Here is a 57,671-nt window from a genome sequence, read left to right on the forward strand (position 1 = left end):
GTTTTTTCCTGGGCAAACCCGTTCAGTCTCAGCGCAGATAAAAACCCATCCATCGCTAAAAGCCAGCATGTACAGATTACTTTAGTGCCCACCCCAAAGAACAATCCAGCCCCCGCCAAAACCACAAAAGCCACTAGCCCGCCGCCAGCGGATAGCAACAAACGCCCTGCGCCGGCAAAAAAACTGCAGGAAAAAATCCCTGTACCCCACGCGAAAATAAGTGAGCAAAAAAAAATGCTCGACCATTATTCAACGAGTTACACTCACCCAACACAAATCGCGATACGGTAATATTCGATCCCACGTTAAAACAAGCGCTAGACCACTCCCAAATTCGCGCAAAAAATAGAAATCGAAAAACAAAAGCACCGAAAACCTTCTACGAAATATCGGGAAAGCGGATTGTTCAGAAAGGCGATTATTGTTTTACATTTACAGAAGGTCACGACGAAACAGACTATGGCCAGTGGTCGCTGCCGAAAAAGTGTGGCAATAACACTCGCGAATCTGAGACCATACAAGCGGCAATTTCCGAAACACTCAGGCGATACCGGCAAGCTAACGACGTACAAAAGTAAACACTTAAAACACCAATACGCCTGCCTGCCGACACAAACTGACATAGGCTCTAGATCTGGCAAAACACCCTAGAAGCGCAGCGTATTAGCAGCGCGAAAACGCCGATCAGAGAGTCGGTCGACTATGGCCGGGCAATATAGTGGCCTCTGTTCCGATGGCTGCGCACCCCTCTCCGCTTTGTGGCGAAACATTGCACTCATACACACGAATCCAATCTACGAGAAACGTTTGGGGAAAAGCACTTTCATCAATTCCTCCCCGGTTTACGTTCTCTGGCCAATCACCGCCGACGGCAAAATTTATCAGTAAGTGAAACTGTTGATCGCTATCGAAGGGAGCGCCGTCGCTTGCATTTACTAGCCCGGCCGCGGTGTCATATTGAGAGTACCAGCCAGATGATCGTTGTGTCGCATAATGGAATCCATCGACATACCATCGAATTTCCCCCTCCTGCCACTCGAGCGCATAAATATGAAAATCGTCTGCGGGATTTAGCTCGCCTGGAAGTTGATAAGCTTCGCCGCTGTAAACATTTTCTGGCCAGCTACGACCATAATGCAAGGTGCCATGCACACGGCTTTCGCCGTCCACTTTAAGGTTAACGGCCTCCATAATATCGATCTCTCCACTGGCCGCCCAACCACCGTAGGGAGAATCTGTTGGCAGCATCCATACGGCAGGCCAGGAACCCTGCCCGAAAGGCAACTTTGCCCGAAATTCGAAGCGACCAAATGTCCACTGCTGATGATGCTTTGTCGTCAGTCGCGCAGAGGTATAGGGCAGCGTTACCAGATCACCAGACAAACCATCGTAGCCGTTATAGTCTGTATGATCTTCACGGCGCGCAACAATATTGAGTAAACCGTCGGAAACAAAAGCGTTACTTTCACTCTCGGTATAACATTGTTTTTCATTATTACCGCCACCCCAGCAGCTTAGCTCCAGGTTCCAGTCTTCCCGGTTTATTTCTGCTCCATCGAACTCATCACTCCAAATTAGCGACCAATTTTCTGACACTACGGGAAAGGGCAGCGGCTCTGGAGCAGCGGTCGGTGTCGGTGTCGGTGTCGGTGTCGGTGTCGGTGTCGGTGTCGGTGTCGGTGTCGGTGTCGGTGTCGGCATTATCGACGGAGATGCGTTTTGACTTCCGCCCCCACAGGAGGACAAAAAAATAGTCGTGCTGACCAGCAAGGCAAAAAGAATTCCACAATTTTTAACTGTTTTCATTGGATAACAAACCACCTTTTTATTCAGGGCGATAACGTTTTAGTAAAGCCAGATCATCGGCCAATAAACGTCTTAGATATTCCTGGATTTTTGTATTTCCACTGTGCTCGTAGGATGCCAGTTTTTTCTTGTAGTCTGGCAAACCATAGAGAAATGCAGCGATATCCGCGTAAGAGGGAGCAGCGCAGCCTGCACCATACGATTCTTTGGCAAGCATAAACGCATTTAGCTGCTGCTCGAATTGCCCTTGCATAGGGAAAGCCAAATAAGGTTTTCCCAAATAAAGCGCTTCACAGATTAAGGTGAAGCCCGCCGTTGCGATAACGGCTTTACAAGCCGCTAAATCCTGTAAAAAGCCATCAGCACTAAAAGGACGAAAATGAATATTATTATCGACTTCGTCCTTGTTATAACCATAGACCAGGAACTTCTCGCGTCCAAAATCTTTTAATGTTTCCAATAAAGAATCAAAACCGGAGGTAGTATAAACCAGTATATAGCCCTCATCTCTCGGCTGTAATTCAAGCACCTGACTACGTAGTATTGGCGGAAATAAAAAACTGTGATCATTTTTTGGCGTACCCTGGTGGAAGGTTGTAATCAGGGATACCCACGGTTTTGGTACCATGGTTCTAATAATCGATTCGGTAATAAACGCGTCTTTTTTTAACTCAGATAAAATCTGGTAATCCATGTAACGCATGCGATGCTGGTTATCAATCGACACCAGTGGAATACTGTAATGCGTTGCCAGATAGGCGGTGCAGGGCTCAAAATCACAAAGAATACAATCTGGCTGAAATGATTTAATCAGCGCTCGTAGCTCATCCAGCGCTCTTTTACCACTGGGTATTTTCGATAGGTTTGCGGCAATGGTTTTTAAACGGGAAACTTCGTTATCTTCACTAACAATGGTCAAACCAACAATTTCCAACACATCGAAATCATCCTTAAGATTCCGATATCCGCGATCATAAGAGGCAATTTTAACCTGATGTCCTTCAGAAATTAAAAATTCCGAAATTAATCTCGCACGGGAAGAATGGCCCGAACCTTCCCCCGAAACGCCGTATAAAATTTTTGCCATTATGTATTACCTATTAGCAATCGGCTCGCTTATTATTGTCAATTTCAGCATAAGTTTATACGGTTGTTTTAGTTACTCCCAAAGCCAAACACTATTCATGCCCCGCTATGCAACGTAAATAAACTTTTGGGCAGCCGCCCAATAGATACGTTTTAATCCACTCGAGCCAAATCGCCTTTGGATTCCAACCAAGTTTTACGATCGCCTGAACGTTTCTTTGCCAATAACATATCTAAAATCTGGTGCGTATCGTCACCCGGTTCAATCACTAGCTGCACTAAACGGCGTGTATCGGTGGCCATGGTGGTTTCACGTAATTGCAGTGGATTCATTTCACCCAAGCCCTTAAAGCGCTGCACATTGACTTTACCTTTCTTCTTTTCTGCGGCTATGCGTTCGAGTATACCTTGCTTTTCACTCTCATCCAGGGCGTAGTAAACATCTTGACCGACATCGATACGAAATAGCGGTGGCATCGCGACAAAGACATGCCCCGCGCGAACCAACGCGGGAAAGTGGCGAACAAAAAGCGCACACAACAGGGTCGCAATATGAAGACCATCGGAATCGGCATCCGCAAGAATACAAAGTTTATGGTACCGCAAGTGCTCAAGATTATCGGAACCAGGATCGATTCCCAGAGCGACGGAAATATCGTGCACTTCCTGAGACGCTAAGACTTCGGAACTGTCCACTTCCCAGGTGTTCAGAATTTTTCCTCGCAGCGGCATAATCGCCTGAAATACACGATCGCGCGCCTGCTTGGCCGATCCACCGGCGGAATCACCTTCCACTAAAAACAATTCTCCCACAGCAGGATCGTCGGAAGAGCAATCTGCCAGTTTTCCAGGCAGTGCGGGGCCAGCGGTCACTTTTTTCCGGGCTATTTTTTTACTCGAACGCACACGCTTTTGTGCATTACCGATACAAAACTCTGCCAGCTTATCACCTTCTTCGGTGTGCTGATTTAGCCACAGGCTAAACGCATCTTTCGCAACGCCTGAAACGAAAGCCGCTGCTTCGCGCGACGACAGTCGCTCTTTGGTTTGACCTGAAAATTGTGGGTCAGACAGTTTGGAAGAAAGCACAAAACAGCAGTTGGTCCAAATATCATCAGGAGCCAGTTTTATACCTCGGGGAATTAAATTACGAATTTCACAGTATTCACGCATGGCATCCATTAATCCGGTGCGCAATCCATTTACATGGGTACCGCCCTGCGCCGTGGGAATCAGGTTGACATAACTTTCCTGGACAATTTCGCCACCTTCCGGCAACCACTGTACCGCCCAATCGGCGGCTTCGGTGGTACCGGAAAATACGCCAACAAAGGGCTTTTCCGGCAGGGTTTCCCAGCCTTGTGTTGCAGCTTCGAGATAATCTTTTAGCCCGTCTTCATAAAGCCAGGTATCAGTATCGCCGGATTGCTCATCAACAAACACAACCTCCAGTCCGGGGCACAGGACTGCTTTAGCCCGCAAAACATGGCGCAAACGTGATACAGAAAATTTGTGAGAGTCGAAATACTGAGGGTTCGGTAAAAACCGAACCGTCGTGCCGGTGTTACGTTTCCCGCAGGTGTCTACCTCGTGAAGGTCTACCGTTTTATCACCATTTTGAAAGCCAATGCGGTACACCTTGCCATCACGCTTAATTGTAACTTCGACGATCTGTGATAGCGCGTTAACAACTGAAACGCCCACACCATGCAGACCACCAGAAAACTGGTAATTTTTGTTGGAGAATTTCCCTCCGGCATGCAGGGTAGAAAGGATCACTTCCACTCCGGGCTTTTTCTGTTCCGGGTGCATATCTACTGGCATGCCGCGACCATCATCGCTAACGCTTACGGATTGGTCCTTATGCAAAAGCACCTCGATTTTCCTCGCATGGCCAGCGAGAGCCTCGTCGACACTATTGTCGATTACTTCCTGCGCAAGGTGATTGGGGCGCGTGGTATCGGTATACATACCTGGGCGCTTTTTGACGGGATCTAGCCCCGTAAGAACTTCGATATCTTCTGCAGTGTAATTTGCCATTTATTTTTTATTTCTCTAACTATTTTTACTTTCGAAAAAGTCGATTATTTGCGGCAGCCATTTTTCATAATTTTGAAAACTGTGGTCACCACCGTCCTCTACCAGCTGCTTACAATTGGAATATTTTTTTATAGCGTGTCTATAGTCCAGTGTTTGATCACCAGTTTGCACCATCAACCAATAATTTTTCGGCCGACTCAGCGCCTCGCATTCGCAATTCTTCAGATCTTGTATATGTGTGGGCTGCAAACAAAACGTTTGCTCACTGTAATAGCTTTTTAGTTCTTCGCCTATCAGTGGCGCAACAAACTTATGTGGCGCAACGGCGGGGTTAATCAACACGGCTCTGGCCGCCTTATATTCTTCCATCAACCAGGTTGCCCAAAATCCGCCGAGGGAACTGCCGATAAGATAAACGGTATCGCCATGACGGGCTGACATTATATCGCTTAAAGTCGATACGGCTTCATTTGGATAGGAGGACAGCGCGGGACACAGGAACTCGATATCCGGACGATGTTGATACAACCATCGCTGGGTAGCGCGTGCCTTAAAGGATAGCGGGGAACTGAGAAAACCGTGAATATAAAGCAGTGTCGCCATGTAGACCTCATTTACTAAGGGACATTATAGCGAGAACTACTGCTTTTAAGGAGACTTAATAACCGCTGGAAGCAAAGTCGATTTTGTAGACTTTATCTTTGATACGACACACATCGGAGTCGAAATGGCCATTGGCATGCAGTTCATAACGACGATACCCAGGCATGGCGGTATCCACACCGAAATCATCGGAATTGGGCAGAAATTGAACACAGGTTGACGGCGTCGCTATCAGTTTTACGCCTTTGCGCTCAGATTCGAAGTACTGATGCACATGCCCCCAACCGATGGATTTAACCTGGGGATGACGATCAATAACCTCGAAAAAGCTCTGATGATTGCGTACAACGTACTGATCCAGCCAGGCACTGCCAACCGGCACCGGTTGGTGATGTAGGAAAACCATGGCGGGCAAACGCGGGTATGCAGCCAGCTGCTTGTCCAGGCGCTCAAGCTCGTTCGGGTGCAGCTCACCCCCCTCTTCCATGGGGATACGCGAATCGAGGAAGATCATATTCCAGCCACCGCGAACACAGTGAGCTTCAATAGGAAGGGTGGCGACCTGATCCATATTCATAGGGTCGTCATGATTACCGGGCAACCACGCCAGAGGCGTATTGGGGAAATAGCGCTCGATAATATGAATAAAACGCTCGTAGGAGGCTACTCCACCATCATTGGAGATATCTCCCGTGGCAAGAATCATATCCGGGGCTTCGTTGGCTTGCAGTAACTGAAGAACGTCGTAGAGACTCTGGTCGGTATCAAGACCAAGCAGTTTTTCTCCAGGCTGACTACCTAAGTGACAATCCGTTATCTGTAAAAGGCGAAAGGGCCTCATAATTCACTCTGCTCTGCTTAATATCCAGTATTTCGGGGTGCCATCCTTAACCCATTTGCCAATATCCAACATGCTATAGAATGTTGGCCAAACCCCACATATGTCAATTTTGGTCCGCTTCTATGTGAAAGCGAAACACTATTTCTTGCTAACGAGAACCGTTTCACAGTTATCCAAGCTTGCGTAGCCCTGGCTGTGACACACCTCCAACCAGTCTCCCAGAAAGCGGTTCAACTCCAGCTTTTCATCCGGCATGTACATTTGCGGGTTGGGGTAATTGTACTTCGGCAACCAGTGTCTATGCCTATCCCAGGAAATAATTTCCGCCATATTCGCATCGTGATAGAGGCGCACGCACAGCCTGGGGGGCTCCAGACCCTGTTGGTGCTGTAAAACTTCAACCGTTGTCGTGTAGCGGGCGGATTCCGTTATACGCAACCGCACTTGAAACCTGTCGTTTGCGCCAACACGGAACAACCACTGGTTCTCGCCATCCTTCCAGCGAGGCATCAAATTGAGCATACGATGAAAGTTCAGCTCGCACTGCGCATGATGGGCTTTAAGATTGACCGATATTTTTTTGGACTGCATATACACAACAACAATGACTAACGCTTTTTCTGCAGCCGTGTTCGATTCAGCTGCACCCATTGCAAGCCTAGCAGGGTCGCAGCATTATTTGTACGGCTGTCATACATATACTCGAAAATATGCTCCGCAGGGTAGACGGCAAAACGAATGTCTTCGTGCTCGTCGGCCAAGCCAAATAGACCGCCTTTCCCCTGCAGATCACAGAGGGCACAAAACAGGTGGATTTTTTCGCTGCAGCCACCAGGAGACGAGTAATAGCTGCTAATAGGGATAAGCTCTGCAGTGGAAATTCCCGCCTCCTCTTCCAATTCACGCAAGATTAACGTTTCCGGAGTTTCGCCCGCTTCCATCATTCCAGCTACGGTTTCCAGGCACCATGGACCAAACTCGGACTCGAGGGCACCAACACGGAACTGCTCGATCAGCCCGATCAGATCGTGCTCAGGGTCGTAAAGGATAGCTGCAGCGGCCTCTCCACGATGAAAAAGTTCGCGGCTGATAGTGGGCACCCACTCACCGGCAAAGGTCTTATGAGTGAGCTTAAGCTCGTACATTTTGAAAAAGCCATCGAACACTTTTTCGTCGTTCTCGACCTTTACATCGCTCATGCCCAGCTCAGCTTGGGCCGTTATATCAGTACTGGTTTTAGACATAAAAACTACTCGACTAGCAAATATTGAAAGTGTATTGGGATCGTAAAGTAGTGTAAAGAAATGAAAATATTGACATAGACTTATCAGCCCCCATGTTGTAATTCGCACTGTTGTTCTTACGCAACAAGAACGTACTGCAGACAAGCTGACTGTAATTCAAGTGTTGTGTTGTTACACTTCGCTCCCTGCGATAATGTCCTTATGCATAAGAACCCTCTTTTTTGGCATCTTAATACGGTTTCCATTTAAATTAGCCGTTGCTAAAATTAACATTTTGAGCAGGTATCACACAATTTGACCACCGGGAAACGTCAATGAAAATGAATTACACCAAACTTATCGCCCTGGTTACTACAGTGGGTTTTATCCCACTTGCGCAGTCCTCAACTCTGGAAGAGATCTACCAGCAGGCACTGCTTAACGATCATGCTTACAAGGCCGCTCAGGCTAATCTGGAAGCAGGTAAAGAATCTGTAAATCTTGGCCGAGCGGGTTTGCTGCCAAAGCTTAACGGCCAAGCAAGCTGGGAGGACTCCTCCAGCGAACAAACAGGCACCAGTGAAAGCTCTCTGGCGCCGCTCTTCTCTGAAACTGACGGCACTCGCAGCGGCTACTCGCTGCAACTTACTCAGCCACTTTTTGATATGTCCGCCTGGTATGGGTACAAGAAGGCAAAAGCCAGTACCAGTATTGCACAGGCACAGTTTGCTATCGCGAAGCAGGATTTAATTCTGCGCGCATCACAGGCGTATTTTACCGCCCTGCAGGCCGTGGACAATTTGGAAACGGCCAAAGCCGAAGAAAATGCGCTCTCTCACCAAATGGAGCAAACCCGCCAGCGTTTTGAAGTCGGCCTGACCGCCATAACCGAAGTTCACGAGGCGCAAGCGGTACTTGATTCCGCTACAGCAGATCGATTAATGGCCGAAGGCCAGCTGGGTATCGCCTTTGAAGCGTTGGAAGTTATTACGGGTCGCCCCCACTACCAGCTATCGCCGCTGAAAAAAGACGTTCCTGTTGTGCCCCCAGTACCCGCACAACGACAAGCCTGGGTAGACCTGGCTATTGAGAACAATTACACACTGAAAACGGCGATACTCTCCGCAGACGTTGCCAAGCAAAATGCCAAGATCGAAAAGGCCGGTCACTACCCCACCCTCTCGGCCAGCCTTTCGTATTCCAATTACAACAACGACGGTGAAACTGACACCATTGCATCAGATATCGACACGGAAAACCAAGCCATTGGGATCACACTGAGCGTACCGATTTTTAACGGCGGCGCGGTGTCAGCTTCACGCCGCAAAGCGGCGCAAGAGCACATTGCCGCACGTGAACAAATGAGTAAGGCCCAGCGTGACATCGTTCAGTCTACGCGCTCTATACATTTGTCCGTAACCACCAATGTTTCGACAGTCAAAGCGCGCTCGCAGGCGATTATATCCAACCAAAGCGCACTCGAAGCCACGCAGGCCGGTTATGATGTTGGCACACGAGACTTAGTGGACGTATTAAACTCACAACGGAATTTGTATCGCGCTCAACGCAATTATTACGATTCTCTCTATACCTATGTGTTGACAACCTTGGAATTAAAACAGGTTATTGGCGCGCTATCGGCCGAAGATATTACCGAGTTAAACAATTGGCTGGATAAAAGCCGAACCGTTTCTCGCAACACGCCCTAAAGCGTTTCCCGATAAAAAAAGGCTGGTCAATGACCAGCCTTTTTTTCGACCAGAAAAATTTACTTTTTCTTATTTGCTGCCGCTTCAAAAAGCGCTGCCATGGTTCCCTTTGTTGGCGGTGGCGCAGCCTGCTTGCGCTGCTGAGCTTGCCCTCCACCATTACGCTGCCTGCCACCACTTGGCTGCGATGTTTTTTCTCCTGGCGTGTCATCCATACGCATAGACATACCAATACGCTTGCGCGGCACATCGACCTCCATCACCTTCACCTTCACAATATCACCGGCTTTAACAACCTCGCGCGGATCTTTTACGAAAGTGTTGGATAACGCAGAAATATGCACCAAGCCATCCTGGTGAACTCCCACATCCACAAAGGCACCAAAGTTTGTCACGTTGGTGACCGTACCTTCCAGAATCATTCCAGGCTCGAGATCGGAAATTTTTTCAATGCCGTCTTGAAATACTGCAGTCTTAAATTCAGGGCGTGGATCACGACCAGGCTTGTCCAGCTCCTGCAAAATATCTGTAACCGTCGGCACACCAAATTTTTCATCGGTATAGTCGTTCGCCGTGAGGCCGCGTAAAAAGCCGGTATCACCGATCAGACCTTTTATTTCACGGGTATTTTTATCCGCGATACGTTCAACGACAGCGTAAGCTTCTGGATGGACGCCGGAGGCATCCAGCGGGTTGTCGCCATTGGCAATACGCAGAAAGCCAGCAGCCTGCTCAAACGCCTTGTCACCTAAACGAGCGACTTTTAAAAATTGTTTGCGATGCTTAAAGGGTCCATTTTGGTTGCGAAACTCCACAATATTATTCGCGACGGTAGTATTCAGACCGGAAACGCGAGCCAACAACGGCGCCGAAGCCGTATTGACTTCCACCCCCACGCCATTTACACAGTCTTCAACAACCGCATCCAACGATTTTGCTAAACGGCTCTGGGAAACATCATGCTGGTACTGACCCACACCAATGGATTTCGGATCGATTTTGACTAACTCAGCCAGCGGGTCTTGCAGTCGGCGGGCAATGGAGACCGCGCCACGAATAGTTACATCCAGATCGGGGAACTCTTTGGCGGCAAACTCCGAGGCGGAATACACCGACGCACCCGACTCGTTCACTATCACTTTTTGAGCACTGAGATCCGGGTGTGTGCTTAAGACATCCCCCACAAATTTATCGGTTTCACGGCTGGCAGTCCCATTACCAATAGCAATCAGACCCACATCGTGCTTTTTGCACAAGGCAACCAATACGGCTTCGGCTTCCTGTAGACGCTTTTGTGGTGGTGTTGGAAAAATTGCGCAGTGATCAACAACCTGACCCGTAGCATCCACTACCGCAACTTTCACCCCGGTGCGCAAACCAGGATCCAGACCGATAGTCGCTTTCTGTCCAGCGGGCGCCGCCAGCAACAGATCCTTAAGGTTGCTAGCAAAAACATCAATAGCATCAGCTTCCGCACTTTCCCGTAAACCACCTAACAAGTCGGTTTCCAGGTGGGTGTGCAGCTTAACTCGCCAAGTCCAACGGACAACTTCGGCCAGCCATTTATCTGCAGAGCGGCTCTGGTCGGTAATATTCCAATGCTCGGCCACCATAATCTCGCAGGGGTGAATTGCAGCTAGAGGCTTGTCTTCCGGTTCGTTTAAATTCAACGCCAGACTTAGAATACCTTCGTTACGACCACGAAACATCGCCAATGCCCGATGAGAGGGCACTTTACCCAAAGGTTCGCTGTGCTCAAAATAGTCGCGAAACTTGGCGCCCTCCTGCTCTTTTCCGTCCACCAGTCGCGCCTGCAGAAAGCCCTCTGTACGCAAAAAACTGCGGAGTTTTTCCAACAAACCAGCGTCTTCACTAAAACGCTCCATCAAAATCTGCTTGGCACCATCCAATGCTGCTTTGCAGTCATCAATTTTATGCTCACTGTTAAGGAAAGCTGCCGCTTCAACGCTCGGATCCTTGCTCGGATCCTCCAGTAGCATATCTGCCAGTGGCTCCAAACCCGCTTCACGGGCGATCTGCGCTTTGGTACGACGCTTGGGCTTGTAGGGCAGGTAGAGATCTTCCAGCTGGGTTTTCGTATCCGCTGCCTTTATCTGCTTTTCCAGTTCGGGGCTAAGCTTTTCCTGCTCAGCAATAGAGTTAAGTATGGTTTCACGTCGATCTTCCATCTCACGCAGGTAGGTAAGCCTCTGCTCCAGTTCCCGAAGCTGACTATCGTCCAGACCTCCGGTTACCTCTTTTCGGTAGCGGGAAATAAACGGTACTGTCGACCCTTCATCCAATAACGCTACGGCTGCCACCACTTGGCGTTCTTGAACCTTCAATTCCTGGGCTATTCGGGGGTAGATACTACTGATCATAAGTCGGCTTGAGTCTCGGGTTAATTGGGCGGCAAATTATGAGGAAAATTTAACAGGAATGCCACAGTAATGCCTTACAAGTGCTTCATTCTACCCAGCAGATAGACACAAGCCTATCACTCTTATTCAGAGACTTGCAGACGCCAAAAAATAGGACTTTAGTCATACAATATTTAAAACTACATCACACTTTGTAACTATGGCGCAATGATCATTATTTGATCAAAGCCAGTGTTAACAAGCTCACACCTAATACCTCAGACCGTATTTATAATCCCTCAAAACAATACAAAAGTATTATTTTAGGCTGTTTTAAATTTTGAGGTAACACGATGAATACTGCTCGACTGACTGCTTTTGCCTTTATTTGCTCTTCTTTGATTGCTTGTGGTGGAGGCGCCGCCGGAAGCTCAACAGGAACTGGAAGCCTGCTGCCAGACAACAACCAACCGGTCCCAACGGTTGAATCAACACCTGCACCCTCTACTGAACCAAGCCCCGTAATCGTTCAAGCGCCGGCCCCCACGATTGAGCCTACGCCAGCTCCTACCGTTGTACCGACCCCCACCATAGAGCCGATACTGGTGCCGGTGCCAACGCCGACTATTGAGCCCACTCCAGTACCTACTGTAGAGCCAACACCTGCACCGACTCCGGTACCTACTATCGAGCCAACGCCTGCACCAACTGCGGAGCCTACTCCAGTACCTACTATCGAGCCAACGCCTGCACCAACTGCGGAGCCTACTCCAGTACCTACTATCGAGCCAACGCCCGCACCAACTGCAGAGCCCACTCCGGTACCTACTATCGAGCCAACGCCTGCACCGACTCCTGAGCCAACTCCGGTACCTACCGCTGAGCCAACGCCCACACCGACTCCTGAGCCAACTCCGGTACCTACCGCTGAGCCAACTCCGGTACCTACCGCTGAGCCCACTCCGGTACCTACCGCTGAGCCCACTCCGGTACCCGTTGAAAAAGTTTCCGCATTAATTGAATGGGATATTCCGGTTGCCCGTGAAAATGGTGATGAATTATTGCTCAGCGAAATCGGTGGCTACGAAATCATGTATCGCAGTAGTGATGATATTGCCTACATCACGGTGATCGTTACAGAGCAAACAACCGACGAGTATCTACTCGAAAACCTGGAGCCCGGTGAATATGAAGTGCTTATCGCCGCCTTCGATAACGACGGTCTCTACTCAGATTATTCCGATCCCGCTTTTGCGACTATAGGGTTGTAAATACCGTTTTCATCGGGGCATGGAAGCCCACCTTTTCCGTCTCGCCTTACCAGACTTGATCTATCACAAACAGCATTATCTTAAAAGCGACCCACGCTCCAAAAATTCGATTAACACGTTAGTTTTTACACTTCCCCAACACTAATACATTCGAAAGTGTTAAATGCCCCACACTTCTGTTACTGAGAAGTAGCTAGAATTAGCTCCCGTGCCTAAGTAAATGCTTGTATATTTATGAAATTCAACGCAAATAATTTTAATAAACTAGCACAGCTTCTTTTATTAACACTTTTAGTTTCCTGTGGTGGTGGTGGTTCTGGAGGTGATAGTTTGCTTCCAAATAGCGATGGGAATACGCCCTCGACAGACACGCCTTCCACGGATACCCCGATTACACACTCTGCCATTGTCGAGTGGGACATACCCAGCACTCGCGAAAACGGCGATGACTTATTACTCAGCGAAATCGGTGGTTACGAAATAATCTACCAAAAAACCACGGATGATCTCAGCGTAACGGAAGTTGTAACTGACCAAACTCAGAACCAGCTTGTGTTGAATGACCTCACTACCGGCACCTATCAAGTTCGCATTGCCGCCTTTGATACAAATGGCCTCTACAGCGATTATTCTGATCCCGCCTATGCGGATATTGGAAACTAGAACGCACCCAGAACGGGTGCGCAGAAAACAAACGATTGTAAGAAAGCTAGCTAACTAGCTCGCCCCTCTCCTTTCACTGAAAACTCTTCCAGCAAGCCAACTAAGTTGATAATCGTCTCTTTGCCAACAGCTTGTGAAAGCTGTTTATATTGCTTGTCGACCTTGGGTGCAATACGGTCATGCAGTCGATTACCCTTGGCACTCAAACGAATATTCAGTGCTCTTTGGTCTTTGCTGTCGACCTTCTTCAGGATAACCTTTTCGCCCTCCAGGCGATTGAGGATACGCGACAAGCTTGGGCTGAGAATACAGCTTTCACTTGCCAGATCTTGCGCATTCATTTCACCTTCGCGCTTAAGGGTGCGAATAACTCGCCACTGCTGCTCAGTTAGACCGTACTCAGCCAGAATCGGTCGAACATAGGCAATGGAATTTTCGCGCGCCTTCAACAATAGTAGCGAAAGGTTTTCGTTGGATACTGTCATTAAATTTACCTGCTTCCCGTCGTTAACATGGGAACCACTATCATCCATCTTTCAACACTCGTCTTAATACGAATGATTCAAAGAAGAGCCAATAGCAGTTACTAACCTACCTAAAGCATAGCTAACGAATACACTAACAGATTACAAACAGGTAAGTTTCTAAAAACAAAAATCCATAAAAATCATAAATGATGTGCGTCAAAGCCATAAGAACGGGTAGTAGGGACTGGGGTAAATCGAGTTGAAAGCTTGAATTTAGATAACCCGGCGAGAACCGCCGGGTTGATTAGCGGGTTAAATATTCGTGCCGCCGACAATGGGATTAAAGGCCGTGATGCGATCCATCATACCGGCACTCCCCAATCCATGTGACAGGCCACGAGAGGTAAACGCAGATTCAAACTGCCCCTGCTCACCGTGCAAAGCCATATAGTTCAGCATCACAGTCTGCACGAGCAGGTTAATATTGTTCGCAGCGGGATTCGGGCGGTCACCACTGGAGTTGGTTTCCACGTCACCACTCGCACGCATATAGCCAATTTGCTGGTGAATTGCCTGCTCTTCAGGTGTTGTCCCCATCAGTACAGGACGCCCACCAGGGTTATACACAAGGAAGAATGCACCCGCTGTCTGCTGGTTATCACCGGTCCACACGCCCTTGCCTCGCCCTTCCATAGAGTCATCTGTCATACCATTACTGAAAACAGAGCCGTCACTGAACACATACATCATCAGCGGCACACCACGGCGCGCGGCATATTCCAGACAGGCGCCCATGCAACGGCCGGCACGCAAATCACGCATCTCCCCGGTTGAACGATCGCCGGTATGGTAATCGTAACCGCCCATGGTAATGGTGCCAGCACCCGCGTAACCGTTCACCACCAGCTTCATCACCGATGCCGCCTTCTGGAATTCGCGGTCACTGTTAAATTCATCCACACTAAAAATGCCACTGGCGCCGACGATATCCGGGTCCGTAGCCGGATCCAGGAATCCGGGGTCGGGGAAGTTTTCTGCCAGATAAGCGCTCTTAACATAGGCACAGCTCACCATATCTTTGATCGCTTTATCGTTACTCATACCCGTCGACATTCTCGCCAGCTTTTCGTCGCTGATGCGGGAAACGGATTCCATCACCGCAACAATTTCCTCTGACGAAAGGGAACCGAAGTCGCCGACATCTACCAGACCCGTCACGTCCGAAGGGCGATCTATTTTGGTGGGCCTAACCTCGTTATTAATAAGGTCTGCCGGTGCAGCCGAGTTACCACCCGAATCACTGGTTCGCGACCCGGCCAGAGCCAGCAGCTCGCCGTTGGCACCGGCCATATTAATGGCGTACATGGGGTTATGCGGGTTATTGCCCGTATCGTTTTCAGAACGCGCGGGTATTACTGCGCCATTAATAGCCTGCTGCGTACCGGCAGCAGTGCGCTCCAATATGCCGCGCAAATATCCACTATCGGCATGAAAAGCCAGCCCCAGCTGAGTATTGGTATGATCCCCATTACTGCCAGCAATAGGATTGGCCTCCTCGAGCCCCGGAATCATATCCCCCGGTAATCCCTGTTTGCTGTAGCCTGCGGTACTGAGGAAATCCATCTGTCCTCCCTGCCCGCCAATCAACACATTCGAACCGGCGATATTGGCTCCGCCAGCCAGATCAAAGCAGATAAACGGAATCTTGCCGGCCCCTGCGGTAATACCACAGAGCTCTTTACGAATATCGATATCCGACGATAGGGCCATCGCCTCACGCGGGTTCGCGAACAGGCTGAATACGGAACTGCCGACAACAGTGCCCAAGCCCGCCTGAAAGCCCTGGGCAATAAAATCGCGGCGAGTTTTAGGGCGATGATGATCCGCATGCGCTAAGGGCTCGTCGGGGCGGAAAAATTTGTTTCGTCTAGCCATGGAGTCTGTCCACCTTATTGCCTATCGGTTATTGCAGTAACATCACGGCACTACCAGCAGTAGCGGCACAGAGCGCGATAACGGTTGTATGAGTATCAGCAGCCGACATATCGGTTGCCAGGCTGTACAGGTGCGCTTTCACATCATCGGGCACCGGTTGGGTCTGCAAGCTTGTTGGCGTGCCGTCCACATCCACTTCACTGGCAGCAAGACCCGCCAGCAGCGGATTAATAATCAGATCGACATTACTCATATCAACCTCATCACTAAAGTTAAAACCAGCGAAGACACTGGCGCGACGAGCGCTATCGTTAACCAGCGCCGTACAATAGGCCACCGAGAGCTGCATCACACCGGCCTGATGGGCGGCGAGGAAACTGTCGACATCCTCAAGCGTTGGCAACTGCTGGCGCACAGTCTGGTATACCGTATCAACACTGCCTGGCAATGGGTCCATCGGCGTTTTCGTCATCTGTGCGATTGTGGCATTGATCTCACCAAAGAGTCGTAATCCGATCTGTGATTGCTCGCCCAGGTCGGCCGCCTCTGGCGCTGGTGGCGGTGCCAGTTCGACTCGAGCATAGGTCGCCGTGCCGATACGGTCAAAGCTGAGGAAAAACTGATCGAGATCCGCGCCCTTATCCAGCTCAAGAATGGCGCCCAGAGAAGATAGCGGCACACCGGTTTCAGCATTGTAATTACCGGCGTTAATCGTGGTATCGATATTGGCGAAACTCTGACCAACAACCAATTCACGACCATTCAAACCTATGCGAATGCCTTCAATCTCAATATTCTCGGTGGGTGCCTGCTCGCTCAAACTGATAAAGAAGGGCGAAGAGAACAAGTAACTGTAGTTGTCGAACTGCTCCACTTGGAACACCAGGTAGGACTCGGGCAGACTCACATATTGGGAAACATTAAACAGCAGGAAGAATTTTTCACCCACCCCCGCGTCGAAGTTCATCAACACATCTTCAGCCGAAAGTGTACGGTTGTGAATCGCCAGAAAGCGCACCACCCCCAACCAGGGGTGCTCTCCATCCAGCTCGTTCCCCAGTGCCAGAGCGAAAGTATTGTCCCAGTCGTTAAGGTTGGCGCCGATCATGGCTTCATCCGTCGCAATCAGCTCACCATTTACGTATATCGCCATACCGGTAATAGGATCAAAACTGGCGACCACATGCTGTAACGTCGCCTGTAAAACCTCGGTCGCATCGGGCGTAGACAGCATGGGCATACCATTGCCATCGGCCAGCGAACTGCGATTAAGGAAATTATAGTTATAGAGGGTTTGAGCCAGGGTGAAATTGCGAATCTCAGAACCGCCCGAGAAAGTCACAATACGTGCGGGGCCATCCTGGCTCACATTGTCGGGCACCACCCAGGCTTCGATAGAGTACTCACCCGTTGCTCGAACAAGGTCGTAGAGCTTCGCGCTGGAATTGGTCGACCCCTGCGCTCGACCACCGTTCAGCCGGATACCCCAGCCACCAACTCGACTCACATCACCGGAAAGATTGAGGTCCAGAGCAGGCTCTACGCCACTGGTGTCGTAGGCAATCTGCGTGGAATCGTTTTTAAATTCGTAGAGCGCTATAACGTTGGTTTCAACACGTCCACCGCTCGCCGCCACAATACCATCCGGCAAACCGAGCGCCCGACTAACAAGCAGATCCGGGTTGACTTCGGTGATAGGAATCGCTGCGGCGAAGGCAGCGATAGCGTTCGACATTTCGGTCGCATTGCTATCACAGCTATCCCAACAGTTATGAAACTCATTCGCCAGGCGGGTCGCTAACCGCGAGCTGCCGGGGTCGTCTAGATTCATTCGGCTGCGCGATGCGTCGTAGGCGACATCTACATCACTACTGGCGATATAGGGCTGCTGCTGCAGCGCTGAATCTTCCGAGTGGCAATCAGCACAATACTTGACCAATACCGGGGTATATACGGTATCTGCAAACGAGCCGCTATCCGCAGGAAAGCTCTTACTGTCGGCTACTTCATAGCCCTCGCGCGGTTCCAGCACCACAACATTACTGCTGGCACCAGAGGCATTCGCCCAGGCTTCGATGTAGTTTGCGATAATTTCCCCGCAAACCTCCGGCTCTGAACTCCAGCAGTTATGGCCACCCGATACTTTTTGCACGATGCGGGAATTCGAAGGCGCTTCCAGGTCGATCAAAGTGTTCACAGCACTGTAGGCCAGATTAATATCATCGGAGCGAACAAATTCCGGCGAGGTTCCGCCCTGAATATGACAGGTTCCACAGCGATCTTCGCCCGCCAGGTTGTCCCACAGGTGAATTTTAAAATTCTGTACGTCATCGGTGCTGGCTGTCGGGCCGCTGTAAACCACACCCGTTTCACCGTCGGAGCGGCTGTAGTCATCATTTCGCTGAACAGCCTCGCCACTGCCACCACTACAGGCCGCAATGCCCATAACACTAATAACGAGCAACACCAGTTTAAAGCGTGAAAAAATTTGATCCGGAAGGATAGTTAACATGCTCATCTCTATTCTCCCTTACAGTAGTCGGCGGATTCGGCAAACACCTGCTTTATGCGGTATCCACCATTTTTAAAACGGGTGAGCATGTCGCTGACGGCTGTCCGGTCGCTCGCGTCGCCTGGATCGCGCAGGCAGACGGCCTTAAACACTTTGCTTACCTGGCAGGAAGCAAATGCTTCGGTGTGCGCCAGCTCTTGCAGCATGGAACGCGCTCCCGAACCGCTGCCCGAAAGGGCCTCATCCCAACCTAAGTTTTGATTAGGCCCCTCCCGCCAATAGTTATCCCATTTGTCATCGGGCGTTTGATAACCGTAAGGGAAAGTCGCGGCATTGATATGGTATTTACCTTTAACGCGAGTCCCTGTTCTGGCGTCTGTCGCACCTTCTCCGTTGTAGGAGATGGCACCATTTTCACCGGTTAAATCGTTGTCGGCATCGTACTCGTAATCATAATAAGCAAAGGCCTGCGCCAACGGATCCATGCCGCTGTGGCATCCCACACAGCTATTTAAAAACACCCGGGAATCACCACCGGGACTGCGGGAAACATCCTGGCGAATACGATCCGGCACGCGAGTTGTATCGTGCACTTGCTCCAGATCCATACACAGATGATTTAACAGGGTGAAGCGAAAATTAGCGCGGTTGGTTCCCGCTTTGAAGAAAGATCGCGCAGCAGCGCGAGAAGTGACAATACCCGCCGTCGCCTCCGCCGGCAGACCCGTCAGTGCCGCCTGGCTGCGCTGCACCAGATTGTCCTTCAAACTGTAACCGCCCGCTTCCAGTTGCTCGTAATGGGTGTTGTTACTGTTGGAATAAGCGCTCAAACCAAGTGTAGAATCGCCGACATAAAGAATATCGGCATAGAGCAATTGGCGAAAATCCATTGTCTCGCTATCGCGCACAAAACCAACGACCGTTGCGGTGTAGTCGTTAAGCGGAACAAATACATCTTGTTCACGATTGGTCCACGGGGCAGCCCAGTTTTTTACTGTCACGTTATAAAAAGCATCATGTTCCATGGCACGCATCGCTGCGCCCACACCATCACCGGCATCAAGATCACTTTTCATCTGCAGCAACACCGATTCGGTGGGGGGAACACCCGCCAGCCGGTCATGGATACGTTTCGCCATTTCCAGTGTGCCCGCGCCCGCAGCGGCAGATCCACCCAATAGCACAAGCGCAAAAACCAGCTTTCGCCAACTCGCAATTACGTGGCCGGTCAGGTGGCGTTTTATCTGTATTTGTTTGCAGATCATCATCTGTATTGCCTTTGTTCGCTTATGCTCATACCTACTTTTCTGTCGTCCGACGCTTTCGCACTGACACAATTTTTGTAGGCAATCGTCAATTTTTGTCACCCGACACTGGCTTGTGTCATAAAACTTTTCAACTTAACCGCAAAATCATTACCACCGTGCCAGCGTGTGTGAAAGTGGTCCTGCACAACGCAGGATCTATTCCCATTCTCATTTCCAACTTACCCAAACACGTAAGAAAAACCAAGAATGAGAACTACGTCTCTCTTATGAAACCGAAAATTCAGATTCAGACGTGTTTTCTCCGCATCATCGGTAAAAATCAAGAAAAACCATTCAATAGTGAACTTGCTGGCAATTTTTCTTGTTTTTATATTCGCCTAAATTTTCTTTCATTGTGTAAAGATTCGTAATCACGTGGGCCGTTAGACAAAAAAAGCCTGTTATAGGCATAAAGCTTGTTTTACATTCGCCAGAAGACATTTAATGACAGGCAGCCCCCGGCACGAGCTCTCCTGTTTAGCGATTTATCGCCTTACAAACTGTGCCGTTAACACGTTAGTTATTTAAGAGTCCTGTTATGAATTACACACGCCAGGTATTGATCCTAAGTGCGCTAAGCCTGTTTTTATTTCAGGGCTGCGATGTCAGCAGTGGTGGTGGCGGAGCAAACACAACTCAGGAACCAGACCCGGTGGTCGTCGATTTTCCCGTTGCCTATATCGAACGACCGGTTCCTCGCGATGAAGACGGTGCTTTGCTTCCCGACGATCTGATGGAGCTGACCGCCTTTCGACCTGGGGCGCGCTTACTATTGAAAGACCGCGCATCGGTTCCCGCAGAGGCCATCGTTATTACCGATATTGCCTTTATGCCAGAAGCCAGCGAAGAAGTTGACGCCGAGATGGCAGAAGAAGCATCCGAAGACCTACGTCCTCAATACGATGTACGAAACTTGTCCGTGGATGCAGACGGCAACAAATTAGTGTTTTCCATGCGCGCGCCGGATATTGAAGGGCTCGATGAAGAAGACCAGCCTACCTGGAATATCTGGGAATACGACCTAGAAACCGAAATTCTTCGCCGTATTATTTTGTCAGACACCACAGCGGAAGAAGGGCAGGACATTATGCCCGCCTACCTTGCCGACGGACGCATCGTATTTTCCTCCAACCGTCAGCGCCGTTCACGCGCCGTTTTACTGGACGAAGGTAAACCACAATTTGCAGCCCTAACAGAAGACGGTGAAGAAGAAGCCTTCGTGCTTCATGTGATGGAGGAAGATGGCAGCGACATATCCCAGATCACCTTTAACCAGAGTCACGATTTATTTCCAACGCTCTTAAGCGACGGACGTCTTATATTTTTGCGCTGGGATAACTACGTCGACCAAAAAGACCGCCTCAGTCTTTATACCGCTAACCCCAACGGCAGTAACGTCAATCTTGAATACGGTTTCCACAGCCAGAACACCGGCACCAACAACAGTGAGGGCGTTTTCGCTAAACCCCGTGAATTAATCGACGGACGAATTCAGGTTACCCTGCGCCCGCGTGTTGCCGACCAGTTAGGTGGCGGTATGATCGCCATCGACACCTTAAATTTTACCGAACAGAATATAGCAGTAGATGGCTCGGGCGCCGCTGGCCCCGCGCAGGAATCAATTATTCAAAACCTCATCACCACCGACGGCTCACCATCACTGGCGGGTTACTACAGTTCAGCCTACCCCATCAACGACGGTAGTGAGCGCCTACTGGTGAGCTGGAGCCCCTGTCTACTGCGCGGTTTTAAACTGCGCATCTATGTAAATGACAGCTTTCAACTGATTAACGAAAACGGCGAGTTCGTCGACAACAACAGTAATGTACTGGCAGATGGCGACACCCCCATCACCATGAACGAAGATGAATTGGGCAACTACCCCTGCACAGAACAGGCACTAACCCTGTCGAATATTCAATTATCGGTGCCAGTTTACGGCCTATGGATTTTCGATCCCATAACTCAAACACAGTCGCCAGTGGTGCTTTCCGAAGAAGAAAAAATCTTTACCGACGCATTGGTGCTGCAGCCCCTGGCCATACCCGACTATATTGCTGACCCACTTCCCGGTATCGATTTCGATCAGGATCTCGATGAAGAAAACGTCGGCATTCTGCATATTCGCAGCGTGTACGATATCGACGGTAGCGATATTTCCCCCAATGGTATTCCTGCAACCGCCGACCCACTTCAGACCAGTGAAGAGCAACGCCCCGCACGCTTCCTGCGTATATTAAAGGCCGTATCCATGGCTGATGACGATGTCGTGGACTTCGATAACAGCGCCTTTGGCCGCGCGGGCAGGCAAATGAAAGATATTCTTGGCTATGTGCCGATCGAACCCGATGGCTCGGCCATGTTTAAAGTGCCTGCCGATGTCGCATTTACCTTTTCGATACTCGACGCCAACGGCAAGCGCATCAGTACAGATGGCAGTGGCGATATCGGACCGCGCCACGAATACTGGATGACATTGCGCGCCGGAGAAGTCCGCGAATGTACCGGCTGCCATACCGACGAAGACACCGAAACGCCGCACGGGCGAATTGGCGCTGGCCCGGCAAGCGCCAACCTCGGGGCACTCATGGCCGCACAATTTCCCAACACACAATTACGTGATCCCAATGGCATTCCCTACGCCGGTATTAACGAACAGCCGGAAATTAGCGAAACCATGGCGCAGTACTACGCCAGAATGCTCGGCCCCCGCTCGCCCTCGGTCAATATTACGGATTACAGCGACTGGACAGAGGACGGCACTCGCCCCAAAATCGCCAGCATCGATCTCAATTACGCCGACCTGGGAAGCCAAGCTCCAACGGAGTGTGCCACCAATTGGAACAGCCTCTGCCGCGTTGTCATCAATTATATCGAGCATATTCAGCCGCTCTGGGAAGAAGACCGCGCAACCTATGACGACGCCGACATGCTCGTTTCCGACTTCACCTGCACAAGCTGCCATAACACAACCAATGCGGACGGTATGATTATCATCCCCGCTGGTGACGACCAACTCAATTTATCGGCTGTTCAATCCGATGAGCGCAATGATTACCTCGTTTCCTATGCGCACTTACTCTTTGGCAGCCGAGTATTGGAGCTGGACGACAACGGCAATCTGCGACTGGAGCTGGAGCAGCTAATTGAAGATGGTGTTCCACAATTTCAGATGATCCAACTGCTTACTGATGGCGTACCGCAATACGAAGCTATCGACCTACTCGGGAACACTGTGCCAGCGCCATTGGATACGACTGACCCGGATTTAACTATCGTGCTGGATGAAAACGATAATCCCGTTCAATATCTGGTGCAGGAAATGCAGCCAGTAATGGATGACGATGGCAACCCAATACTCGATATCAACGGCGACCCTCTGATGGAGCCCATTGCCATTATGGTGGAAACAGGAAACCGCAACGGCGCCCCCCTATCACCCAATGGTGCTGTGGCATCCGATGCGTTCTTTAACCTGTTCGAGAGCGATGGCGCACACGCGGGGTATTTAAATGGCGCAGAATTAAAACTTATTGCAGAATGGCTGGATATTGGTGGGCAGTACTACAATAATCCCTTTGTTGCACCCGAATAGAAACTAAATGCGGGGCCACAGCCTGTCTCTGCACTCCCGGCCGGAACTGGATAGTCAAACTAACATGATGTTTTCCGCAAACAATAAAACCCGCTGGCTTGTTATCGTATTGATCACCAGCCTGTTACTTCCACTGCAAGCGCAAGCTAAAGACAAAGGCGTGGAGGTAGTTGTTACTGACGCCTTTGCAGAAATGCATACCGGCCCTGGCCGCGGCTTTCCTATTTTTCACACCATAGAGAAAGGCGAAAAAATTCGCATTCTAAAAAGCCGTACCGACTGGTACAAAGTGGCAACAGAAAAAGGGAAAAAAGGCTGGGTATATCGCGATGAATTTCAAAATACTCTGGGGCTGCAAGGCGAAATGGTTGACCTGTCGCGCCCTGGACGCGAAGCCTTTCACAAGCGTCGCTGGGAGCTGGGCGTTGGCGGCGGGGATTTTTCCGGAGCGCGCGGCCTAAATACCTACCTAGGCTTTCACCTGACACAAAATATCTCTACCGAACTGCGCTATACCCAAGCCTTTGGTTCATTTTCCAACAGTAAAATGTTTGCGCTCAACGCCGTTCATCAGCCCTTTCCCGACTGGAAAGTTTCGCCCTTTTTTACCCTCGGCACAGGCAACATAACAATCTCGCCCAGTTCCGATATTGTACAAACCGAAGATAGGGACAATGGCGTACTCACCGTCGGTGGCGGTTTTATTTTTTATGTTACACGCAGTTTTTTATTTCGACTTGAATATAACGACCACACGCTGCTAACCAAGCGCGGCATAAACGAAGAGGTTGACGAATGGAAAGCCGGTTTCAGCGTATTTTTCTGATAAGCCTAATGCTGGCATGTGCCCAGTGGAGCTTTGCGCAGGACGATACTGAAATAGACAGCCAGTCGGTTCTGGACGATGTTATTAATCCAGACCTAGAACGCAAGCCCATAAGCGAAGAGCGCATCGACAGCGAAAACTTCGAATTCGGCATCTACGCCGGAGTGATGAGCGTGGAGGACTTCGGCACAAACAATGTGTATGGCGTGCGTGCCAGCTACTATATTACCGAAGATTTTTTTCTGGAAGGCACCTACGGTACTACCGTCACAACAGAAACCAGTTATGAATTGCTCGGCGGCGGCAGCCCCCTGCTAACCGATGACCAGCGCACCTACGATTATTATAACTTGTCGCTCGGTATTAATTTGTTGCCCGGTGAAGTTTTTCTAGGCAAGTATTCGTTTAATACCGCCTACTATTTAATTGCCGGTGTGGGCAACACACTGTTTGCCGACGAAGAATATTTTACAACCAATTTTGGCAGCGGCTTTCGATTATTTCTAACCGACTGGCTGGCGTTTCGCATGGATGTACGCAACCATTTATTTACACACAATTTGCTGGGTGACGATAAAAACATCCAAAACCTGGAAACCCATTTTGGTATTTCCATTTATTTTTAGTCGTAGCGAGGGTTCGGCATGTTAAAAACAAAGCATTTGCTAAAATCAGCCATTATTCTTTTATCCGCTGTGTTCACACTGGCACTGGCGCCCGTCAGCATGGCGGAAAAACCAGGGAAACCGGCAATCGATTTCACCCTCAAATCCAACCAGGGGAAAAACGTGCGCCTAAGTGATTTGCGCGGTCAGGTGGTCATGCTGAATTTCTGGGCGTCCTGGTGCGGCCCCTGCCGACAGGAAATGCCGCTACTGGATAAAATCCACAAAAAATATTCCCCAGCGGGTTTTACCCTATTAGGTATCAATTCCGAAGAAGACTCCAAGGAAGCTGACCGCCTGTTAAAGCAAGTACCCGTCAGCTTTCCCATTCTTTACGACACCACCCTCAAGGTAAATGAGTATTACAAAGTGGACGCCATGCCCAGCAGCGTAATGATCGATTGCGATGGCAATATGAGTTATATACATCGTGGCTACAAACCTGGTGATGAAAAAGCCTATATCAAACATATTAAGGGGCTGCTTCGCTCATGCAGCAATTAGTACAGCGAATGGGCTTACTCCTGTTAACTTTTTTTTTCGCAGGCTGCTCTTTGATTAAGCCCTGGGTGAAGCCCTACGAACGGGAAAACCTAGCCGACCCGATAATGGCATTCGAGTCTCATCCGGCTTCCACAAAATATATGAACCACGTTTATGAAGCGCGCGAAGCCGCACGCGGAGCAGAAGGTAGCTCTGGTGGCGGGTGTGGTTGTAATTAACATAATGGTTCTCTTTATTTCCGCGAACGCGGACATTCCCATTTTACAGAACATAATGAAAAATGATTAAGCACGTCACAATACTGTTAGCGTTAATTCTCACTGGTATGCAATTGCAGGCGGCCGTGCTGCCTGAAGATCGCACCGAAGTGCTTTATCATCGATACGACGGCGGTGGAGTTACCATTGACGGCCCCTCGGTATTAGTGCGCAAAGATATCGCCAACAAAGTCTCCGTCTGGGGCAATTATTATATGGACTTTGTTACCAGTGCCTCTCCGGATGTGCTCTCCCAGGGCAGCCCCTATACTGAAGAGCGAACCGAAACCGGCGCCGGTATTGATTACCTGCGCGGTCGCACCACCATGAGCCTGAGCATCAGCCAAAGTAGTGAAAGCGATTACGACGCCGAGACCGTAGGCTTTGGTATCAGCCAGGAATTTTTTGGCGACCTCTCCACCATCAGCCTCAACTATTCCCAGGGCAACGACACCGTCAAGCAAAACGGCACGCCCGAATTCAGTGAACCCGCCCACCACCAACGCTTTGGTGTCGGATGGACACAAGTCCTGAGCAAGAGCTGGATTATGGCCGTGAACGCCGAAACCGTTTTAGATGAAGGCTTTCTCAACAACCCTTATCGCAGCGTTCGCTTTTTAACGAACACTGGCAATGTCGGCTTCCAAAAAGAGCGCTACCCCTCCACCCGTAACAGCGATGCCTATGCTATCCGGAGCATGTACTACCTTCCATATAGGGCCTCCCTGCGAGCCGAAGCGCGCTACTTTACCGATAGCTGGGGTATAACCGCGAACAACTACGAGTTGCGCTATATTCACCCCTACAAAGACCAGTTTATTTTTGAGGCGAAAGTACGAACCTACAGCCAGAGTCAGGCATCATTTTATTCCGACCTATTCCCTCACATTGAAGCGCAGAATTTTTTAGCCAGCGATAAGGAAATGAGTGAGTTTTCCGATCTTGCAATTGGGCTGGGTGTTTCCTACGAAATAAAAGCCAGCAGGCTAAAGTTTTTCGATAAAGCCGTCGTTAATCTTTACTGGGATAATATTGCTTTCGACTACGCCAACTACAGCTATAAAGTCCCCCCCAATCCAGGCGACGAAAATGCGGTATCCGTGGCTATCGGCGAAGAGCCGTTATACAGTTTTAATGCGAATGTGATACGCTTCTTTTTATCTGCCTGGTACTAGCGCTATTCCCGTGTTTTCGGGATCTATCTATTTCAGATCACGGTTAAATCCAAAGTAATAACCGGGCAATCCATTGTCCGAGGCGAATAAAATAAGGATTAATTGTGAAATATCTATCGTCCATCCGCGCAGCAAAACCACTGCTTTCCGCGCTAATGATTACCCTCCCATTTTTACTGGCCACGGGTTGTAAACCCGGTATTGTAGAATCCGACTCAAGCTCGTCTAGCTCGAGCAGTTCCAGCAGCGTCGATAACGATCTCATATATAGAGGCCCAGGCTTTTTTAGCTGGCAATTAAATTTGGAGGGCGATGACAGTACCTTCAAGCTAAAACGTAGTGCAACCCCAGGTGCAGACGCAGACGAAACCATTGATGGCAGCTATGCGGAATTCAGCAACGGCTTTCTACGCTTAAGTCCAACGGCAAGTGATGCCAACCTTATTTCTGGCAATGCCATTACCGGTATTCAGTTCGGCGACGAATTAACCCTTCTTCAACCGTTTCGGAGCGATACCGACCAACTGGTGATTTTAGCCCACCAGTCGGACTGCCCCAGTAATTCCATTAATAGTAACTGGCTGCTATATCGGCAGGCAGTAACACTATCAACAGATAAACACACCAGCAACCATTTCGGTACCTATAGCTATTCAACCATCGATGATGGAAAAACCAATCTAGAAAGACAATACGGTTTGTCAGACCCCACGCCCGACGACCAAGATGCTGGTGGCATAGGGCTCAGTACCGGCATCTGTAACGAGGGGCTTTTGACCGAGAGCAACTATCAATACTACTTCTCTTCAGGGGCAAGTATTATTGCTGAACTGGCGAACACAGAAGACGATATCTCCACAGGCGAAACCCAGAACACGCAATTTCTGCTGAGTGTAGAAAAGCGTACCATTTCAGGTTCCTCCAGTTACTCAGGCAGCTATATTGGCCTTCTTTACGATTCAGGACTAAACACTGGCTTCCAAAATTTTCCTGTAAAAGGCACTTGCGATTCGGGCTCCTGTACACTTTACCAAGTGACCGATACAGAAAACGGGGCACAAAAAGATAGCGCTTACACACTGGATTTACGCTCTACAGACGACACCGAATTGAATAGACCCGCCGATGGCTTTGTTGTTGGAACGCTGACCGAGCCAGGTAGCAATTCAGATAGCCGCACCATTAGCTGTTCCATCAACACTGACTACGAGGACTCGGGTGAAATGACGATTGCTTGTGTTGGTATCTCACCGGGAAGTTCAAATACTGACAAGCTACTCAACTTATTCTTAGTGGCGAAGAGCTAAACTCGTAAAACACCAAAGAAATTACCGAACTGGTAGAAGCATTTCTCGTCCAGAATTAAACGAGAAATGCTTCTACTTTACTAGGCGCTATTCTTATTTAGCAGCTTTTCCGCAACAAAAATTTCCTATATATTTTTCTGCCACGAAGCCAACTAACAACTCCAAATAATCTCATCTATTTCGCCACAACGAGAAAATGGAAAATTCAGCGTTAACGACGGAAAAGTAAATTGGTTCCCCAACTTTAGGGGGGACCGCCTATGCTACGGTATTGCGAACAACTTCATCCGTATGAACACGTTAGAGATTTGTGGATTTATCAGAAAGCTTTACAAATCGGCTTGAGAAAAGGAGTGGTGCTTTGCAAAAATTGGATCGTGCCCATGTAACGCTGGTACTCCGAGAAACCCAAGCACAGAAGACAAAAGGATATTGATACGTGCCGAACCAAAAATCATAGCCAATGTATTACAGTTCCCAAGAACTTATCAGCAGGGATCAACTTCCAGACGTTGAAGCAACAAACTGTGTAAGCCAAGCCCGTACACCGCAAGGGCCCACAATCGCCAAGAGGTGTCGATCGCAATAGATCCCACTACCCATGGTCCTTGCCTTTCCAGCCATCGGCACTTTTCGTCGTCCGTAAGCATTATTAACTATCCCCTTGCGGGGCGAGTGGTAGATAGCCTATCCTCCCCCCGAATGGGGTTGAAGCGAACAGATAGCACAGGCCAGTACCCACTTGATCGCAATTTAGTCAAAAATCATTGATCCCCAGCTCAATAGTTAAAAACCTTCTTCTTTATTGACCAAATAACGACCTAAATTGAGTACACTACGCCCGCTTTCAGGCACCCCACGAATAACCACATTTTTCCAATAGGTAACCCCGCCAGATGACAGAATCAACCACTGCCCAGTCTAAAGGACTCTGGGGCATGAGCCGCCCCCTTCTCGTTGAACAGGGATTGCAGCTCAGCGTGCCACTACTCGATACCTTTTACTTAAGCCACATCAGTGATTCTGCGGCATCCGCAGCCGGATCAATGACACCGGTGATTTTTTTCTGCGTCAATATCCTCTGGGTAACCGTCTTTGCCGGTTCTAGTATTGCCAGCCAACGCCTGGGCGCGGGAAATAAAGAAAAGGCTATCGCGACTATCGCCACCTACGCGAGTTGGGGGCTAGTTCTAGGAGTACTGTTAACTGCGGCGCTCTATACGGCATCCCCGTTGATAACCGCCGCTATGGGCCTTCCTAGCCAAGTACAGCAAGACGCCAATCTCTATATTAGCATTGTGTGTCTGCTGCTCTTTGTTTGGTCGATAAAGCTGATTTTTCAAAGTATCTTGAACATCTTTGGCCAGCCCCAATGGAATATGCTGGCCAATATTGTCTTTTTTTCCGCCAATGCCTTTGGTAATACCGTTGTGGTTTTTGGGTTATTTGGTTGTCCCAAGCTGGGGATCGCCGGTGTTGCCTGGGCCAGCGTAATCGCCTCGATACTGGGAATTTTGGTCAGTGGCACGGTAGTAATCGCCTTCATTAAAATTCCTTTCCACTGGCGGAGCCTGCGCCGCGAATTCAAAAACGCCAGCCACCATACGTTGCGCATCGCCCTGCCCAGTATGATCGAACCACTTTCTTTCGATATCAATATGATCGTGCTCAACGGGTTTGCCGCAAGCCTGGGCGCCGTTGCACTGGCAGCAAAAATTTATACGTTTAATATTTTTCTAGTGGGCTTAATTATTACTCTGGCCCTCACCCTGGCAAGCGAAATTTTAATTTGCCAGTTTGTGGGAGCGGGGAATTACAGCAAGGCGGCCAAGCAAATGAAGCAGAGCCTGAAAGCTGCACTGTGGGGATCAGGCGCGGTTGTTTTTGCACTACTGGTGTTTAACCACCCAATAATGGGAATATTTACCGATAATGAAACCTTGTTGGGCAGCGCTTTCTGGTTATTTTTATTGGCCGCACTCTCAGAGCCACCACGAGCAGTAAATGTCATGGTGGGCGGCGTATTGCGCGCAACAGGCGACGGCTTACTCATTTCCATTGTTGGCCCATTGTTTACCTGGCTAGTCGCCATTCCCACAGCCTATGTTATGGCTTTTGTGTTCGAGTGGGGCGTATACGGAATACTGCTATCGGCCATTTTAGATGAAGGCTGTCGTGCCGTTATGTATTGGTATCGCTGGAGGCTCAACCGTTGGCAGCATACACATGTTCACGCAATTGAGCAGCGGGCCGCAGCCGAGGCTTAGTCGCGCTCTAGTGTCCCTAACAAATTAATGTTTACCCGCTTGAAAAAACGGGCGGAGAGCAAGGAAGCGTCAACCGATAGACGCAACAGCCTTACTCTCTAATTTTCTAGCTCACCCTCTACTGAATCACTATTTCAGTAGAGGGTCGCAAGCATCTAACATCCCCCACTCACTATCCCTTTTCCTTTCTCAAGGGACATGCAGTATCCCGCGAATGTAGTAGACTTCTAGGGAAGCTCAGATCCTGTCCCAATAAATTCTGGCCTTGATCAGGGCTTCCCTATATAACGATTCGAATAAAACTAACACCCTCATACTCCCCATTCAAACAGGGTAGGGCACATGAAATACCTCTTTTCCCTCTCTCTGCGCTGGTTCTTACCGGCTTTCACTTTTGCCATACTTGCCTGCCTTTTGATCGCGCTAACCCTATGGCGAAACCTAGAAGAAATGACTGATACGGAACGTCGCCTGCAGGAGCAATTAACACAAAGGCTGCTTAACGAAGAACGCTTTATCCGTCATTTGCTTAGCACGAATGAACATGAATTGGTGGCCGATGGAATCAGCCTTTTGGGGAATGCCATAAATGTCGATTTTTATGCCATCGTTGATAACGAATCAAAAGTGCTGTTCGCCAACCACACAAACGCTGAAGGCCAATTGTTAGCCTCGGTGGAAAGCAGCTTCAACTATACACACCTACAACTCGCGAGCGACGAGCGAACGCTAAAAACAGCTTTTGACACCGACAACCACTACTTCCTGGCCTACCAGCCGATTATCATTGAACACGATCCCGTTGCGGTTCTGGTACTAAAATACAACCTGGGCTCGATTAGAGAAGAATCTAGGGACCGTGCAATTTCAATCATATTGACGGAACTAGCCATCACTCTTTTGGTTGCAACCGTTTTATTTGCTGTCCTCTATCGCTGGTACACCCTACCACTGATTCAATTACAACAAGCCGTTAGGCGGATCAGCCTAGGAGACATGGAAGATCCCATTCAGATCGGAGGCTGGAGTGAATTGAACGACCTAGGGGCGGACATCGAGCGCATGCAAAACGCACGAAAAACCGCTGAGGACGCACTCAGAGAAAAGGACGTACTCCTAACCGAATCGCAACGAATCGCGCATATAGGTAGCTGGAGGTACGATGTACAGACCGACCGAATCAGCTGGTCGGATGAAAATTATCGGATCTACGGTGTTCACCCGGATTCCTTTGACCTCACTGAGGAAAATTTTTTCCAGCTGATCCACCCTGAAGACTTAGAAACGGTCAAACACGCGTTAACCACATTTAAGGCCGGTGCAACTGTCAGCGACACGGAATTCAGAATTGTTCGGCCTTCAGGCGTTATTCGCACGCTTCGCGGACGCTCCGAAATGATACCGTTTAAGGGGGCAGAACCCGCATATATTGTTGGCACCAACCAGGACATCACCGCCATTATCGATGCCGATGAACGTTTCCGTAATTCATTCAGGCGCATACCTTTGCCGTTAACACTACAGGAAAATCTTGGCGAGCTAGCCGATTGCAACGATGCTTTCTGTGAACTCACAGGTTATTCCCGCGAAGAAATATTACGTGTGGATACAACATCGCTCGGTTTTCTGGCAGAGCCCAATCAGCGTGACGAGATTATAGAAGAGCTGCGCAGGGAAGGTGAGGTCAATGATTTTGAAATGAAGATCCGCCACCGTTCCGGTGAGGTCCGTATTATCCAAATGTCGCTGCGCTATATTAACCACGACAATCATTCGCTACTTTTATCGGTAGCCCACGAAATAACGAACCTCAGAAAAGCCGAAGATGCATTGCAGGTTACGAAAGGGCAATTGCAAATTTTTATTGCCAACTCCCCCGTCTCTCTGGCCATGTTCGATAAAGATATGCGCTACTTACATGTTTCCCGCCAGTGGACATTGGACTATCAACTGGAAAATCGAGACATACTGGGTGAATCCCACTACAGCATATTCCCTGAAATACCCGATAACTGGAAAAAAATTCACCAGCGAGGTCTTTCAGGTGAAGTTATCCGTGCCGATGAAGACTCATTCGAACGATATGATGGTCAGGTGCAATGGTTACGCTGGGAGGTCCGGCCCTGGTTTGAAAACGAAGGAAAAGTCGGCGGCATACTGATTTTTACCGAAGATATTACTGTACGCAAACAAGCCGAACTCGCGCTGGCCGTGCGAGTAGAAGAACAGGAAGCCGTGGCCGAGCTGGGTAAATTGGCGCTGTCCGATGCACCTATGCAACAAGTTTACGACAATGCTATTGAGCGTATGGCGGCAATATATAACGTCCAAAGTTGCAGTGTTTTGGAGCTACAACCCGATAATAAAACCGTAAAATTGGTTTCCAATATCGGTTGGGAAAAAGCACGGACAACAACCGATACTGTCGAACTTAAGCACGCACCGCTTACCGAATACACTCTACGTATACAACAGGCCGTTATTGTTTCAAATTTCAAGGACGAAACACGATTCACAGTATCGGAACAACTACGGAACCATAAACTGATCAGCGGTATGACAGTCGTGATAGGCAATACGAACAAGCCATTTGGTGTGCTTGGCGTATACAGCCATACAGAAAAAGCATTTACTCAAGAGGATAGCAACTTCGCCCAGGCGATTGCCAATGTGCTGGCCGAAGCTACGGAACGCAGGCGGGTTGAATCCGCGTTAAGACTCAGTGATCAGCGGGCAAGAGCTATTTTTGACCAATCCTACGCTTTCGTTGGACTACTCAACCCAGACGGTATTCTTCTGGACGTCAACCGAACCTCTTGCGAATTTACAGGTATTGCTAAAGAAGAAGCCATTGGCCAACCGTTTCCCCAAACCATCTGGTGGAGCCACAATCTCCAGCAGCGAAAACGCTTGGAAGAATCGATTAGCAAAGCTGCCAAGGGTGAGTTTATCCATTTTGAAAGCGAACATTTATCCAAAGAGGGCACGCTACATATTTTCGACTTTTCGCTGAAACCCGTAAAAGACGTTAGCGGCAAAGTCGTTTGGCTAATACCAGAATCCAGAGATATTACTGAACGAAAAAAATCCGAAAGCACCATTCAACAGTCCCTCAGGGAAAAAGAAGCTTTGCTAAAAGAAGTCCATCACCGCGTTAAAAACAATTTGCAGGTTATAACAAGCCTTCTCAGCCTTGAGGGATCGCGCACGAAAAATGAAGTAACCAAGCTTGCGCTAAGCGAAATGAAAGGACGTCTCCGCTCTATGGCTCTACTACACGAGACCCTTTATCGTTCAGGCATTTTTGCCACCGTAAAATTAGGCCGCTATCTATCCGAGCTGGCCACACAAGCCTTCCGCTCAATGACTACACTTCCCGAAGGCATTGCGCTGGAATTCGATTTCGATTCTTCTGAATTGGAACTGGATCAGGCCCTCCCCTGTGGATTGCTAGTGAACGAACTTATTTCTAACAGTTTAAAGCATGGCTTTCCCGAAGGACGAGGGGGGGCGGTTAAAATTTCGCTACACCAACTAGATAATAAAATGACTATTCAAGTTGCCGATACTGGCATAGGATTACCCGACGACTTTGCCCTGGACAAACACCAATCGCTGGGGCTACAGCTCGTGTCAGACCTAGTTTATCAACTTCATGGCGCTCTTGAGTTTGCATCAGAAAACGGAACGGTTTTTACCGTCACATTTACGCCGCAAAACAAACAGGCCTAAATAGTAGGCATACAACACAGTATTAGATTTTCGCCGTTAAAAAAGACTGCTAAGCCATCAATATTTACAGCCCCTTCATCTCGCAGGATTGCTTAGGCGAAAAAAATGCCCGCTCAAGGCGGGCATTTTCAACAATCTAAATCTCCCTTATTTAATTCCCTCTTGGTTCCACACCACCATTCTGATAGTACTCATTTACCGACATACCATTCGCGCCGAGCGGTGTTTCCTGATCGAGGCCAACATAACGACTGCCGTTCTTCCACAGAGCCTGTTCGAACAGGCCGTATTTTTCTTCATCCCAGGTCGCCCAGTCACTCAACAGCAGGCCTCCCGTATCACCAGAGTTAGGGTTGATACACCAGAAAGTATGGTGAATTTTTCTTTCCACCATAAAGTCGCGTAGCTCTTCCATCCAATGCTGGTTACGTCCACCATCCATATGACCACCCCATTCACCGATTAAGAGAGGCGCGATGTTTTGGTCATGGATATAGAACCAATTGTCGTACCATACATCGGCTAGCAAAGTGTCGCGATTGAACCCTTCATAGAACCAGTCCTGATCAAAAACAGAGGGGCCATAATCGTGAGGAGAGTACATTATTTGATCCTGATTACCCGGCACCGTTATGGGGTAATCCGCAACGCCACGCAGGTTTCCACCCCACCAGGAAAAGTGGTAGTCCGCTGGATCACTGGATTCCCAATTCACACTGTCTTTAGGGAAAACCTCAACACCTTCAACCAAAATTAGGGCGTTGGGGTTAATTGCTAAAATTCGTCGCGATGCTTCTTCGGCGACACGTTTCCAATTGTTGACGTGATTAGAATTATCCCAACGAGCTGCAGCTGTATCGGAATGCGCCTTTCCGTGAGGCTCATTTTCCAGATCGTAGGCAACAAGGGTATCGTTATTTTTATAACGATCAGCCACCCATTCCCACGTCTCATAAAAAATCGCTTCCGTAAGCTCGCCGTCATACCACAGAGGTGCTACGTGCCCGCTGTTATCGGCTTTCGCACTGTGTACGTCCAGCATTATTTTTAAGCCCATTTGATCTGCAAGCTGCAACGTGCGATCGAATATTTCCAGGGTGTTCAAACCTTCCAACTCTGGATTTGCGTAAGTATTCACGTTTACCGATCCGAATATGCCGTTTTTCCATTCGTATAACAACTCAGTGGAAATCGGCACGCGAATAATATTAATGCCTCGATCCGCAATTTCCTGCATAAAGGTTTCGTGATGCGCACTCCACAGCCCGTGGAAGACTCGCTCGGAAGCATTAAAGCCAAACCAGTTGGCACCAGTCAACCAAACCGCACGTCCCTGCTGATCGACAACAGAATTACCTTCCACATGCAGCCAATCCTTGTACATGCCTACACTACTGGAAGAGCTGCTGGAAGACGAGCTTACCGAGCTGGAACTACTGGAAACACTTGAAGACGAGCTTACCGAGCTAGAACTGCTGGAAACACTTGAAGACGAGCTTACCGAGCTAGAACTACTGGAAACACTTGAAGACAAGCTTACCGAGCTAGAACTACTGGAAACACTTGAAGAAGAGCTGGAGTCACTGCTGGAGGCACAGGTGTTGACCACGCCACCACCACCGACTTGACTTTCGCAGGTAGTGAGACCAATACAGCTTTGGTTATTTTCATAACCCCAACCACTATCCTGGTTTTCACACAGTGGGCGAACTTCACCATACCAGCTACATTCTGCCACACAGTTCGAATTGGACGAGCTTGAGCTACTGACAACACTTGAAGAACTGCTAGAAACACTGGAGCTAGAACTACTCACACTGGAGGAACTGCTAGAGCTGGAAACGCTACTGGACGAACTGGAGCTACTGCTGGAAGACACCGGGTTATCCGCAGCGCAAATATCACCATTTAGCAGAGGAATTTCGGCACTATCGTTTCCGGTTCCCTGAACACCAAAGGAAGCAGAATCGCCAACCGCCAGATTGCCGTTCCACACTAGGTTCGACGCGGTATAGGGATTGTCGCCCTCAACACTGGCACTCCAACTGCTGGTAATACGGTTATCGCTTGCGTATTCCCAATCGATGCTCCAGTTGCTAACGCTGGCGCCTGTATTATTAGTAACAGTAATTTCGGCGGTAAAACCGCCTTGCCACTGATTACCGACGCTGTAATCGCAAGCCGCACTTGCACCTAAAGACGCAAAAATCAGTGCCGTGGCTGTCGCGATTTTTTTTAAGGTTCCGGGGGCTGTGACCACCCGCATGTTTTGTATTAAAGACATAGTATTCCCTCGATTTATCGGGCCCGCAGGACATCATTATTTTTTTGGGCGAGGATTAATAATTACGTGGAAGACCTTACTAGGCATTTATTGTATTTATAGCGCTAGTGTTTTCCTGGCGAAGCCTCCACACGTAAATCATGTTAACCCTTGTTGTCAGCAAGAACTTGATTCTGAGCAAGCTACGCATGGGGCGGTTTTACACAAATAAAAGGCCGCTCTAAAAGCGGCCTTAAGGCTGTAGTTTATTGGATATCAACTCATCCTTTAGTAGGGCAAGAAATCAAACGAAAAGATTAATTTTGTTTGCTTCACCTCTTGCTTGCCAAAATTTATGAGCTTTATTCGCGCTAACAGCTTGGCATCAAGCCCGGCATTTTCCAACTCACTGGAAACAATTTTTGCTGATGAAATACGACCAGAAGGATCAATAATCATCTCGAAGACAACTTTACCTTCAAGCGTCGGATCCTTACGCAACGCACGGTTGTATATATTAAACATCGCGCCTTTGTTTTTATCCATGACTTTACGCATTTGCTCTTCGCTGCGCTTGCCCGCCGTAGAGGCCTGTTTTTGTGCCGCTGAATTTGCACCCGTAGGCGATGCCAACTTGCTATCCACTGCGGTCGTTTCTTTACCGGAAAGAGCAACACCTCCCGTATTACGACTAAGCTTGGATGTTTTAATTCCCCCGCTGCCCGATTTGGCACCGCTGGAAATCACTGACCTGTCCACTTCAGCCGCTTCGCCGGTAGACTGGGTAAGCTCGGCATTTACTTCAGAAAGGTCAAATGAATCGCGCATATCCGAAAGCGCATCGGTAAACTGGCTGATTTCTGCCTGAGCCGCTTCCCGCGCTTTCTCTACCAGCCTGGCAGGTTCCGGAGTAGACACCGGCTCTGGAGTTGTCTCCTTTTTTGGCTCGGGTGTTGGCTCGTCCTTAGGTTTTTCATCCTCCTTCGGTTCTTCTTCCGGTACAGGGGTGGGCACCGGCGTAGGAACGGGCGTTGGCTTGGGTAATACCTGCTGTTCTAAAACCACTTTTGCCAATTGCGGCGGTAACTCTTCCAATTCCGAACGCTCTTTTTCCGGCACATGGATCAAAGGAATAACAACACTTAAAATAAAAAATGGAATAAGTAGAACACCAACAATACGCCAGAACTTTCTGTCGTCTTCGATGGTCGAACTCCACGGAAGCTGTAAATTTGGAGCAAGTAATATGGTCGCCACTTTACCCCTCCCTAGCCCGCAGGTTTTCCACCGTTACATCGTTCGGAACCTGACTTACTGCTAAAGAAATATTGCGGTATTCCGACTTGGCACACGTGGTCATAACTTTTTTCAGCAGGTCATAGCCGATATCCTTGTCGCCCATAATAGTAACATTACGACCTTTTTTTGCTTCCTCCTCATTGAGGTAAGGTTTACGGGAGGCCAAATATTTTAGTTCTTCTTTAAGACCATTAATTTCCGTGTTTTTACTTCTCTTAACGATTCCGGTTTCTGCCACCTTGCGACCACCCACCAGAATGGATTCATTACTGATTATCACAATTAAATTGTTTTCTGGTCTTTGTTCGGCAACAGATTCAGGCAACTGGATCTCTTGATTGCTCTGAAGCACTTCCACATCCGACGAGTTCACCAAAAGGAAAAACACCAAAATGGTAAAAATATCCATTAGCGAAACTAGATTCAGCTTGGATGCCATCTTATTTCGCTTAGCTGTTCGAGCCATGCGTTTTGCGTGTATTGACTGTTTCATTTTGACCCTCCCGGCCTATCGGACGCTTCATTGACAGGTGCATCGCCCAAAGAAACTGCCGGGAACAACTCAGCATTGACCACAGAAGCGGCGACTACTGCTTTAAAGCTTCTCACTGTATCCATAGCCCGCACAATTGTTTGATAGTCGGTGTTTGCCTGAGATAAAATCAGAATATCTTTTTTATCTTTTCCTTTTTCTTTTAACAGGCGTTTTATCTCCTGCAAAGCCAAAGAAAGTGTACCGAAGTCGTAAACTAGTTCGCCGGTTTCCCTATCTTCAATTTTTGGCAGACGCTTGAGTGGCACACCGACCGGATAATTGATCACCATTTCATCGGCTTCTATCACCAGTTCCAAGCCCTCATTTAACTGATTATTATCGTTAGGTGCCGCACTGGAGGCTATATCAGGCAGTTTTAAATCGAGCACGGTGATATGGGAAAACACCATACTCATCAGCAACACCGGAACCAAGATAATCATCAGGTTCATAAAAGAAGTGATATCGAGATCGGCTTCTTCTTGTCGGGTTCGTCTAGTACGCATAAGTACCGCCAGGTTTCTTAAATGTCTTTAATACCCGAAGAAAATCCGGGCCATTTATTACTGCTATCGCGCGCCGTCGCCATTGCGAGTACGCGAGGCAAAGGCATTGACGTTAGACATAATATTCAGACACTTAACACCGGCCATTTCCAGACTGTCCACAATTTCTGTGGTTTTTGTTTGCAATGTAGCGTGAAATAGGAGCAACGGAATAGCAGCCATCAAACCAAATGCTGTTGTATTCATCGCTACCGAAATACTCTGCGAAAGCAGATTAGCCTTCTCAGAAGGGTCGGCATTGGCTACTGCGGTAAACGCGGCAATCAAGCCCATAATGGTTCCCAAGAGCCCCAATAGCGTAGAAATATTCGCCAGCGTGGCCAAATAGGGTGTGCGCTTCTCCAAGCGTGGCACGGCTTCCATTACGCCCTCTTCCATTGCGTATTCTATTTCGTCCCGCCTTGGTGTTTGCTGCATTCGTGCGATGCCTGAAGCCACAATACGACTGATCGGTGCCTTGTTTTGACGAGCCAGATCGACCACTGCGGCATAGTCCTTTTTCTGCAAGAGCGGAAGCAGACGATTAAAGGCCCTTCGATTTGACGATTTCGCTGCAGTTAAAAACACCCAGCGTTCAATTGCCAACGCTAATCCTAAAACCAATACCAGCGCGATGGGATACATAAATGGACCACCGCTTTGGAAAAATGTTAATACAGTATTCATGAGCTCTTTGCCTCCGGGTTACTCTCTGTTTGCCTGATAAAAATAGAAATGAAAGAGATGAAGCTTATTCTCGCTCCAATTCTCTAATAAATATTAATTCGCGTTTGTGCTCACTGGGTTCCACATGCCCGAATATATTGTCTGTTTTACTGTTTAAAGGTTGATACAAAATGGAATCGTCCGTAGCCGGCTTCCAGGGCACAATATAAATCACTTTCGGTTGCTCCTGGTTTCCGGTAACCGTTGCGCTAAGCTCCACGACATCCTCGTCTTGAGCACTTACCAATGCCGACATAATCGACGACAACACAACCGCCATATACCCAATTCGTTTTTTGTACATGCTTAAGCTCCACCCGACAAGCGTCGTTCCAAATCCAGAATCCAGCCTTTTACTTGCCGATCATCCTCCGGCAGGATTTTTTGCAGCATTTTATAGTGGCTCAACGCCTCTTCAAACCGGCCCAAATATAAATCGTACAGAATACCCAGATTACGATGCGCATCCGCATTGTGTGGCCACACCTGGAGCGCCACCAAATAAATATCTTCGGCCTCTTTAAAACGACCCTGTTCCCGGTAACTCACACCCAACCAGGTGTAAGCGTCCATATTGTAAGTATTGTTTTGCGAGGCCGTTTTCCAGCTTTTTTCTGCCTCTTCCAGCCGTTCCTGCTTGTACTGACAAATCCCCAGATTGACATAGGTGCCAGACAACTTCGGCCAAGTTTCGGTCATTAAACTTAGCACACCTTCGGCCTGCTGCCATTTCCCTACCTTCATCGCTGCAAGGGCCTTGTTAAATTCGTCCTTTGCTTTTCCCTGCACCGAAGATGCGCTCTCTAGATAGGGGTTAGGAATCAAAACAAGAGGCGCCTCCGCTTCGTTCTCGGCGTTGGACACCACTTGCTCCTCCGGCTTATCGTCTTTTTTCGGTGCGCCACCACAGGCAGACAGAAGCAACTCTAGGATGATGAACGCAACTAACGTTTTAGTGCAAGCCATTGCTCACCTCCACTTTGCTTTCTTCTTTTCCATAGCGCGCGGGCAACAACTTCGCCAACGCTTTAAAGCTATTTTTCACCCCATTATCGTAAAGCCCCACCCATGCACGCTGAATATTGCTCGCGTGCAAGTCTATCGCTTTTTCTTCGAACGGATAGGCCTGCTCTTCCAATAGAATTTCATACTGCTCCAGCGCAAGCTCATCCAAACCGGCGGGGCGCTCAGAGTTCATCAAGTCCTGACTTAGCTGCCCATACAGCATACCTATTTTATAATTGGCATCAGTTGCAAATTCTGCAACGCCGTAGTCTAAAACTCTGCGGTAAGATTTTAAGGTTTGATCCATTGCGGCCTTTTTCTTGCGCATACTCTTTTTGATGGGCAATGTTAATTTAATTTTGTTGAATCGCTCATATTCATCATTAGCAAACTTGGACGAGGCCATCGCGGCCAAATACTTTGAACGCCCGCTTCGATTGACCCCGGCTTTTGCATCTTGGCTGATTAGATCCTTTAGCCAGTAGTTGCGCTTTCCTTCATCCTTTTGCTTGCCATAGATATCTACCAGCTTGTAGCGTGCCTCTATGGCCAGATCGAAAGGAGCAGGATAAGTGCGCGCGTACTCGCGATACTGTTCTACAGCTTTAGCCAGATTCGCGGATTTTTCGTAAAGTTCAGCGGATAAATACAGTGAATTTCGGCGTGTTTGTGGATCGCCGGAATTCGCCATAATGGCAAGCTGCCCCGCCGCCTTATTCCAGCTTTCGGTTTCCTGATAAATAAACGCCAGCTTAGGGGGCAGTGTTTTATTCAGTTCATGTTTCGGGTAGCGCTGACCAAAATCCAACAGTACAGATTCCGCCTGAACCCAGCTTTTTAAATCCATTAGATGGTTGGCCGCATCGTACTGGGCCGCGATGGCAATATCGCTGCCCGGCGAAATAGTATTGATAGACAACAATTTGGATACCGCCGCTGCCGTGTCACCCGCTGCAATTTGCGCCTCGGAAGACTTGTACATACTCGCTGCAATACGTTCTATCGTCGGTGCGTGATCCGGGTCAGAAGGGTCCAATAGGGTTAACAGCTGTCGATAGGAATATTCCGCCTCGTTATACTGTTGTAAATCAAACTGCGAGTGAGCCAAAACCAGCCAAGCCGTTTTCTGCAGGGACGTTTCCGGTGCAGGCTGCCACTCCGTCATGCGCTTGGCAATAACCTGGGCGCGTGCCAAATCGCCCTGCTCGAACACTTCCTGGGCCGCTTTGGTTAGCACGGCGGCGGCGCGCTTATCCGCTGGGTAATAGTCGGCGAAATTCATTGCACTGTTAACTTTATGTTTTTTCCATTCCGTGACTATCGCGCTGTCTGCTTCCGTTTTTAGTGGGTGATTCGAAATTAAATGCTGAAGCGAAAAAATAGCCGAATAGCCTGCTAGAGCACCGCGATCCTTATCCAAATGTGTATAAGCAACCAGCTCATAGGCTTTTACGGCTTGTTCCAGCTGCCCGGCCTCGTAATAGGCTTCGCCCATTAAATAGGTCATTTCCGACACTTTGTCGTTTTCCGGGAAGGTATCAATAAATTGCTGATAGAGCCCGGCCGCTTTCAGAAAATTTGGTTGTGCGATATCTTCGGGTAATTTGAAATCCGGTTTTTTTCCGGCCGCTCTCAGACTTTGAAACTCTTCGCGAACTTTTCGGTTGCCCAGTGCCTGCGAATGGTAATAGCTGGAAAGTTCATCTAAATACAAGTGTAACTTCGGTTTAAGCGATAAGCGCTGCTCATCACTTCGCATTTTCCAGAACTCACTATAAACACCGTAATTGCGTACATACTCTTCTTTGGCGGGCAGAATCAGGCTGGGGAAATTTCCTAGACTGTACACTTCTATCGCTTTTACACTGAAACCAGGTGAGTAATCGGTACTGGGAAAAACCTGTACATAGTGACGATAAGTATCCGCACTGTCCCGATAGCGTTTTTTCTCTAAATACAAATCGCCCAATTCCATATAGAGCATATGCTGATAGTGACGCTGTCCGAGATTCTGATAAATTTCTGTAATCGAATCAGCTCCGTCCAGATAAGAGAAAACAATACCAAAAACACGTAGGGTGTCGTTGACCAGATTACGATCACTATTGGATAGATCCACCAACTGTTGACCCACGGTTGGCAATTTTCTATCCAACACTTCGGTAAAAGACTTTACTGAAGCGCGATAACGTCCACGCTTAAATTGCGACCAGCCCTGCATATACACGGCGTTACCGTAGAAGGGCGTCACTTCACCCGCAGCCACGACTTCGCTGTAAAGCCGTTCAGCTAAATCATAATTGCCATCGCTAAAGGCTTTCTCCGCTTGGCGAAAATCCGCTTCGGCAACAAAGGCTGATTCGGGATAGCTGCCAACCAACTCATTCAATACTTCATCGGATTCATGCATTCTGCCGTCCAGCGCGTAGGCCTTCGACAGCTGATATAGCAAGCGCTCATTGGACATTTTCTCGCCATTTACCGGACGCTCTTTATTTAGCATGATCAACTCTTGGTACATGGATACCGCACCATCGAAATATTTTTCCTGCGTTTGTGCATCCAATTGACGCTGCTCGCTACGAGCCATTTCTAAATCTGCCAGACGCACTAAGATTTGGTGACGAATACCCGGATCTTCGGCAACATCCAGAGCAGAGCGATAGCTTTCTTCGATCTGATCGATACCTGTCTGCGGCACTGGCATCGGGTCTTCTGGGATTTCTGGTTCTTTAATATCGGCCAGCGTACGACCGTAGTCTGGCATATCATCCCCAAAAAAGGCGCACCCCTGCAGCCACAAAAGACTCAGAGTATAAAGCGAGACCAGCAATGCCCGACGGCTCACGGTTGGCCCTCCCCATCGACGGTATCGGGATGCTGTATACGTTGGCGTGTTTTATCGTAGAGCCTTGCGACAGAAAGTCGGCTTTGCGCCATATAGTGATGAATTCGCGCACGCTGCTCTATCAATACGCTAATCACTTGCTGGCGCAAGGCTTCTTTAGCCGCATCCACGGCTTTGTCGACCGCTGCGCTTTGCTCATTAAGGCGCTGATTCCCATCTACTATGCGATTTCGGTAGGGCTGGATATCCGGCGCGGCACTCATAATTTTCTCCACGCTGGCATAATTCGCCCGTAGCTGTTCTATTACGGTATCCAAACTATTTAGTGTTTTAACAGCCTTCCACAGCCGATCGGAAAACTGCTCGCTGGCATTCCATAGCAGCAGGCCGTAGTATCGACGCACGGCCTCATCAGTATCTTCAATAAATGGGTCATCTTCCCGTAGCTCGGGAATGGTTATCGCTTGCTTGGCTCGCTGGGCACGGTGAATTAAATCTTCTTCATCCCCCGTTGCGAGAGCAAAATAATTTTTTTGTCCTGCGATGGTTTCTATATTCAGGGCCAGCGCGTCGCGCTGCTGCTGTAAATCTTCAATTTTCTTTTCTAGTAAATTCTTCGACAACAGCGCGGTTTGATCTTCGCGATCCTGCGCTCTCTGGCTCAACATATCGTTGTAAAATTTCAACCGTACCTGCCAATTGAGGGTGTTTTTTTGAATGGCTAACAAATCGCGCAATTCCTGAATACCCATCTGGAATTGCTCGTGAGAAAAAAGGGCTATTAAATAGCTCAGCTGGGGTGCGAGCTGCTTGGTTTTTGTTGCGTTGAGCCAATCTACGCCATCTTCATTTTCGATATTCAGCGCCTGCAATAACGCATCGCCGCTAAGGTTTTGGATCACCTCATCCAACTTGTCGACTTCGCTTTGAAAGCTCTGTTCCGCTTTTTTAAACCCCTCTAACGCTAAACCTTCCATACCCATTTTTTCATAGGCATAAGGTACCGCCACCAAAGCTTCCTGTGAATTCTCATCCACCAGACTGGATTTGCTTAAGTGTAACCACACTTTAAGCGCTTCGCGATAATCTTCCCGCTCGACCGCCGCCCAACCGTAGCCCAACAATGCACGACCCGAAAGTGAACTATCCAGACGAACTCGGGAAAACCGCTCCATTGCCTTTTCGAGATTGCCACTCAAAAGGTAACTGTAGCCTGCTGCAGTCATAGCCTTGTCGTAGAGAGAGCGATATTCATCGTCCGGATATTCTTTTTCAGCGATGCGGTTGTAGTAGATAATCGCTTTGTCGAATTGCTGCTCACGTGCAGCCGCCGAACCAATATTAAAATAGATATAAGGTAGCCAGTCATCATTCAGCTCTGATTTTTTTAGTAGGCTTTCAGCTTCGACAAGCTTGTTTTGTTTAATGGCGAGATTGATTTTGAGTGCATCAAGATCACTCTTTATATTCTTCGACGATTTTTTATTTATTTCGTTAATCGCTTTTACTTCAGCGATTGAACGGTTGGCCATTTCCCAGTCACCGCGCATATAGCGCATACGCGCCAGATAGTACCATGCGTTAACCTGAGCGCTTTCAGATACATTGGCAGCGAGAATATCATCAAAAATATCCGCTGCAGTACGTTCCAGACCATAAGCCAGTGCAAAACCACCTTCCATCAAAGCGGGGTTATCACCATGCCCCTGAATTCCACCGCGCTCCTTGGCTATCATCAATTCGGTTAGCGCATCCAGATACTCTGCCTGATAGTAGTGATACAGCGCGACGCCGTAGCGCAAATCGGCCACAGCGGCGAGCGGTTTTTCTTTTTTCCCTGCGTAGCTGGTAAGCGCAATAACGGAAAGAAAAATCAGCAACAATAATTGAACCCGCGTTACAGCTGCCATTCTTTAATTACAAATTCCGGTTGCATATTGGCGCTGGAATCCATGACTTTCAGTTCCAGCATTTTGGGATCATCGTCCTTGCTAACAGTAACGGTGGTTCCGCGTTTGTACTCGCGCTTATCCGGACCGATACCCGTGAAATAGGCGGTCAATTCGTGATCCCCGGTTTTGAGGTTCCCGATATATAAACGCTGAATACCGCCACGTCGAAGAGCGTCGTTCTGTCTTGGCGTATACAGGTGGCTGGCAATCAGCTTGTCGTCTATATGGAGTTTTACCGCATCTAAACGAAAAAATTCCCCTGTATCTAGGGAGAGGTACACCATAATCTGTGTATTGGCGGGAAACAGTAGCTCTTCTTCAAGAATCAGCAGGTCCCGGTTTAACTCCAGGGCCGATTTCTTCAGTGTTTCTATATCGTCACTCAGCGGCGATGCCGAAATGCCAGCATTATCTTGTACCTCCTCACTCTCAGCGTAGCCGGGCAGCGATAGACCGCCTATCACTAGAAAAAAAAGCGCCAGTAATGCCCTAATGGCACAACCATCGACACAAACACCGAATAACTTAACAGGCGTGTTTTTCATACTCTCTTTAACTGCCAAAATTTGGCACAATTTACCGCTCAAGGTCATTCTCCATAAACTGTTAACACAGACAGAGATCTATTCTGTCTGTCCAGTTTTAACAGGTGAGTCCAGAACAGAATGCCTTTTTATACGCATTCTGTGAACTAGTTACAAATACTGGGTGAATTTGGAAATCCCGATAACGAGATTTACAGCGGCAGCTGTGTTCGCATTAAGAATATTTTAGCTACTGTTTGTTCGCGCCGAGCGTGGTGGTTCACTTTCTGTGCCATTATTTCGACGGATTTTGTTGAGAAATGTAATTCTTTAAGAAGCGAGGGAGATTGTGCAAAAACTAAGCTTCACTAGCCTGCAAAGTGCTGATTTGATTGGCGGCTTCGCATAAAAATTTTGTCGCCTGTATCTCTGTGCAGATCAAAGGCTTGCATTCAAGGTAGGGGATGGTGAGCGAAGCGATAGCGCCGTCACCGACATCGATCGGTGCAGCGACGTCAACAACACCAGACGCCAGCTCACAGGGCAGGCGCACGTAACCTAGCGTGGTAACCTGCTCGACAGCCCGCGTAAAATAGCGAAGCGTATTCAAATTAGCCTCGCCACCCAATCTTGTGAATATTGCACTAACCTGCTGCTTCGATTTACCTGCCATTAGCGCAACACCCGAAGCGGTGCCAGTCAAAGATCTACGGTAACCCACGCGCACGGAAAAACCCAGTGCTCTCGGACTATCGATACGCGCAACCACTACGGCCTGCTCTCCTGACGCTACCGTAAGGTAGCAGGACTGCCCAACTTCAAACGCGAGGCTTTTCATAATGGGTAAAGCGTTTTCGATTAGACTTTTCATGGGCGCCTGCGCGACCCCCAAAGAAAAAAGCTTATTGGTTAGCCCATAACCATCCCCACCATACATCTGGGCGATATAACCGCGAGCTTCCAGGGTCACCACCATGCGAAATAATTCGCTTACTGATCGCCCTAAGGCCGTCGCGATTTGAGATGTCGTTAAAGGTTCATCCACACTGGCTAGCAACTCCAGAACATCTAAACCTTTTTCCAGTGCTGGTGCCTTATAGCGGGGTTCTTGCGCTTCAGCTATTGACGTTAACTTCCTAGTGCCCATATGTATGCGTCGTTATTCTTTTTATATTTCAAAATTGGTCTAAGAGCAAATATGATAGCGGAAGCGAGACTGTAATTGGCTAATGATAAACGTGGGTTACATCCATGAAATGAATGTAACCCGTTCCAAGTATAAATGAGAAGCCTTATGAAAAATCCCATTCGCAAGCAGAAAACCGAAACGGATAGCGATAGTGTTTACGCCCCTTTTAAAACATGATGGCTAAAAGATCAGAAACAACACATGAGAGTAGATATATGCCCCTACCAACGCTTCGTCTAAACATAACGCATGTGTCGGTTAGAAAATGTTTTTCGATTCCTCTCGCCCTCCGTTCTGCGCAAAGGATCCATCGCCAATATTTTATATCTCAATTATTTGAAGAAGAATAATTCCAATCTTAATATAGATAAACCATCACATCAGAAGCCCAGCTTACAAAACAGCTTGACACGGAAACGGCTCAACATTACTGTATATAACAACAGCATGGAGGCGCGCTATGGAATCCCCTTTTATCAAACAGGTTCAGGAATTAATACGTAGAAAGCACTACAGCTATAGAACAGAGCAGACCTATCTTTACTGGATACATAAATTTATACGCTTTCATAACAACCAGCACCCAGAGATCATGGACGAAGAGCATATACGCCGCTATTTAAATTATCTTGCCCTCGAAAAAAAAGTTTCACCCAACACGCAGCGAACGGCGCTGAACGCTTTGAGTTTTTTATTTAACAAATCTCTTCAGCGAGAGCAACTGAATTTTGAGGGTATCTATCGAGCCAAATCGATTCAGAAAACACCTACGGTTTTGGACTCCCACGAATTACACGCTTTATTTCGTCAACTGAACGGGGTGCCGCGGCTGTGCGCGTTTATGATGTACGGTTCGGGGTTGCGCATAATGGAAACCGTGCGCTTACGCATGAAGGATATCGATTTATATAATCTTTCAATTACCGTGTATGAAGGCAAAGGAATGAAATCACGTATTATCGCTCTGGAGGAAGAGTTGGTTCCTCAGCTACAGGCGAGGATTGCCCTTGTTCGCGCAATTTTTGATGAGGATTCTATGGACAATAATTGGAGTGGCGTATACCTGCCCCGTGTATTGACAAGGAAATTTCCCCAGGCTCCTTATGAATTAGGTTGGCAATACTTATTCCCCGCAAACTCAATGTCTATCGAGCACCCCTCGGGCGAAAGACGCCGCCACCATATTGACGAACAGACCATTCAACGAGCGGTAAAAAAAGCCGTTAAAGAGGCCAACATTAGTAAACCCACATCCTGTCATACACTTCGTCATTCTTTCGCCGCCCATATGCTGCAAAAAGGAGCAGACATTCGCACGGTTCAGGCGCAGCTAGGCCATTCAGATATTCGCTCAACCAAAATTTATACCCATGCATTAAGTTATAACGAACAAGCTAGCTACAGCCTGTTAGGAGATTTAATTTTCGATACGCGCCATAAACCTAATCTCAAAGAACCGTTAAGTCGCTATTTACTCTCAGAAAATTTTAGCTCTTTTGTAGCACTGCCTGCTAAACAATTCACATTGCAGCCTGAGATTCCGCAATAGCGTCAAGGCTAGCAACCTTCTTTAGCCGACATCGCACCGACGCCATCTAGCAGCAAGGCAAGCTCCAGTAATTCATATAGAACATCCAAACCTAAGGTGCCACAAGTCCATCGCTGTAATGAACCTTACCGGTGCTATCAATAATCACGGCGTCAAAGCCCGGCAATCGGTTTACTAGCGCAATACCAGGCTCCACCCCCAACACAAACACTGTTGTCGACAGAGGATCAGTATCACTTCCCTCCGGACCCAAGATCGTAACGCTGACCACACCCTCAGCCGACTGTCCCGTTTTCGGATTGATTATATGGTGAATGCGTTTACCGTTTTTTTCGTCGATAAAAAACCGTTCGTAATCTCCAGAAGTAGAAATGGCAGTGTTTTCCAGGGGCAGCATAATCACTGCACGGCTGCTTTGATCACCACCGTCACGGGGATTTTTAATACCAATCATCCAGGGAGAACCCAGTTTATCGCCCAGTATACGGCTGTCTCCTCCAGCACTAATAGTTGCGCGCTTAACGCCGCCTGACTGAAGTATGGCCGCCACCCGGTCTACCGCATATCCTTTTGCGATGCCACCTAAATCAATACGTACATTTTTGTGCTTAAACGCGAGTGTACGTTCCACTTTGTTTAGATCCAACCACTGGTAATTGATGGCCGGTAGCAGCGCCCGACGTTTTTCTTCATTGGGCTGCTGTCTTTCCCGGTAGTTGTAGAACCAACCAACGGACGCAAAAGTTATATCAAAGGCGCCGTCACTGAGGCGACTGAAGTAAAGTGATTTGTCGATAAGGAAAATCAGTTCATCAGAAATTTTTTGCGGCAGCCCTACTGCGAGGCGATTGACACGTGCCAACTCGCTAGTTTCGATCCACGGGGAGAGCAACTCATCCAATCGATGCATTTCGGCCATACCGCTGGCCAGTAATTGTTCTGCCGTTTCAGCATTGCTATGCCAGAGCGTAATACTGATCTGAGTGCCCATTATGCTCTGGGTATCACTAAACCAATCAGCATTAGAAAGAGAGGAGAAAAAGAAGAGAAAAAGGAAGAGGATACCAATAGCGCCTTGGCCGTTTTTATTTTTCACAAGCACCCTCGTTAATAGTCATTTATTGGCTAGACCACTGCACCTCGTAGGTACCGGGTTCCGTTTCTTCACCAATTAGCTGAATACCGCCCTTAAGTAAATCGTGGGCGTTGGCCTGTGGCGTCACTGATCCCACTACCTGCCAGCTATTCAACGAAGCTTCTGCTGTTAAATCCACTTGAAGAGGTGCATCAAGATCAGTAATTTTTGCCTTTATACCACCTTGATTATTCTCACTGACAGTAGCACCGTAACTGCCCAGCACAACCCAGCCTTCACCCGGATTTATACTGCCATTCTGCCAACTAACTCTCGCGTCCATTTTTTCCACGCGACGGTTACTTAGTTTTGCAGAAATAATATTAACTGAACCCTGGCCGGATAACGGCGCACCTAACACGTCACCAAAGGGAGCGATAGCTGTTTCTATACTGACATCTTTAAGTGAAGTGCTACCGGCAATACTTTGGCAAGCCACACCCGACAATATAGGCCCACCACCGCGAGTTTCGAAACTAACACAGGGCTTCAACATTAACAGCGACCAAGCACTTAATGACCAAGTCAAGCTCCCCAGTGGTAACGCACTATTAGCTAAATCGAGTTGCGCACCCTTTGCCTTCCCCTCCCAAACACTACCCTCTACGCCCGTAAGCCATAAATTGGGGATAGTTTTATGCATCACCGAAGCGGCTATCTCAGCAGGGGCACGCGACAAAACCAAATACAAAAAGTAGAGTACTAAAAATGTAATTAGCGTGGGCTTAATAAGTTTTTTACGGAAAGTCATGATTTTATCTTTCTAATTTAGTCTCTATGCAAACGCAGATTCGCCGACACCAAGCCTGTACTCGAACCGGTCGCGATAGAAATATCTTTAACTTGTATGCGTTGGGTAACTTCTATTTGGTAAAGCCAACCGAGTAGATTATCAAAAGGTACCTGCTCCAATCGCAATCTCACATCATTGTTGCCGCTCGGTTGCATACCTGCAAGCTTAAGGTTGTGCTGCCGTGAACTGGAATCAACCAGTTCAACAATACTACCTTTATTGGCGGAAGCTTTTTTATTGGACCCCTGATGTACCCAGGTAGCCGCCAAATCTCGCACGCGTTCCAAGGCCTGCTGCTGGGAAATGTTTTTTTGTAATTGCTGGTCGCGCATATTGATCACGGGTTTGAGCAGGGCCGCGTAGAGAATATAAACTCCCAGTACCGCGCCACAAATAACCAATGCTATTTGATCACGCGTAGACGCCTGATCCCACCATTCTTTTATTTCATTCATTCGCTGGCCTCCACAATTTTCATGCGCGCGCTCTGTCTATCACCCTTGGCTTCGACTCGTAGCAATTCAGCTTTAAGGCCTTTGTTCTCGACGCCGGTACGCAGTGTTTCCAGCTCAGCGAAACTACTACCTTCTATGTTCATCAACAATTCACGCTGGTCAGCGTTATAACGAAAACTGGATATGGAAATACTGCCACTGGTCATGGTGTCGGCAACGCCTGCCAGCAATACCATGAGGTTACTGGTTTTAACATCTCCACCTTTAATACCTTTCACCAGTGTTTCCAATCGCCCTTCGGGATCACCAGGCCTGCCTTTTGGTACTGCCTGCATGTATACGTCATTCATGGTGGCAACGATATTTTTCTGCTCCGATTTGGCGCTCTGATACTGAAAAAACGTTACGCATATGGCCACAAGATAGGCCGCAGCGACGGCGATCAAAGGCGTTTTCCAAGCCGCATACCAACGTTTGATAGGCAGCTGACGAGAAAATTTACCACATCTAAGATTAAGCTCTGAACTGGCCACTGAGGGTGATATCCAATCCCAGATACCTCCAACCGACTGGCTGACTTCCGGGCCATTCTCCCCTCTCCAAGCCGCTGGTAACCAAGAGGCTAAACGTGCAAGTTGCTCTTCGCTTTCCGCAACCAGATTCACCGTGGCGGTAAAATCTAGCTCCTGCTTTAATTCCGCTAACACCATGGGCGCCAACGATGGCTCTATGGCAAAACCGCTGTAATTATCGAGGCGGGCAATCAACCGATGCTCTTCAAGCACGAACGTTACGCCCTGATTCTCGGTGCGCAAGGTTAAGTAGTCCGGAAGAATAATTCGCACATCACAGCTTAAATCCAGTAATGGCTGCAGTGCCTTTTCTATGGACTTGTCTGCAATGTAGGTAAGCGCGACCTGGTCGCCATTGAGCGAGATAAAGGCCAAGTGGATGTCATCGATATTATCGATGACCTTTTCTTCCAGTTCGTAGGGCAGTAATTTTGCCAAGTGTCGTTTTTCCTTGGCCTCAATCTGAGCGCGGCTGCAGGCAACATCACTACCATTCAGTAATAAGGTAACCGGCAAATTGTGCGCGCGTGCGGCCTCAACCAAAGCTTCATCATCACCAGTATGATACAGGTCGCTGGACCAATTCCCGTCGACAGTCGCTATACGCCACTGCCAGAGGCCATCGGTCGTTTGTCGGGCAAGTACTTTTTCAGCCACGTTAGTTCTCTTTGTTTTTTATTGTCCTGGCCTGTCGACCAAAATTAAAAATTCGCATCGGTTCGACGTAAAACACTTACGTCTGAACCCTTGCGATAAAGCATTGTTCTTCGCTCTTTTACATGATCGCCCACGGAACTGTCGGCAAAGAGTATAAAATATTCGCTACTCACCGTTAGACCATCGGTATCCAGCATGCTGGCGCCACCTCCGCCATTAGCCCCTTTACCTACCACCCCTTCCACCACCGCCGAGCTTTTAAATTCTTCCATATCAACAAAACCACCGGTACGATCAGTGAAAATATCCTGTGCATCTTCGAGATTGTTGGGGTACATATTTTCCTTGCTGGTAATGGTGCGCATCAATTCGATAGGCATGGTATTCACGTTTAAAGCAACTTCCTTGGGAAGCGCAATCACCAACGGCAATAGTTTTTGATAAAACTGCGGTGTCATACCACGTACAATAAACAATTCGCTGACACTGCTCATGGGCTTGTTAGCGATAAAAAACGGCACTTCTAATTGACCGTAATAGTCCGATTCCGCACCACCAAACCCCGTCTCATCGGAATCGTCATCAATCCAATCGATAACCGCCTGGGTAATGTTTTCCGCCGTACTTCTATCCAAAAAGACTTCTTCTTCTAATTCGATGGTCTGTAACAGGCGGATAAACCGTCGCTGCGGTGCTGTCCAGTTTTGCCAATCTTTCGCATTATTTTTGGGTGGCTTGGCCTTAACTACCAGCGAGTTCAAATTAAACCGACCTTGGGCATCCTCGACCCGGCCGCGCAACCAACCGTCTTCCATGGGTGTTTCCACCGGCATTGCCCAAACATCATTCAGCGTATCTTTCAGCTCGCCAGACTCTTGGTCCTGCTCAGCATCCATTTTGAGTGCGTATGCCGCCAACTGCTCGGCGCCGTGCAAATACGCACTGCTCTGTACGCCATACCAACGGTTTGCTGAGCGCACAAGTGTCAGTTCGAAACGCCAACTCAACTCTACGGCGATAACGGTAACCAATGCCACTACCAGTAAAGCCAGCACCAATGCCACGCCATGCTGTGTTTGCACGGAAGAGTCTCGCACCTTTACAGCCATAACTTATTTACCCAAACTCAAGCTGAACAAACGTGTTATCTCGCCTCTGTTTTCGGTTTCGAGGGTAATTTCAATTGCCAGCGGCAGCACTCCGGGAGGCTCCCCTCCGGGCCATTCTTCAACCCAGGGGCCTTCGTCGTAACCCTGTGCTCGAGTGTGCATAACACGTATTTTCATGTCTTCTACGCCTTCCAAGAGTTTTTGCTGACGCGCGTAGTCAATATCTCTTGCTGGACTCCAGGCATCGACCCAAGTGTCGCGCCACAGGACATTTTCTTCCAGCCGGTAACCGACCCTAGCCAGTTCCGTGCGCGGAAAGCCAAGGGGATTAGCCCGACCAGCCCGCAAAAATATCAGGTTGTAATCGCCGCCGTAACTGACTTCCATACAGTTGGTCGGCTCTCCAAATTCATTACCATTTGCATGCGATAGCGCGTTGCGCAGATCGTTTTCCAACATAACCCAGGCGCGATCAAACTGGAGTAAATCGCGCATTTTTTCTTCGCTGATTTCTTTCGAGCGCTCCGCTACATCCAGCGTATTGAAGGCTAAAACGGCGATGGTGGACATAATGACCGATGCCACCAACACCTCTAGCAGTGTTAAGCCCGCCTGACGCCTCACGGCTTGCTCCGATTGTCGTAGATAAAGCTGGCGTAGCTGGCGAGAATATCGTCCTCGTCATTACCTACACTGACAGTCAATTGATAAAGCCCTTCTGTAGCGGTGGGCTCTGACTCCACCTTCCAGTACCATTCTTTACCGCCGAATTCCACTTTGTCATGCTTAACCGTTTTGGGAAAGCTGCCCTTGATGCGGAAATCCAGTTGGATTTCCTCCATCTTGTTTTGCGCCACCCAGTAGGCGTACGTTTTTACTTCGATATAACCGGCGTTATCGGATACTGACTGCACGCGCAACATCAGTGCTGGTAGCGCTACCGCTACGATCGCCAAAGCAATCAATACCTCGATCAAGGTAAAGCCGCGAACGGATGAACGCATTTTATTCACCCAGCTCCTCCGCTATTTCTTCGAGCATTTCAACTTTTTCTGTCCACACAATGCGGCCCCACTCATCGACGGCAACGTGCTCGGAAATATCCAGGTCGAAGCTGTCGAAGGTAAACTCGATCTCAAAGTCTGTAAGGTCTCCCCCGGGATAAAACGCAATGATCGGCAAGCGTACTTCCGGTGCGTTTTCCCACTCCCACAATTGGTTCTCGAGAGTCACATACAGTTTGATTTCTTTGGGTATTTCAATGGCTGGTAAATCTTCGTAATCGGTCCAGCCTTCTAACGTCATTGTCTGCCAACGGTAACGCCAACCGGCATCCAACGGGTTTTCCTGCCACTCGGGCGGCTCCAGCATCAAGCCCAAAGGTTTACCGGAAAGAATCGCCATTTCACTGGCGTGATCCGCATAGGCGGTAAACTTTCCAACAATATCATTCAGTTCTTTTTCCGGCCCACCCTGATTGATCGCCATGGTGACGCCGCCCATCAGTATTCCCACCAACACCAGCACCACCAAAAGCTCCAGAAGGGAAAAGCCCCGCTGATAAAAGCACTGTGTTTGAAATCTAAGGTGGCGATACATAAGTTAGGCGTCGAATATTTCCGACTTACTCATTATTTCCCGCAGGCTGATCCCAATTGTTGATGTCCCCCGCTTCGTCTTCACCGCCTCGCACACCATCGGCGCCCAGGGTATAAATTTCATAGGGCTTGGTATCGCCAGGGCTTGAATACAAATAACCACTCTGCCAAGGATCCATTGGCATTTCCGGCAGATAGCCGCCCTTACGCCAGTTTTTCGGTTCAGGCGAGGAGGTAGGGCGCGAGACCAATGCTTCCAGACCTTGCTCGGTCGTCGGGTAAATAAAGTTATCCAACTTGTACATTTTCAGTGCGGTTTCAATATTGGCAAAATCAGCCTGTACTTTTTGTATCTTACTGCTGGAAAGGGCGTCCATCACATTGGGGGCAACAATGGAGGCTAAAAGGCCCATAATTACCAATACGACCATGATTTCAATAAGACTGAAGCCGCGGCTTCGATTAACAACGTTCATAATTATTCTCGCTTGCTAACGATTAATGTATTAATTGGTTCATCTGGAAAATAGGCAGCAGAATCGCCAGTACGATAAAGGTCACCATGCCGCCCATAAGCAGTACCATTAAAGGCTCCATTAAACCCAGAGCGGTATTAACAGTAAATTCCAGCTCGCGTTCCTGGTTCCGTGCTGCATGTTCCAACTGTTCTGCCAGCCGACCATTCGCTTCACCGCTGGCCGCCATTTGCACCAGTAGCGGAGGAAAAACACCGACAGAATCCAGTGCTTTGTTCAGGCTAGACCCCTCCTGTACCATCACCGCCACTTCTGCGCTCGCCCGCTGCAACTGCTTATTACTTAAAACCTGAGCCGCAATCCGCAGGGCCTCCAGCAACGGCACACCACTGTTGGCCAGTAAGCCCAACGTGCTGGCATAACGCGCACTCTCAGCCTGTAAAACAAGATTGCCCGCGACCGGTAAACGCAACACAATAGCGTGCCACTTTCGCTTGCGCCCTTCCTCTTTGATCAGAGAATTAAACGCCACTATGGCAGCGACAATGGCGATCAACACGAAGACGCCGTAATTCACCAGGAAATTGCTGGCGCCAATCAAAAATTCGGTTACGGCGGGCAGATCCTGCTTGTTTCGCTCAAACATACCAACCAGCTGTGGCACTACTTTCACCATCATCAGCGTTACAACCGTGATGCTCACCAATAGCATAATGACCGGATAAACCATGGCCATTTTCAACTTCTGCTTGGCCTCCTGGGTACGCTCGGTATAGTCCGCCAACTGTTCTAATACAGGGCCAAGATAACCCGAGGACTCTCCGGCACGCACCATCGCGCGATAGAGGTTATCGAAAACTTTGGGCATTTCAGCCAGCGCCTGGGCCAGGCTTAGGCCCTCCATCACTCGCGAACGCACCTGTAAAATTATGGTTTTGGCCGCCGGCTTTCGGCTTTGTTTGGCGGTCGAAGCAAGCACCTCGTCCAAGGGCAAGCCCGACTGAATAAGGGATGCTAGCTGCCGCGTAACCAGAGATACATCGCGGTAACCCATATGTGGGCGACCAAAAGAGAAGCTTAGTTTGGACTCCTTGCTACCTCTTACTCTTTCGCGCGTGGTTTTAACATTTAGAGGTTTTAGTTGTTTGGCTCGCAACTGGGTGCGAACATGGCGCTCGGAATCACCCTCAAGGACTCCCTTTACTTTCTTTCCCTTGACGTCCAGCGCCTGATAGCTATACGCACCCATCAGGAGACCGCCGTTACTCGCAGCACTTCTTCAACACTAGTCTCACCGTTAAGCACCTTCTCGCGGCCACTCTGGTCGATAGATTTGGAATAAGTTCGCGCATGCGCCAGCATGACTTGCTCACCAGCCCCCTCGTGAATCAACTGACGTAGCTGATCATCGACAGGAATAATTTCGTACAAAGCCGCTCGACCACGATAACCCGAGTTATTGCAGTGATTACAGCCTTTAGCCCGGAAGATAGTTTCGCCTTCAACAATCCCCAGCCGTACCGCCTCGGATTCGGTTGAAACGTACGCGTCCTTACAATGTTCACACAGCATGCGCACCAATCGCTGAGCCATCAAACACTCAAGGCTAGATGACAACAGGAAGGGTTCTACGCCCATGTCTTGCAAGCGGGTGACTGCACCAATAGCAGTGTTGGTGTGCAGTGTCGACAGAACCAAGTGCCCCGTCAAACTCGCCTGCACCGCAATGGAAGCCGTTTCCTGATCGCGGATCTCACCGATCATCACCACATCGGGATCCTGACGCAAAATGGCACGCAGGCCACGGGCAAAGGTCATATCGACCTTGGTATTGACCTGAGTCTGACCGATGCCGGGAAGCAGATATTCGATAGGGTCTTCGACCGTAAGAATGTTACGGGCGCGGGTGTTCAAATGACTAAGGCCGGCATACAGCGATGTCGTTTTACCGGAGCCCGTTGGCCCGGTAACCAGAATAATTCCGTGGGGTTTTACCAAGGCATGCTCGAATCCGGCCTGAATCTCCCCGGGCATACGCAGCTGTTTTAGCGACAGCTGGCCAGCCGCTTGGTCGAGCAATCGCAATACCACTCGCTCGCCGTGGGCAGAAGGAATGGTGGAGACACGAATATCCACCGCGTGACCCGCCAGTTTTACGGTAATGCGACCATCTTGGGGAATGCGTTTTTCGGCAATGTCCAACCTCGCCATTACCTTCAAGCGAGAGACCAACACAGGGGCCAACTGCGGCTTGGGGGAGAGCACTTCGGCCAAAATACCGTCAACACGG

At 48.7% G+C, this 57,671-nt stretch carries 48 protein-coding genes (2 of these 48 cut by a window edge); 14 read left to right on the forward strand and 34 right to left on the reverse strand.

All coding sequences use genetic code 11. The features are described from left to right. A protein-coding gene (locus H5715_RS14155) for a hypothetical protein (RefSeq protein ID WP_075186948.1) crosses the window boundary here: on the forward strand, positions 1 to 291 show its 3' portion. 99 nt of this gene lie to the left of the window's left edge; 291 of the gene's 390 nt are visible here — the last part of the coding sequence; the start codon falls outside the window, past its left edge; the stop codon is at positions 289 to 291. Positions 292 to 684: 393 nt separating this feature from the next. Here H5715_RS14155 and H5715_RS14160 read toward each other — a convergent pair whose 3' ends face one another. From H5715_RS14160 to H5715_RS14190, 7 genes are all read right to left on the reverse strand, one after another. Beyond that, the gene (locus H5715_RS14160; protein ID WP_221892296.1) at positions 685 to 1,806 is read right to left on the reverse strand and encodes a glycoside hydrolase family 16 protein; all 1,122 of its coding nucleotides are present in this window, start codon (positions 1,804 to 1,806) and stop codon (positions 685 to 687) included. 19 nt (positions 1,807 to 1,825) lie between these two features. Beyond that, positions 1,826 to 2,893 carry an MJ1255/VC2487 family glycosyltransferase gene (locus tag H5715_RS14165; protein WP_075186951.1) on the reverse strand — a complete coding sequence of 356 codons (1,068 nt, stop codon included), beginning with the start codon at positions 2,891 to 2,893 and terminating at the stop codon, positions 1,826 to 1,828. Positions 2,894 to 3,045: 152 nt separating this feature from the next. After that, positions 3,046 to 4,932, reverse strand: a complete 1,887-nt coding sequence (gene parE, locus H5715_RS14170; protein WP_075186952.1) for a DNA topoisomerase IV subunit B — start codon at positions 4,930 to 4,932, stop codon at positions 3,046 to 3,048. Between the two features lie 15 nt (positions 4,933 to 4,947). After that, the gene (locus H5715_RS14175; RefSeq protein ID WP_075186953.1) at positions 4,948 to 5,535 is read right to left on the reverse strand and encodes a YqiA/YcfP family alpha/beta fold hydrolase; all 588 of its coding nucleotides are present in this window, start codon (positions 5,533 to 5,535) and stop codon (positions 4,948 to 4,950) included. Between the two features lie 55 nt (positions 5,536 to 5,590). Then, a complete protein-coding gene (gene cpdA / locus H5715_RS14180) occupies positions 5,591 to 6,376 on the reverse strand; it encodes a 3',5'-cyclic-AMP phosphodiesterase (RefSeq protein WP_075186954.1) in 786 nt (261 codons plus the stop codon). A gap of 138 nt (positions 6,377 to 6,514) precedes the next feature. Further along, positions 6,515 to 7,027, reverse strand: a complete 513-nt coding sequence (locus H5715_RS14185; protein WP_246434554.1) for a DUF1249 domain-containing protein — start codon at positions 7,025 to 7,027, stop codon at positions 6,515 to 6,517. Beyond that, a complete protein-coding gene (locus H5715_RS14190) occupies positions 6,985 to 7,620 on the reverse strand; it encodes an NUDIX domain-containing protein (protein WP_075186955.1) in 636 nt (211 codons plus the stop codon). Before H5715_RS14190 ends, H5715_RS14185 begins: the two co-directional genes overlap by 43 nt. 314 nt (positions 7,621 to 7,934) lie before the next feature. Here H5715_RS14190 and H5715_RS14195 point away from each other — a divergent pair, with 314 nt between their 5' ends. Further along, the gene (locus tag H5715_RS14195) at positions 7,935 to 9,308 is read left to right on the forward strand and encodes a TolC family outer membrane protein (protein WP_075186956.1); all 1,374 of its coding nucleotides are present in this window, start codon (positions 7,935 to 7,937) and stop codon (positions 9,306 to 9,308) included. 59 nt (positions 9,309 to 9,367) lie between these two features. Here the strand turns inward: H5715_RS14195 and H5715_RS14200 are convergent, their stop codons facing one another. Next, entirely contained in the window at positions 9,368 to 11,686 is a 2,319-nt protein-coding gene (locus H5715_RS14200) for a Tex family protein (RefSeq protein WP_075187038.1), read from the reverse strand. 335 nt (positions 11,687 to 12,021) lie between these two features. On the opposite strand from H5715_RS14200, the gene H5715_RS14205 reads away from it, so the two are divergent. Further along, entirely contained in the window at positions 12,022 to 12,939 is a 918-nt protein-coding gene (locus tag H5715_RS14205; protein ID WP_185906543.1) for a fibronectin type III domain-containing protein, read from the forward strand. A gap of 234 nt (positions 12,940 to 13,173) precedes the next feature. Then, a complete protein-coding gene (locus H5715_RS14210; RefSeq protein WP_075186959.1) occupies positions 13,174 to 13,602 on the forward strand; it encodes a fibronectin type III domain-containing protein in 429 nt (142 codons plus the stop codon). A 50-nt stretch (positions 13,603 to 13,652) separates the two neighbouring features. On the opposite strand, the gene hpaR is transcribed toward H5715_RS14210, so the two are convergent. The 4 genes from hpaR to H5715_RS14230 all read right to left on the reverse strand — a co-directional run bounded on the left by hpaR (position 13,653) and on the right by H5715_RS14230 (position 19,784). Next, positions 13,653 to 14,135 carry a homoprotocatechuate degradation operon regulator HpaR gene (gene hpaR / locus H5715_RS14215; RefSeq protein WP_246434556.1) on the reverse strand — a complete coding sequence of 161 codons (483 nt, stop codon included), beginning with the start codon at positions 14,133 to 14,135 and terminating at the stop codon, positions 13,653 to 13,655. Between the two features lie 246 nt (positions 14,136 to 14,381). Beyond that, a complete protein-coding gene (locus H5715_RS14220) occupies positions 14,382 to 16,004 on the reverse strand; it encodes a general secretion pathway protein GspF (RefSeq protein ID WP_075186960.1) in 1,623 nt (540 codons plus the stop codon). A gap of 28 nt (positions 16,005 to 16,032) precedes the next feature. After that, positions 16,033 to 18,516, reverse strand: coding sequence for a LamG domain-containing protein (locus H5715_RS14225; protein WP_075187040.1), 2,484 nt, complete (start codon positions 18,514 to 18,516; stop codon positions 16,033 to 16,035). Positions 18,517 to 18,524: 8 nt separating this feature from the next. Beyond that, positions 18,525 to 19,784 (reverse strand): hypothetical protein, encoded by a 1,260-nt coding sequence (locus tag H5715_RS14230; RefSeq protein ID WP_246434557.1) that lies wholly within the window; start codon positions 19,782 to 19,784, stop codon positions 18,525 to 18,527. Between the two features lie 577 nt (positions 19,785 to 20,361). Here H5715_RS14230 and H5715_RS14235 point away from each other — a divergent pair. The 9 genes from H5715_RS14235 to H5715_RS14275 all read left to right on the forward strand — a co-directional run bounded on the left by H5715_RS14235 (position 20,362) and on the right by H5715_RS14275 (position 34,151). After that, complete coding sequence (locus H5715_RS14235; protein WP_075186961.1) at positions 20,362 to 23,418, forward strand: HzsA-related protein; 3,057 nt, start codon at positions 20,362 to 20,364, stop codon at positions 23,416 to 23,418. A gap of 64 nt (positions 23,419 to 23,482) precedes the next feature. After that, entirely contained in the window at positions 23,483 to 24,244 is a 762-nt protein-coding gene (locus H5715_RS14240; RefSeq protein ID WP_075187042.1) for an SH3 domain-containing protein, read from the forward strand. Beyond that, positions 24,214 to 24,870 carry an outer membrane beta-barrel domain-containing protein gene (locus H5715_RS14245; protein ID WP_075186962.1) on the forward strand — a complete coding sequence of 219 codons (657 nt, stop codon included), beginning with the start codon at positions 24,214 to 24,216 and terminating at the stop codon, positions 24,868 to 24,870. Before H5715_RS14240 ends, H5715_RS14245 begins: the two co-directional genes overlap by 31 nt. A gap of 99 nt (positions 24,871 to 24,969) precedes the next feature. Next, the gene (locus H5715_RS14250) at positions 24,970 to 25,413 is read left to right on the forward strand and encodes a TlpA disulfide reductase family protein (RefSeq protein WP_425507046.1); all 444 of its coding nucleotides are present in this window, start codon (positions 24,970 to 24,972) and stop codon (positions 25,411 to 25,413) included. Continuing rightward, positions 25,401 to 25,631, forward strand: coding sequence for a DUF4266 domain-containing protein (locus H5715_RS14255; protein ID WP_075186964.1), 231 nt, complete (start codon positions 25,401 to 25,403; stop codon positions 25,629 to 25,631). Before H5715_RS14250 ends, H5715_RS14255 begins: the two co-directional genes overlap by 13 nt. A 62-nt stretch (positions 25,632 to 25,693) precedes the next feature. Further along, entirely contained in the window at positions 25,694 to 26,845 is a 1,152-nt protein-coding gene (locus H5715_RS14260; RefSeq protein WP_075186965.1) for a DUF3570 domain-containing protein, read from the forward strand. Between the two features lie 104 nt (positions 26,846 to 26,949). Then, positions 26,950 to 28,152 carry a hypothetical protein gene (locus H5715_RS14265; protein ID WP_075186966.1) on the forward strand — a complete coding sequence of 401 codons (1,203 nt, stop codon included), beginning with the start codon at positions 26,950 to 26,952 and terminating at the stop codon, positions 28,150 to 28,152. 896 nt (positions 28,153 to 29,048) lie between these two features. Further along, positions 29,049 to 30,419, forward strand: a complete 1,371-nt coding sequence (locus H5715_RS14270; protein ID WP_075186967.1) for an MATE family efflux transporter — start codon at positions 29,049 to 29,051, stop codon at positions 30,417 to 30,419. A gap of 342 nt (positions 30,420 to 30,761) precedes the next feature. Then, the gene (locus tag H5715_RS14275; RefSeq protein ID WP_075186968.1) at positions 30,762 to 34,151 is read left to right on the forward strand and encodes a PAS domain S-box protein; all 3,390 of its coding nucleotides are present in this window, start codon (positions 30,762 to 30,764) and stop codon (positions 34,149 to 34,151) included. Between the two features lie 151 nt (positions 34,152 to 34,302). Here H5715_RS14275 and H5715_RS14280 read toward each other — a convergent pair whose 3' ends face one another. The 11 genes from H5715_RS14280 to H5715_RS14330 all read right to left on the reverse strand — a co-directional run bounded on the left by H5715_RS14280 (position 34,303) and on the right by H5715_RS14330 (position 46,995). Next, a complete protein-coding gene (locus tag H5715_RS14280; protein ID WP_246434559.1) occupies positions 34,303 to 36,435 on the reverse strand; it encodes a cellulase family glycosylhydrolase in 2,133 nt (710 codons plus the stop codon). A gap of 267 nt (positions 36,436 to 36,702) precedes the next feature. After that, positions 36,703 to 37,671 carry an AgmX/PglI C-terminal domain-containing protein gene (locus H5715_RS14285; protein ID WP_075186969.1) on the reverse strand — a complete coding sequence of 323 codons (969 nt, stop codon included), beginning with the start codon at positions 37,669 to 37,671 and terminating at the stop codon, positions 36,703 to 36,705. Position 37,672: 1 nt separating this feature from the next. Then, the gene (locus H5715_RS14290) at positions 37,673 to 38,206 is read right to left on the reverse strand and encodes an ExbD/TolR family protein (protein ID WP_175574309.1); all 534 of its coding nucleotides are present in this window, start codon (positions 38,204 to 38,206) and stop codon (positions 37,673 to 37,675) included. Then, on the reverse strand, positions 38,203 to 38,754 hold the full coding sequence (locus H5715_RS14295) for an ExbD/TolR family protein (protein WP_075186970.1): 552 nt from the start codon (positions 38,752 to 38,754) through the stop codon (positions 38,203 to 38,205). Before H5715_RS14295 ends, H5715_RS14290 begins: the two co-directional genes overlap by 4 nt. A gap of 63 nt (positions 38,755 to 38,817) precedes the next feature. Continuing rightward, the gene (locus H5715_RS14300) at positions 38,818 to 39,480 is read right to left on the reverse strand and encodes a MotA/TolQ/ExbB proton channel family protein (RefSeq protein WP_075186971.1); all 663 of its coding nucleotides are present in this window, start codon (positions 39,478 to 39,480) and stop codon (positions 38,818 to 38,820) included. 64 nt (positions 39,481 to 39,544) lie between these two features. After that, positions 39,545 to 39,823: a hypothetical protein gene (locus H5715_RS14305; protein WP_246434561.1), complete on the reverse strand. Its 279-nt coding sequence runs from the start codon at positions 39,821 to 39,823 to the stop codon at positions 39,545 to 39,547. Positions 39,824 to 39,825: 2 nt separating this feature from the next. Continuing rightward, a complete protein-coding gene (locus tag H5715_RS14310) occupies positions 39,826 to 40,485 on the reverse strand; it encodes a tetratricopeptide repeat protein (protein ID WP_075186972.1) in 660 nt (219 codons plus the stop codon). Then, positions 40,472 to 43,372 (reverse strand): tetratricopeptide repeat protein, encoded by a 2,901-nt coding sequence (locus H5715_RS14315; RefSeq protein ID WP_075186973.1) that lies wholly within the window; start codon positions 43,370 to 43,372, stop codon positions 40,472 to 40,474. Before H5715_RS14315 ends, H5715_RS14310 begins: the two co-directional genes overlap by 14 nt. Then, on the reverse strand, positions 43,369 to 45,282 hold the full coding sequence (locus tag H5715_RS14320) for a tetratricopeptide repeat protein (protein ID WP_075186974.1): 1,914 nt from the start codon (positions 45,280 to 45,282) through the stop codon (positions 43,369 to 43,371). The genes H5715_RS14315 and H5715_RS14320 overlap by 4 nt, the downstream gene beginning before the upstream one ends. Continuing rightward, positions 45,270 to 45,869 (reverse strand): AraC family transcriptional regulator, encoded by a 600-nt coding sequence (locus H5715_RS14325; RefSeq protein ID WP_083608153.1) that lies wholly within the window; start codon positions 45,867 to 45,869, stop codon positions 45,270 to 45,272. Before H5715_RS14325 ends, H5715_RS14320 begins: the two co-directional genes overlap by 13 nt. 337 nt (positions 45,870 to 46,206) lie before the next feature. Continuing rightward, entirely contained in the window at positions 46,207 to 46,995 is a 789-nt protein-coding gene (locus H5715_RS14330; RefSeq protein ID WP_075186975.1) for an IclR family transcriptional regulator, read from the reverse strand. 502 nt (positions 46,996 to 47,497) lie between these two features. Here H5715_RS14330 and H5715_RS14335 point away from each other — a divergent pair. After that, a complete protein-coding gene (locus H5715_RS14335) occupies positions 47,498 to 48,586 on the forward strand; it encodes an integron integrase (protein ID WP_075186976.1) in 1,089 nt (362 codons plus the stop codon). A gap of 91 nt (positions 48,587 to 48,677) precedes the next feature. Here H5715_RS14335 and H5715_RS14340 read toward each other — a convergent pair whose 3' ends face one another. From H5715_RS14340 to gspE, 11 genes are all read right to left on the reverse strand, one after another. Further along, entirely contained in the window at positions 48,678 to 49,577 is a 900-nt protein-coding gene (locus H5715_RS14340; RefSeq protein ID WP_083608154.1) for an FAD:protein FMN transferase, read from the reverse strand. Positions 49,578 to 49,704: 127 nt separating this feature from the next. Beyond that, positions 49,705 to 50,472: a type II secretion system protein N gene (locus tag H5715_RS14345; protein WP_075186977.1), complete on the reverse strand. Its 768-nt coding sequence runs from the start codon at positions 50,470 to 50,472 to the stop codon at positions 49,705 to 49,707. A 17-nt stretch (positions 50,473 to 50,489) separates the two neighbouring features. Beyond that, a complete protein-coding gene (gspM, locus tag H5715_RS14350; RefSeq protein WP_075186978.1) occupies positions 50,490 to 50,969 on the reverse strand; it encodes a type II secretion system protein GspM in 480 nt (159 codons plus the stop codon). Then, the gene (gene gspL, locus H5715_RS14355; protein WP_075186979.1) at positions 50,966 to 52,198 is read right to left on the reverse strand and encodes a type II secretion system protein GspL; all 1,233 of its coding nucleotides are present in this window, start codon (positions 52,196 to 52,198) and stop codon (positions 50,966 to 50,968) included. The genes gspM and gspL overlap by 4 nt, the downstream gene beginning before the upstream one ends. 44 nt (positions 52,199 to 52,242) lie before the next feature. Continuing rightward, positions 52,243 to 53,307, reverse strand: a complete 1,065-nt coding sequence (gene gspK / locus H5715_RS14360; protein ID WP_075186980.1) for a type II secretion system minor pseudopilin GspK — start codon at positions 53,305 to 53,307, stop codon at positions 52,243 to 52,245. 3 nt (positions 53,308 to 53,310) lie between these two features. Beyond that, a complete protein-coding gene (gene gspJ / locus H5715_RS14365; protein WP_075186981.1) occupies positions 53,311 to 53,931 on the reverse strand; it encodes a type II secretion system minor pseudopilin GspJ in 621 nt (206 codons plus the stop codon). Further along, positions 53,928 to 54,311, reverse strand: a complete 384-nt coding sequence (gene gspI, locus H5715_RS14370; RefSeq protein ID WP_075186982.1) for a type II secretion system minor pseudopilin GspI — start codon at positions 54,309 to 54,311, stop codon at positions 53,928 to 53,930. The genes gspJ and gspI overlap by 4 nt, the downstream gene beginning before the upstream one ends. Before the next feature lies 1 nt (position 54,312). Further along, positions 54,313 to 54,906, reverse strand: a complete 594-nt coding sequence (locus H5715_RS14375; RefSeq protein WP_075186983.1) for a prepilin-type N-terminal cleavage/methylation domain-containing protein — start codon at positions 54,904 to 54,906, stop codon at positions 54,313 to 54,315. A gap of 25 nt (positions 54,907 to 54,931) precedes the next feature. Beyond that, the gene (gspG, locus tag H5715_RS14380; protein WP_075186984.1) at positions 54,932 to 55,381 is read right to left on the reverse strand and encodes a type II secretion system major pseudopilin GspG; all 450 of its coding nucleotides are present in this window, start codon (positions 55,379 to 55,381) and stop codon (positions 54,932 to 54,934) included. 22 nt (positions 55,382 to 55,403) lie between these two features. Further along, complete coding sequence (gene gspF, locus H5715_RS14385) at positions 55,404 to 56,630, reverse strand: type II secretion system inner membrane protein GspF (RefSeq protein WP_075186985.1); 1,227 nt, start codon at positions 56,628 to 56,630, stop codon at positions 55,404 to 55,406. Then, a protein-coding gene (gene gspE / locus H5715_RS14390; RefSeq protein WP_083608148.1) for a type II secretion system ATPase GspE crosses the window boundary here: on the reverse strand, positions 56,630 to 57,671 show its 3' portion. 428 nt of this gene lie beyond the right edge of the window; the window shows 1,042 of its 1,470 coding nt (coding positions 429-1,470); the start codon falls outside the window, past its right edge; it ends in the stop codon at positions 56,630 to 56,632. The genes gspF and gspE overlap by 1 nt, the downstream gene beginning before the upstream one ends.

Source organism: Teredinibacter haidensis (genome assembly GCF_014211975.1).
Classification (GTDB): domain Bacteria; phylum Pseudomonadota; class Gammaproteobacteria; order Pseudomonadales; family Cellvibrionaceae; genus Teredinibacter; species Teredinibacter haidensis.

Excerpts from the sequence above, each read along its gene's own strand:
- gspI (WP_075186982.1), bottom strand. The coding sequence starts at position 54,311 with ATGCGTTCATCCGTTCGCGGCTTTACCTTGATCGAGGTATTGATTGCT.
- H5715_RS14255 (WP_075186964.1), top strand. The coding sequence starts at position 25,401 with ATGCAGCAATTAGTACAGCGAATGGGCTTACTCCTGTTAACTTTTTTT.
- H5715_RS14335 (WP_075186976.1), top strand. The coding sequence starts at position 47,498 with ATGGAATCCCCTTTTATCAAACAGGTTCAGGAATTAATACGTAGAAAG.
- H5715_RS14375 (WP_075186983.1), bottom strand. The coding sequence starts at position 54,906 with ATGTATCGCCACCTTAGATTTCAAACACAGTGCTTTTATCAGCGGGGC.
- H5715_RS14345 (WP_075186977.1), bottom strand. The coding sequence starts at position 50,472 with ATGACTTTCCGTAAAAAACTTATTAAGCCCACGCTAATTACATTTTTA.
- H5715_RS14320 (WP_075186974.1), bottom strand. The coding sequence starts at position 45,282 with ATGGCAGCTGTAACGCGGGTTCAATTATTGTTGCTGATTTTTCTTTCC.
- cpdA (WP_075186954.1), bottom strand. The coding sequence starts at position 6,376 with ATGAGGCCCTTTCGCCTTTTACAGATAACGGATTGTCACTTAGGTAGT.
- H5715_RS14185 (WP_246434554.1), bottom strand. The coding sequence starts at position 7,027 with ATGGGTGCAGCTGAATCGAACACGGCTGCAGAAAAAGCGTTAGTCATT.
- H5715_RS14245 (WP_075186962.1), top strand. The coding sequence starts at position 24,214 with ATGGAAAGCCGGTTTCAGCGTATTTTTCTGATAAGCCTAATGCTGGCA.
- H5715_RS14330 (WP_075186975.1), bottom strand. The coding sequence starts at position 46,995 with ATGGGCACTAGGAAGTTAACGTCAATAGCTGAAGCGCAAGAACCCCGC.
- H5715_RS14280 (WP_246434559.1), bottom strand. The coding sequence starts at position 36,435 with ATGTCTTTAATACAAAACATGCGGGTGGTCACAGCCCCCGGAACCTTA.
- gspG (WP_075186984.1), bottom strand. The coding sequence starts at position 55,381 with ATGAACGTTGTTAATCGAAGCCGCGGCTTCAGTCTTATTGAAATCATG.
- gspM (WP_075186978.1), bottom strand. The coding sequence starts at position 50,969 with ATGAATGAAATAAAAGAATGGTGGGATCAGGCGTCTACGCGTGATCAA.
- H5715_RS14270 (WP_075186967.1), top strand. The coding sequence starts at position 29,049 with ATGACAGAATCAACCACTGCCCAGTCTAAAGGACTCTGGGGCATGAGC.
- H5715_RS14240 (WP_075187042.1), top strand. The coding sequence starts at position 23,483 with ATGATGTTTTCCGCAAACAATAAAACCCGCTGGCTTGTTATCGTATTG.
- H5715_RS14160 (WP_221892296.1), bottom strand. The coding sequence starts at position 1,806 with ATGAAAACAGTTAAAAATTGTGGAATTCTTTTTGCCTTGCTGGTCAGC.
- H5715_RS14205 (WP_185906543.1), top strand. The coding sequence starts at position 12,022 with ATGAATACTGCTCGACTGACTGCTTTTGCCTTTATTTGCTCTTCTTTG.
- H5715_RS14165 (WP_075186951.1), bottom strand. The coding sequence starts at position 2,893 with ATGGCAAAAATTTTATACGGCGTTTCGGGGGAAGGTTCGGGCCATTCT.
- parE (WP_075186952.1), bottom strand. The coding sequence starts at position 4,932 with ATGGCAAATTACACTGCAGAAGATATCGAAGTTCTTACGGGGCTAGAT.
- H5715_RS14290 (WP_175574309.1), bottom strand. The coding sequence starts at position 38,206 with ATGAAACAGTCAATACACGCAAAACGCATGGCTCGAACAGCTAAGCGA.
- gspF (WP_075186985.1), bottom strand. The coding sequence starts at position 56,630 with ATGGGTGCGTATAGCTATCAGGCGCTGGACGTCAAGGGAAAGAAAGTA.
- H5715_RS14310 (WP_075186972.1), bottom strand. The coding sequence starts at position 40,485 with ATGGCTTGCACTAAAACGTTAGTTGCGTTCATCATCCTAGAGTTGCTT.
- H5715_RS14175 (WP_075186953.1), bottom strand. The coding sequence starts at position 5,535 with ATGGCGACACTGCTTTATATTCACGGTTTTCTCAGTTCCCCGCTATCC.
- H5715_RS14260 (WP_075186965.1), top strand. The coding sequence starts at position 25,694 with ATGATTAAGCACGTCACAATACTGTTAGCGTTAATTCTCACTGGTATG.
- H5715_RS14250 (WP_425507046.1), top strand. The coding sequence starts at position 24,970 with ATGGCGGAAAAACCAGGGAAACCGGCAATCGATTTCACCCTCAAATCC.
- H5715_RS14225 (WP_075187040.1), bottom strand. The coding sequence starts at position 18,516 with ATGTTAACTATCCTTCCGGATCAAATTTTTTCACGCTTTAAACTGGTG.
- H5715_RS14295 (WP_075186970.1), bottom strand. The coding sequence starts at position 38,754 with ATGCGTACTAGACGAACCCGACAAGAAGAAGCCGATCTCGATATCACT.
- H5715_RS14220 (WP_075186960.1), bottom strand. The coding sequence starts at position 16,004 with ATGGCTAGACGAAACAAATTTTTCCGCCCCGACGAGCCCTTAGCGCAT.
- H5715_RS14340 (WP_083608154.1), bottom strand. The coding sequence starts at position 49,577 with ATGGGCACTCAGATCAGTATTACGCTCTGGCATAGCAATGCTGAAACG.
- H5715_RS14230 (WP_246434557.1), bottom strand. The coding sequence starts at position 19,784 with ATGATGATCTGCAAACAAATACAGATAAAACGCCACCTGACCGGCCAC.
- H5715_RS14190 (WP_075186955.1), bottom strand. The coding sequence starts at position 7,620 with ATGTCTAAAACCAGTACTGATATAACGGCCCAAGCTGAGCTGGGCATG.
- H5715_RS14210 (WP_075186959.1), top strand. The coding sequence starts at position 13,174 with ATGAAATTCAACGCAAATAATTTTAATAAACTAGCACAGCTTCTTTTA.
- H5715_RS14305 (WP_246434561.1), bottom strand. The coding sequence starts at position 39,823 with ATGTACAAAAAACGAATTGGGTATATGGCGGTTGTGTTGTCGTCGATT.
- hpaR (WP_246434556.1), bottom strand. The coding sequence starts at position 14,135 with ATGGATGATAGTGGTTCCCATGTTAACGACGGGAAGCAGGTAAATTTA.
- H5715_RS14195 (WP_075186956.1), top strand. The coding sequence starts at position 7,935 with ATGAAAATGAATTACACCAAACTTATCGCCCTGGTTACTACAGTGGGT.
- gspK (WP_075186980.1), bottom strand. The coding sequence starts at position 53,307 with ATGGCTGTAAAGGTGCGAGACTCTTCCGTGCAAACACAGCATGGCGTG.
- H5715_RS14300 (WP_075186971.1), bottom strand. The coding sequence starts at position 39,480 with ATGAATACTGTATTAACATTTTTCCAAAGCGGTGGTCCATTTATGTAT.
- H5715_RS14275 (WP_075186968.1), top strand. The coding sequence starts at position 30,762 with ATGAAATACCTCTTTTCCCTCTCTCTGCGCTGGTTCTTACCGGCTTTC.
- H5715_RS14325 (WP_083608153.1), bottom strand. The coding sequence starts at position 45,869 with ATGAAAAACACGCCTGTTAAGTTATTCGGTGTTTGTGTCGATGGTTGT.
- H5715_RS14235 (WP_075186961.1), top strand. The coding sequence starts at position 20,362 with ATGAATTACACACGCCAGGTATTGATCCTAAGTGCGCTAAGCCTGTTT.